Below are 57,494 nucleotides of genomic sequence, written 5' to 3'. Positions count from 1 at the left end.
CTCGTTCGGATCATCCCGGCGTCGCCTGGTCTGGCACGCCCCCTGGCCGGGTTCGCCGGCCGCTGCTCGTGGGGACGGGCCGAGGCCTTTCGGCGGATACTGGGACCGGCTGCCCCGGCGCGTGAGAACCTGGCCGGGGACCGGAACGAGGACCGTGCCCGACCATGAACGCGCCCGTCCCGGGTGCCCGCCGAACCGGACCGCCGAGGGGCGGCGGGTGAGGAGGCTGCAAGGGCCATGCGACCGCTCGACGTGCAGACGGTGTCCACACTGGTCGAGGAGGCCACGGCCGCCCCGTCCATGCACAACGCTCAGCCGTGGAGCTTCCGCTTCGTGACCGCCGAGCGTCTCCTCCTGCTGTTTGCCGATCTCGATCGGGCCATGCACCGGTCCGACCCGGGCAACCGGGCCCTGCACATCGGATGCGGGGCGGCGCTGTTCAATCTGCGTGTCGCCGCCGCACACGCCGGGCTCGCCCCCCAGGTCGTACTGCTGCCCGACCCCGCGGATCCCCTGCTGCTGGCCGCCGTGCAGCTGGCCGAGCCCGGCGCGCCGGCCGCGGCCGAGGACGACCTTCGCCCGCTGTATCCGGCGATCGGGCAGCGGCACACCAGCCGCCACCCCTTCGACGAGAAGGACATCCCCGACGATGTACAGGCCGGGCTGCGGGCGGCGGCAGCCCGGGAGGGCGCCGAACTGCTCTTCCCCGGGCCCTGGCACATCGACACCCTGCTGGAACTCGTCCGCGACGCCGAGAGCCGCGACATCCTGGATTCCGGAGGCCGCGAGGACCTCGATCACTGGACCCGGATCGGCCCGGAAGCGGAAACCGCTGCCGACGGAGTGCCCGAGTACGCGTTCGGGCCGCGACCGTCGAGCGGCCGGGCTCCGCTGCGTGATTTCGCCGGACGCCGGGCGGTGGCCGAGCACGACAGCGCCCCCTTCGAACAGAACCCCCATCTGGCGCTGCTGAGCACCCACACCGACACGCCTGCCGACTGGCTGCTGGCCGGACAGGCGCTGGAACGCGTCCTCCTGCGAGCCACCCTGGCCGGTCTGGCCACCGCCCTGACCTCGCACGCCCTGGAGAGCCGCGAGCTGCGCCTCCTGGCCCGCGATCCGGTGTCGGGCACGGGCCATGTCCAGATGGTGCTGCGGCTCGGCTACGGCCCGCCCGGCCCCGCCACCCCCCGCCGCCCCGTGCGGGACGTCCTCGACATCGCCTAGGCGGTGACTTCCCGGGCAGCGGGAGCCGTGCTTGCCGGGGACATGTGGCGCGCCGGGATCGCGACCAGGAGCGGTGGGCAACGCGCTAGGGCCATCCGGCCTCCATTGGGCCGCATAACCGGGCCCAAGCGTACTGACTTGCCGAGCCGTTCGGCCTCGTTCGGCTTTTCCGGCCCATGATCGGGCCCGGACCGCGGCTTAATGGATTGCAGCTGTGATGCGTGAGCGCCCGCCCGCGCACGTTTGTAATTCCGAGGAGAGCCATGCTTTCGCCCGAGTCCGCCGCTGTCGTACGCGCCACTCTGCCCGCTGTGGGCGGGGCCCTCGACGAGATAACGACGCGGTTCTACGGCACGATGTTCGGCGACCAACCCGAGCTACTGGACGGGATGTTCAACCGGGGCAACCAGGCCAACGGCGAACAGCGCCAGGCTCTGGCCGGGTCCATCGCCGCCTTCGCCCAGGCGCTCCTCGCCGACCCCGACGCCCGCCCGGACGCACTGCTGTCCCGGATCGCGCACAAGCACGCCGCGCTCGCTGTGACCGAGGACCAGTACACGATCGTCCACAAATACCTGTTCGGTGCCATCGCCGACGTCCTCGGCGAGGCGGTCACCCCCGAGGTCGCCGGGGCCTGGGACGAGGTGTACTGGCTGATGGCCGGTGCGCTCATAGCCCGGGAGGCCCGCCTCTACCAGGAGGCCGGCGTCGACCCGCGGCACCCCTGGCGGCAGTGGACCGTCGTCGAGCGCCGCGAGGAGACCCCGGACGTCGTCTCCTTCCTGCTGCGCCCGGCCGACGGATCGCCCGTACCGACCTCGCGCGCGGGCCAGTACGTCAGCGTGCGCGTCGAAATGCCCGACGGCATCCACCAGTTGCGCCAGTACAGCCTCTCCGGAGCGCCCGACGGCGAGCTGCGCCGCATCACCGTCAAGCGCGTCGAGAGTGTGGCCGAGGCCCCGGAGGGCGAAGTCTCCAACCAGCTGCACCGCACTGTGAAGGCCGGCGACGAGCTCACCCTGTCGGAGCCGTTCGGCGACGTGGTCCTCGACGACGCGGACTCCCCCCTGCTGCTGGTCTCCGCCGGCATCGGCTGCACCCCGATGGTCGGCATGCTCGAACACCTCGCCGCCACCGACTCGTCCCGGCCGGTCTGGGTACTGCACGCCGACCGCGCCCCGAAGGACCACGCCCTGCGCGCCGAAACCCGCCGCCTGGTGGAGCAACTGCCCAACGCGCGCGCGGAGTTCTGGTACGAGGAGCAGGCTGAGAGCGCAGTCGGCGAGGCCGGTGCCCGCACCGGACTGATGATCCTCGACGAGCTCCAGCTGCCCGCCGGCGCCGACGTGTACCTGTGCGGATCGCTTCCCTTCATGCGCGCCGTCCGCAGCCAGCTGCTCCAGGCCGGCATCCCCGCGCGCCACATCCGCTACGAGGTGTTCGGCCCCGACCTGTGGCTGGCGCACGCCGAGGACTGACAGCCGCGCGGTGAGCGGCGCCGCCCATGCCTCTCGCTGCTGAACGCGGTCGGCGCCGCCTGCTGCTGGACGACACCGGCCTGCCCGACGAGGCAGGCCGGTGTCGTCGTGCGCCCGGACGGCAATCGGGCCGAGGCCCGTCGCAGGAGGGCGCCGTCACCGCCGTAAGCCGTGTCCGCCTGGGCCGAAAGTCCCGGACCGGGAGACCGGCGGGCCCCGAAATCCGGCCGTATCGGAGCCCTGCGGCCCTTGAACGGGGCCCGTCCGGCCGTGGGCGGCGCCCCGGACCGTCGGCCAAGCTGGGGGCGACCGAACCGGAGGATCTCGTGTACGGATCCAACGGGCGCTCACCCGTTCGGCTTCTCCGTCCAGAGCCGGCGCGGCGCTCGTACCGGTTCGGTCGCCGTCCGGCCGCCCGCCTTGTCTGCCCTGACTTCCGGGCGGCCGGACCAGGGGCTCGGCACGGGTCGTACCCGACCGGCCCCCATTCCGGCGGTCGTCAGGAGAAGCGCATGCACGCATCAGGCATATCGGAGATCGATGCCACCGCTCTGAAGACGCTGTTGGCGGCCGCGACGGCGGCGCCGTCGATCCACAACACCCAGCCCTGGCGGTTCCGACTGGAGCCTGCCACCGGGGTGTTGCAGGTCCGCGCCGCACCGCAGAAGTCGCTCTCGCTGACCGATCCGGAGTTCCGGGCCCAGTATCTGTCGGTCGGCGCGGCGCTGTTCAACCTCCGCGTCGCCGTGGATCACCTGGGTCTGCAGGTGATGGTGCGGCTGCTGCCGGACCCGTCCGACCCCGGGCTGCTGGCCGTCGTATGGCCGTGCGGCCGCTCCGACTTCCTCCAGCCCGACCAGTGGCGGGAGCTCGATCTGTACGGGGCCATCGCGCGGCGGCACACGAGCCGCATGCCGTTCACCGGGCGTCCGGTGCCCGAGTCCGTCGTGGCGCAGATGACCGAAGCAGCCCGGCTCGAAGGGGCGAGGCTGCGGGTACCGGACTTCGCCGGGACCCGGCGGCTGCTGCACCTGACCGCGGCCGGAGAGGCACGCAACCACGCCGACGCGGGGCGTGCGGCCGAGAGCAGAGCCTGGATCACCGCGCCGGGTGAAGGCCCGTACGGCATTCCGGTGACGGCGCTGGGGCCGCAGGACTCGGCCGGACGGATGCCCGTGCGGGACTTCGTCGGCACCCAGCGCTCCCGGCGCCTGCCCGGGCTCCGCTTCGAGCGGCACGCCCAGGTGGCCCTGCTGTGCACCACCCGGGACCGGCGCGTGGACTGGCTACGGGCGGGTCAGGCGCTGCAGCGTGTGCTGCTGGTGGCCACCGCGCACGGAGTGCGCACGTCGATGCTGCACCAGGCGCTGGAGTGGCCGGATCTGCGGTGGGCGATGCGCAATGGACCTGAGCGGCGCTGCAGTCCGCAACTGCTGATCCGCTTCGGATACGGCCCGGAGGGCGGCCGGACCCCGCGTGCACCCGCACAGCCCTGAGACCACGGCCGATACGGTTCACCGGCCCGGGTGAGCCGTATCGGACCGGTGAGAACGAAGGAGCAGACAGAATGGCACAGGTACCGACTCGGCAGGAGGCAGGGCCGGCACCGGTTCCCGGCCGGGCGTGGCTGATGCTGGCCCTGGCCACGATCGGCTTCGCCGTCAACTTCTGGGCGTGGGCGCTGCTCAGCCCGCTCGGCCCCCGGTTCAAGGAATCCCTGGGCCTGTCCTCCTTCGAGCAGTCGCTGCTGGTGGCGGTGCCGGTCGTGGTGGGCTCGCTGGGCCGCATCCCGGTCGGGGCGCTCACGGACCGGTTCGGCGGACGGGTGATGTTCCCGCTGGTCTCCGCGGCCACCATCGTCCCCGTCCTCTATCTCGGGCTCGCGGGCCACTCCTCCCTGGCGGCCCTGCTGGTCGGCGGGTTCTTCCTCGGTATCGGCGGCACCGCCTTCGCCGTCGGGGTGCCCCACGTCAACGCCTGGTTCCCGCCCGAGCGACGAGGGTTCGCCATCGGGATCTTCGGCATGGGCATGGGCGGCACCGCGATCAGCGCGCTGACCACGGTGAAGCTCGTCGATGCCCATGGCATGGCCACCCCCTTCCTGATCACCGCCGCCGTGCTGGCGGTGTACGCGGTCGCGTCGGCTCTGTTGCTGCGCGACGCCCCCGGCCGCGTGGTGCCGACGGAGCCGCTCTCCCGTCGCCTGGCCGCCACGCTCAAGCTCGGTGTCACCTGGCAGGCCTCCGCCCTGTACGCGGTGGCCTTCGGCGGCTATGTCGCCTTCTCGGTCTATCTGCCGACGTATCTGAGGACCGCCTATGGGCTGACCCAGGCCGACGCGGCGAACCGGATGGCCGGGTTCGTACTGCTCGCGGTGGCGATGCGGCCCGTCGGCGGCTGGCTGTCGGACCGTGTGGGGGCGGTGCGCGTCCTGGTCGGCGCGCTGGCCGTGGTGGTCGTCGGCGCGCTCCTGCAGTCCCCGACCCCCTCCCTGGCGCCGGTCGGCACGATCGCCTTCCTCGCCATGGCCGCCGCGCTCGGCGCGGCCAGCGGAGCGGTCTTCGCCCTGGTGGCCCTGCTGGCCCCCGCGAACCAGGTCGGCTCGGTCACCGGAATCGTCGGCGCGGCCGGCGGGCTGGGCGGATTCCTGCCGCCCCTGGTCATGGGCTCGCTGTACGGCGCCTACGGCTCCTACGCGCTGGGCCTGGTCCTGCTGGGCGTGGTCGCCGCCGCCGCGCTGGTGTTCACCGCCACCGGCGTCCGCCATGCCGTCGCCCGGCGCACTCGGGTCGCCCAGCCGCAGGAGCAGTAACCGCGTTCTCAGCGGATTTGATCCTTCCCGTGGCGCCGCTGTCAGGTGAAGGCAAGAATGCGAACAGGCCTGCGCACTTTGGTGCGGATGTTCCGCATGAGGGAACGCGTGAGTCTTGCTCGGCCCCGCGCCGGCTGACAGAGAACACCGTCGGGCACATGCCCGGAAAGAGGTGAGACGGTGGCCGATCGCACCGGTTCCCGCACCCAACAGACGAGCCCCGCCCACCCGGCGGGGCTGGACGGTGAGCTGACGGAGGCGTTGGTGCGCTCCCGCCGGTACTTCACCCGGGCGGAGGTGTCCGGCGATCTGCGCACCCTGCGCAGAGCCGGCGGCCGTCAGGCGGACGACTTCTACCGGGACCGCTGGTCGCACGACAAGGTGGTGCGCTCCACCCACGGAGTGAACTGCACCGGATCCTGCTCGTGGAAGGTGTACGTCAAGGACGGCATCATCACCTGGGAGGCCCAGCAGACCGACTATCCCTCCGTCGGCCCGGACCGCCCCGAGTACGAGCCCCGCGGCTGCCCGCGCGGCGCGGCCTTCTCCTGGTACACCTACTCGCCGACCCGGGTGCGCTACCCGTATGTCCGCGGTGTGCTGCTCCAGATGTACCGCGAGGCGAAGGCCCGGCTCGGCGACCCGGTCGCGGCCTGGGCGGACATCGTCTCCGACCCCGAGCGCGCCCGGCGCTACAAGTCGGTGCGCGGCAAGGGCGGCCTGGTGCGGGCGAGCTGGGACGAGGCGCTGGAGATGGTCGCCGCCGCCCATGTGCACACCATCAAGGAGTACGGTCCCGACCGGCTGGCCGGGTTCTCGCCGATCCCGGCGATGTCGATGGTCTCGCACGCCGCCGGCGCCCGTTTCTACTCGCTGCTCGGCGGTGTGATGCTGTCGTTCTACGACTGGTACGCGGATCTGCCGGTCGCCTCCCCGCAGGTCTTCGGCGACCAGACCGACGTACCGGAGTCGGGGGACTGGTGGGACGCCGGCTATCTGATCATGTGGGGCTCGAACCTGCCCGTGACCCGGACCCCGGACGCGCACTGGATGGCCGAGGCCCGCTACCGGGGCCAGAAGGTGGTCGCGGTCTCCCCGGACTACGCGGACAACGTGAAGTTCGCCGACGAGTGGCTGCCCGCCCACCCGGGCACCGACGGGGCGCTGGCCATGGCCATGGGGCATGTGGTCCTCAAGGAGTTCTTCGTCGACCGTCGGACCCCGTACTTCGACGACTACGTCAAGCGGTACACCGATCTGCCGTTCCTGGTCACGCTCGACGAGCGCGAGCCGGGCAGTTACGCGCCGGGGAAGTTCCTGACCGCCGCGGACCTCGGCGATGAGCATGCCTCCTCCGAGAACGCCGAGTTCCGCACCGTCCTGCTGGACGCCGCGAGTGGCCGTCCGACGGTGCCGAACGGGACGCTCGGCGACCGGTTCGGAGAGTCCGGCGCCGGAAAGTGGAACCTGGAACTCGGCGACGTCGATCCGCTGCTGTCGGCCGACGGCGGGGGCGAGGAGCCGGTGGAGGTGGAACTGCCCTGCTTCGACGCCCCCGACGGGGGCGCACGGCGACTGCGGCGCGGAGTCCCGGTGCGGCGCGTGGGCGGGCGGCTGGTCACCACCGTGTACGACCTGCTGCTGGCCCAGTACGGGGTGGCCCGCGCCGGCCTGCCGGGCCGGTGGCCCTCCGGCTACGACGACACGACCGAGCCGTACACCCCCGCATGGCAGGCCGGGATCACCGGCGTGGATGCGGACCGGGCGGCCCGGATCGCGCGCGAGTTCGCCGCCAACGCCGAGGAGTCCCACGGCCGTTCGATGATCATCATGGGCGCGGGCACCAACCACTGGTTCCACTCCGACACCATCTACCGGGCGTTCCTCACCCTGACGACTCTGACGGGCTGCCAGGGCGTCAACGGCGGCGGCTGGGCGCACTACGTCGGACAGGAGAAGGTCCGCCCCATCACCGGCTATTCGGCGATCGCGACCGCGGCCGACTGGAACCGTCCGGCGCGACAGATGATCCAGACGGCGTACTGGTATCTGCACGCCGACCAGTTCCGCTACGACCCCTTCTCCGCCGACACCCTCGCCGCGGCCGGCTCCGGCGGCCCGTTCGCGGGCATGGCCACCGCCGATGTCATCGCCGCCTCGGCGCGCATGGGCTGGATGCCCTCCTATCCCACCTTCGACCGCAACCCGCTCGACCTGGCCGACGAGGCCGAGGCCGCCGGCCGGGGCGTCGGCGAGCACGTGGTGGAGGAACTGAAGGCCGGGCGGCTGCGGTTCGCGGGAGAGGACCCCGACGCACCGGAGAACTTCCCCCGCGTACTGACCATCTGGCGGGCCAACCTGCTCGGCTCCTCGGCCAAGGGCAACGAGTACTTCCTCAAGCACCTCCTCGGTGCCGACTCCTCAGTGAACGCGACGGAGGCACCGCCGCAGGACCGGCCCCGGGACGTGGTGTGGCGGGAGGAGGCACCGGTGGGCAAGCTGGACCTCCTGCTCACCCTGGACTTCCGGATGACCAGCACCACCGTGTTCTCCGATGTGGTGCTGCCGGCCGCCACCTGGTACGAGAAGCACGACCTGTCGAGCACCGACATGCACCCCTATGTGCACGCGTTCAACCCGGCGATCGCCCCACCGTGGCAGACCCGCACCGACTGGGACGCCTTCAACAGCATCGCCAAGGAGTTCAGCCGGCTCGCCGCGGACCACCTGGGCGTGCGCAAGGACGTGGTGGCCGCCCCCCTGCTGCACGACACACCGGACGAACTGGCCAACCCGCACGGCCGCGTGCAGGACTGGAAGGCCGGCGAGTGCGAGCCCGTGCCCGGCCGCACCATGCCCAAACTGCTCACCATCGAGCGCGACTACGGCGCCGTCGCCGAGAAGATGACCGCACTCGGCCCCCTGCTCGACACCCTCGGCGCCACCACCAAGGGCATCACCTTCAAGGTAGACCGCGAACTGGAGTACCTGCGGCACAAGAACGGCACCGCGCGCGGGGGAGTGGCCGACGGCCGCCCGGTGATCGCCCGTGACGTGCATGCCTGCGAGGCGATCCTCGCCCTGTCCGGCACCACCAACGGACACCTCGCCACACAGGGCTTCCACACCCTCGAATCCCGCACGGGCACCCCGCTCGCGGACCTGGCCGCCGAGCACGAGGGCAAGCAGATCACCTTCGCCGACACCCAGGCGGCCCCGGTGCCGGTCATCACCAGCCCCGAGTGGTCCGGCTCGGAGACGGGCGGGCGCCGCTACTCGCCGTTCACCGTCAACGTCGAACGCAGCAAACCCTGGCACACCCTCACCGGCCGCCAGCACTTCTACCTCGACCACGACTGGATGACCGCCCTCGGCGAACAACTACCGGTCTACCGGCCCCCGTTGAACATGCACGCCCTGTTCGGCGAGCCACGGATCGGGGACACCGGCGAACTCGGCGTGACCGTGCGCTATCTGACCCCGCACAACAAATGGTCCATCCACTCCGAGTACCAGGACAACCTGTTCATGCTGTCGCTGTCCCGGGGCGGCCCGACGATCTGGATGTCCACCGCCGACGCGGCGAAGATCGGCGTCCACGACAACGACTGGATCGAGGCGGTCAACCGCAACGGCGTCGTCGCCGCCCGCGCCATCGTCTCCCACCGCATGCCCGAGGGCACCGTCTACATGCATCACGCCCAGGACCGGCTGATCGACGTGCCCCGCACCGAGACCACCGGACGTCGCGGCGGCATCCACAACTCCCTCACCCGCCTGCTGATCAAACCGAGCCATCTGATCGGCGGCTACGCCCAGCTGTCCTACGCCTTCAACTACCTCGGCCCGACCGGCAACCAGCGCGACGAGGTCACGGTCATCCGCCGCCGCAGCGACCAGGAGGTGACGTACTGATGACCCGCGGCGACAGCGCCATCGGGCGCGTCATGGCCCAGATGGCGATGGTCATGAACCTCGACAAGTGCATCGGCTGCCACACGTGCTCGGTCACCTGCAAACAGGCCTGGACCAACCGCACCGGCGTCGAATACGTGTGGTTCAACAACGTCGAGACCCGCCCTGGCCAGGGCTACCCCCGTCGTTACGAGGACCAGGACACCTGGCAGGGCGGCTGGACCCTCACCAAGAGGGGCCGCCTCACCCTCAAGGCCGGCGGCCGCTTCAAGAAGCTCGCCAGTATCTTCTCCAACCCCAAACTGCCCACGCTCGACGACTACTACGAGCCCTGGACCTACGACTACGCGACGCTGACCAACGCCCCGCTGCAGGAGCACACCCCCGTCGCCCGCCCCAAGTCGCTCATCACCGGCAAGGACATGAAGATCTCCTGGTCGGCCAACTGGGACGACAGCCTCGGCGGCTCGTCCGACCACGGCCGCAAGGACGTGCTGCTGAACGAGGTCGCGGAAAAGGTCAAGTTCGAGTTCGAGCAGACGTTCATGTTCTATCTGCCGCGCATCTGCGAGCACTGCCTCAACCCGTCGTGCGCGGCCTCCTGCCCCTCCGGCGCGATCTACAAGCGCACCGAGGACGGCATCGTCCTCGTCGACCAGGACCGCTGCCGGGGCTGGCGGATGTGCGTGACCGGATGCCCGTACAAGAAGGTCTACTTCAACCACCGCACCGGCAAGGCCGAGAAGTGCACCTTCTGCTTCCCCCGCGTCGAGGTCGGCCTGCCCACCGTCTGCTCCGAGACCTGCGTCGGCCGGCTGCGCTACATCGGACTCGTCCTCTACGACGTCGACCGCGTCCTGGACGCCGCCTGCACCCCCGACGACACCGATCTGTACGAGGCGCAGCGCGGCGTCTTCCTCGACCCGAACGACCCCGAGGTCATCGCCGCCGCCGAGCGCGACGGCATCCCCCGCGACTGGGTCGAGGCCGCCCAGCGGTCACCCATCCACGCGCTGATCAACACCTACAAGGTGGCGCTGCCGCTGCACCCGGAGTACCGCACCATGCCCATGGTCTGGTACATCCCGCCGCTCTCCCCGGTCGTCGACGCCGTCCGCGGGACCGGCCACGATGCCGAGAACCACCGCAACCTGTTCGCGGCCGTCGACGCCCTGCGCATCCCCGTCGACTACCTCGCCCAGCTCTTCACCGCGGGCGACCCCGCACCCGTCGACGCCGTGCTGCGACGCCTGGCCGCCATGCGCTCCTACATGCGCGACATCAACCTCGGCCGGGAGCCAGACGCCGCCATCCCCGAACAGGTCGGCATGAGCGAGCAGCAGATGTACGACATGTACCGGCTGCTGGCCCTGGCCAAGTACGACGAGCGGTACGTCATCCCGCCCGCCCACGCCGAACAGGCCCACAACCTGGAGGAACTCGCCACCGAGTGCAGCCTGGACTACGAGGGCGGGCCCGGCATGGGAGGCTCCGGCCCCTTCGGCGAGTCCTCCGGCGGCGCCGCTCCGATCGCGGTGGAGAACTACCGGGCCCTGCGCGACCGCCAGTCCGCCGACAGTCCCGTCACCCCCACCGACAAGGCCACCCGCGTCAACCTCCTCAACTGGGACGGCAAGGGCACCCCGCCGGGCCTGTTCCCACCCTCCGGCGGCGGGACTGCGTCCGGCGGCGAGGAGACCGATACGGGCGGGGAGGTCGAACCGAAGCCGTGAGAAGAAAGACCAGAGCCACACCGCGTACCGAGCCCTGGCAGCCGCACGCCTGGCAGCCGCACGCCTGGCAGATCCAGTCCCTGCTGCTGGCCTACCCCGACGACCAGTTCACTGCCCGGCTCGAACTGGCCCGCAGGGTCGCCACCCACCTGCCGCGGCCCGTCGCCGACCCCCTCCTGGAGTTCGTGGCGCACGCCGACCGGACCGCCCCGGCCGATCTGGCCGCCGCCTACGTCGCCACCTTCGACCACCGCAAACGCTGTTGCCTCTACCTCACCTACTACGCCCACGGCGACACCCGGAAGCGCGGACTCGCGCTGCTCCGCCTGAAGCAGTCGTACGCCGCCGCCGGCTGGCGGCTGGCCGACGACGAGCTGTCGGACCACCTCGCCGTCGTCCTCGAATTCGCCGCCACCGACCCCGCCACCGGACTCGGCCTGCTCACCGACCACCGCGCGGGACTGGAACTGCTGCGTCTGTCCCTGCAGGACGAGGGCTCCGCCTGGGCCGGCGTCCTGCGGTCCGTCTCCGCCACTCTTCCCCAGCTCGCGGGCGACGACCGTGAGGCAGTCGCCCGCCTCGCCGCCGAAGGCCCACCCGAAGAACAGGTCGGCCTCGACCCGTACACGCCCTCGCAGTACCTGCCCGACCCCGCGGGAGGCCCGCGATGACCGCACCCTCACCCGACCTGACCATGGCGGCCGAGACGAGTACCGGCGCGATCCTGCTGTGGGTCGTCCTGCCGTACCTGTCCCTCGCCGTCTTCGTCCTGGGCCACATCTGGCGCTACCGCTACGACAAGTTCGGCTGGACCACCCGCTCCTCCCAGCTGTACGAGAACCGGCTGCTGCGCATCGGCAGCCCGCTGTTCCACTTCGGCATCCTCCTGGTGCTCCTCGGCCACGTCGGCGGGCTGCTCATCCCCAAGAGCTGGACCGAGGCGGCCGGCGTCAGCGAGCACACGTACCACGTCACGGCCGTCACGCTCGGCACCGCGGCGGGGGTGTGCACCCTGGGCGGACTCGCCATCCTCATCTACCGGCGCCGTACCGTCGGCCCCGTCTTCTCCGCCACCACTCGCAACGACAAGGCCATGTACGTCTCGCTCACCGCGACCATCGTGCTCGGCCTGGCGGCCACCGTCGCCGCCAACATCGTCGGCGGCGGCTACGACTACCGCGAGACCATCTCCCCCTGGTTCCGCTCCATCTTCTACCTCCAGCCCGACCCGGCCCTGATGGCCGGAGCGCCGATCCTCTTCCAGCTCCATGCGATCAGCGCGCTGCTGCTCTTCGCCGCCTGGCCCTTCACCCGCCTGGTCCATATGCTCACCGCGCCCCTGGGCTACCTCACCCGCCCCTACATCGTCTACCGCAGCCGCGACGTCGGCCTCGGCGCCCGGGCGCCGCGCCGTGGCTGGGAACGCGTCGGATAGCGGGCCCCGCCGGACGGGTCCGACCGTCAGCCCTTGGGCCAGAGGACGAAGTCGGCGAACGCCCGGCGAGCGGGCTCGGGCCCGACCTCGTCCAGGGCCGCGCGTACGGCGTGGAGGTGGTCGGGGGTCATCTCCAGCGGGGGTTCGTCCGGCTGATAGGTGGTCCGGATCGGATAGTCGACGCCGGGCCGGCGCGTCATCTCGATGTGGCAGCCCAGCACATGAGTGACCGGACGGCGGCCGACGAATGCGATCAGCCGGTCGATCGTCCGTGAGAACGCCGACCAGTCCTCGATGTACAACCGGCCCCGGTAGACGGTGTCTCCGGTCAGCAGGAACCCGGTCCACGGGTCGTAGTAGGTGATCGCCGCGGCGTCATGGCCCGGTGTCGCGAGCGCCTCCAGGACCCGACCCCCGAGATCGAGCGGCCGCACCGCGTCCGGGTCGTCGGCGAAGCCGAGGAACGCCCACGCCGCATCCCGCTCGGCACCGACCACGATCGTGTCCGGGCGATCGAGGAACTGGCCGTCGCCCGCGACGTGATCGCCGTGCGAGTGCGTGTGGAGCACGAGCAGCCGATAGCCGTCACGCGGATGACGAGCCAGCCACGTCTCGACAAGACCGTCGACGGTCCGGCGCACCGGGAAGAACTCCGGCGAGGCCGTGGCACCGGTGTCGATCAGGACCGCCTGGCGCTCTCCGAACAGCAGATACAGAAACGGCGCCTCGTAGTCGATCGCCTTGTTCTGCCGCAGCACCACCGTGTGCTCGTCGTACCAGTGCACCTGAAGATCGGGATCGGTGTTGTGCTTGGCCGACGGCGACCCGTGAATCCAGGCCACACCCAGCGGCTCCGCACTGAACTTCCGGCCACCCGGCTCGCCCCCACCGGACATGACGCCTCCCGAAGTGCGTCGTCTTGGCGGGCCGGGTACGGCGCACATCTCGTCCGGGGAGACACGCATGTGCGCCTCCGGCCGGACGCTATCACCGCATACCCACCTCCAGGCACCATGGTTGCGGACGGCCGTCAGGTCTGGCGTGGGTTCGGCTTCAGCACGGCGAACACCGCCTGGGCCGGGTCCGCCAGCCAGGCGATGCGCCCGACGTCCGGCACGTCCGCGGCCGGCATGAGAACCGTCCCGCCGTTTCCCTGCACCGCGGTGACGACGGCATCCGCATCGGCAACGGCGAAGTACGGCACCCAGCGAGCCACCTCGTGCTCCCCCTGAAGCGGAGCCACGCCGCCGAAGGACCCCTCCTCCTGGTCGCCGTCCCTGATGCTCAGGACCCGGTACGTCATGCCGGGCGCCTGCATCTCCCGAGAGCGCCAGCCGAACAGCCCGTGGTAGAAGCGGATGGCCGCTTCCGGGTCCGCGACATGCAGCTCGACCCACACCAGCGTGTTGTCCTCGGACGTCTTCTCCAGGCCCGCCCCGGCTTCGAACACGGCGAACTCCGCACCCTGGGGATCGGTGAACTGGGCCAGTTGCCCCTCGCCCACGTTCATCGGCTCGACGCGCACACGGCCGCCGCCGGTGACCACATCACGTGCGGTGGCCTGGATGTCGTCGCTGCGGAAGTACGTCGTCCAGGCCGACTGGGCACCCTCCTCGGTCAGCGGCCCGAGGGCGGCGACGGTCCTTTCGTCCTGCTGGAAGAGCCCGTACCCGCCCGCCTCGGGCCCGAGCGACAGGAACCGCCAGCCGAAGACGGCGCTGTAGAAGGCGGCGGCCGCGTCCAGGTCCGGGCTGCCGAGGTCGATCCAGACGGGCGACCCGGCGCGGTAGTCGGTGCCGAGCATGCGTTTCCTCCTGCGCGTCCAGTGCTGAGACCTCGTCACTATGCCGCCCTGCACGCGTGGCCCCCCGCACAACGGTCCCGATGTCCTGGCCCTTTCACCCGGGCTGGGGAACCCGGTCGGCCGCACCACTCACATGCAGTCGAGCCGCTCGGCCGACGCGGGCTGTCGGGCCTGTCGGGTGCTGTTGTGCCCGACGAGGCCGGCGAGCAGCAGGGCAATGAGGGCGACGAGGGAGGCGCCCCGCCGGCCGAGGCCTTCGAGCACGGGGGCCGCGAGTGCGGTGCCGATGGCGCCGACGACGAAGTACAGCACCAGGCAGACGCTGCTGAGGCTGCCGCTACGGCCGGGGTCGAGGGCGATGACCCGGCTCTGATCGGCCGCTTGGGCGGCGAAGCAGCCGGCGTCGAAGACGGCGAGTCCGAGCGCGGTGAGCGGTGGGGTGCCGAGGCCGGTGGCGAGCAGGGCGGTTCCGCCTGCCGCGGCCACCATGGCGGCGGTGATCACGGCGCGGGCGGTGTAACGGTCGGTGAGCCGTCCGGTGATGGGGAGGGCGGCGAAGCCGAGGAGGCCCGCCAGACTGTACAGACCGATGGCGGAAGGGCTGAGCGAGTACGGCGGCTGGGCGAGGGCGAGCGCGAGTGCCACCCAGACCAGGTTGAAGGCGAAGTACCACAGGCCACCGGCGATCACCGCGTGGCGCAGGGGCGGGTGCTGCCGCAGGAGCGGCGGGAGCGAGCGGAGCGTGGCGAGGTAGCCGTGACCGGTGTGCGGCTGCTGCCGGGACAGGAGCGTGGCTGCGCCCAGGGCGGCCCAGCAGGGCGTTCCTGCGGCAGGTCATCTTGGATTCGCGGGTGGAGTCGGCACGGGTGGTGGGTGAGGCGATCGCCGTCGCCGCGCGGCCTCCGCGAGTCTGGCTGCAGATGAGTACCGCGACGATCTACGCCCATCGCTTCGACGCGGCCCACGACGAGGCGACGGGAGTGATCGGCGGCTCGGAGGCCGGGGTGCCGGACTACTGGGCGTACAGCGTCGAGATCGCGAAGAACTGGGAGCGGGCGCAGGCCGAGGCGCGGACACCGGCGACGCGGAAGGTGGCGCTGCGCTCGGCGATGGTCATGAGCCCGGATCGGGGCGGGGTCTTCGACGTACTGCTGTGGCTGGTCCGGCTGGGGCTCGGCGGGCCGGTCGCCGGCGGTGCGCAGTATGTCTCCTGGATCCATGACGAGGACTTCGTACGCGCGGTGGAGTTCCTGATTGCCCGGGACGACATCGAAGGGCCCGTGAACCTCTCCTCACCCGGCCCTCTTCCGCACCGCGAGTTCATGCGGGTACTGCGCGCGGCCCGGGGCGTGCCGGTAGGCCTGCCGGCGACGCGATGGATGGCGGAGATGGGGGCGTTCGCATTGCGCACGGACACGGAACTGCTGCTCAAGAGCCGCCGGGTGGTACCGGGTCGGCTGGGTGCGGCCGGGTTCGGCTTCGCGTATCCCGAGTGGGAGGAAGCCGCCACGGACCTGGTCCGACGGACTCACCGCGATCGTCAGCGGCGCGCCGGTCGCGCATGAAAGGCCGGCCGGCATGGACACACCTGTGTCGCCTCCTTCTCATCAGGCAACGGAGCCCCCGAAGGGTCGCGGGGAGTGCAAGGTACTGTCACCGACATGCCTCATGAGTGTCCTGCCTGCCGCTGTGTGATCTGCCATGACTACGGCGACCGCGATGAGGCCGATCGCCTCGACCTGCGGACGGTCGAGCAGGTTCAGGAGCACGGCTGGAGCGTGATGATGGTGCCGGCCGATGACGAGGGGCCCGGCTTCGCGTACACGATCGGGCTGTGGCATACCTACGCGGTGTCCGAACTGGCTGTGTTCGGGCTGGACATCCAGACGATGCATGCACTGCTCAACACCTTGGGGAGCAGGGCCGCAGAAGGGGCTGTACTGGAAAGTGGCCAGGAATACCGCGAAGTCATCGAGGCGCGTCCGGTTGTCCTGAAGGAAACGGATCTGCGCTGGTACCGGGAGTTCTTCGGGCGTGCGATCTCCTTCTACCGGCGGCCTCCCTTTCCGGTCCTGCAGGTGGTGTGGCCCGACGCGGAGGGTCGCTACCTCTGGCAGCCGGGAGCCGACGAGCGCTACCAGCAGTCCCAGCCGCAGTCGTGGCTGAAGCCGACCGAGCATCCGCAAGGGGTCTGGGCGACGCTCGTGAGCGGTTGACGGCCGCTCAGTGCGGCCGCGGAACTCCTGAGCCACGCGCATGGTCTTGGCGTATACGGGGTCCTGGATGGCGGCGCTACTTGATGTGCTGCGCCGGACGGGTGGCGAGGTGGAGCAGGTGTTCGAATGGGCCCCGACGGAACAGGCGGGTCCATACGGTTGCCAGGAGGGCGGCCGCCCCGATGAAAGCGAGAAGTGCGGGAAGCGCGGCCATAGTGTCGTCCTGGACCGCGGCCACGTACCAGACGTCGGTGAAGAACCAGAGGGCGACGATGTGCAGGACGTAGGCCGTCAGCGCCACCATGCCGACCGCCGAGACGGGTGTGGCCAGCCGCGTGAGCCGTGGCATCCGGTCCGCGACGGTCAGGCATGCGACCACGACCAGCAGGGCGACACCGGTGTTGCCGAGTATGGAGAAGGTCGTCTGGCTGTGCGGTGCGGCCACCAGCAGCCAGGAGAGCGGGGCGTGACCGTCGGGTTCGCCCACGGTGTCGGACCACCATGCCGACGCCGCCGAACCGCCCGTGGCATCCGCGACGGCCGTCAGGGCGTGCGGGACCAGACGCAGGGCCAGCCAGGAGCCGCCGTAGCCGAGCAGGCCGAGCACCGCACCGGTGAGCGACAGTCGGGCCCGGACGCCGGGCCTGGTGAGATCGAGTTTGGCCACTGCCATGCCCGCGAGCAGGAACGGTATCCAGGTGAGGACCGGATACGCGCCGGTGAACATCAGTTCGGTGATGCCGTCGGTGCCGGTCATCCGCGCCAATGGGTCCCAGGCGGCGACGGAGTCCGCCCAGTTCCCCTCCTCGATCGAATTCCTGATCACATGCAGCGCCTGGGGCAGGATCATCGCCCCCGCGGCGGCGATGAGCGCCAGCGTCCCGGCCCGCAACCGGTACAGCGGCAGGACGGTCACAAAGAGCAGCCCGTAGAAGCTGAGGATCACGTCGACGTCGGTGCCCAGGGCGGTCAGGGCGTATCCGAGCACCAGCAGGACGACAGCACGGATCACGACCCGGCCCACCGCCTGCCGGCCGGGGCGCCCGGTCCGGGGGCGAGGCCGTCCGGTGATGATGACCAGCGAGAACCCGGCGAGCAGGGCGAAGAGCGCGGACGAGCGGCCCCGCGCCGTCTCCAGCAGGAACCCCAGCGGTCCGCCGATCGACACGTCCGGGCCGACATGAGCGGTGTACATGCCGAAGACCGCGATGCCGCGGGCCAGGTCTATGCCGATCAGTCGTCCGGGCGACAGTCGCCCGCGCGACGGCGCATCGGCCGGGGCGGAGGGGCTCTGCGTCTTCAGCGGACGTGACACCGCCGCCGGTACGTCCGGCGATGCGTTCTGGGTCATGTCTTCAGAGTGTGCCGAATCCCGGACCCCGCTCACAGGGCACATATCCGAAGACACCCTCCCGACCGGCCCGAACCACCCCGCCGACCGGCCGAAGACACCCAGGTCGACCGGCTGGAGCGGCGCCGCCAATCGGCGGGAATCGCGTTCGGCCCGCCGAAGAACGACCCCCGCCGTGGTACGGATCGAACGGGAGTACGCGACGAGCGGAGCGCACGTGATCCGGGTCCTGGTGGTCGACGACGAAGCCCTGGTCCGCGGCGGCTTCACCCACATCCTCAACGCGGCGGACGACATCGAGGTCGTGGCAGCCGTCCCCGGCGGCGAGGCCGTCCGAACGGTGCGCGAGTCACACCCCGATCTCGTTCTGCTGGACATCCGGATGCCGGACGTGGACGGGCTCACCGTCCTGGCCGACCTGCGCCGTATGCCGGACCCCCCGGTGGTGGCCATGCTCACCACGTTCGACGCCGACGAATACGTGGCGACCGCCCTGCGCTCGGGCGCGGCCGGCTTTCTGCTCAAGGACACCGACCCGGAGCAGCTGCCCTACCTCGTGCGAGCCCTGGCCGAGGGCGGCACCGTGCTGTCGTCGAAGGTCACACGCACGGTGGTGGACGCCTACCTCGACAAGGACGTGCGCGAGCCCGCCGTCCACCTCACGGCCCGGCTGACGGAGCGCGAGCGCGCCGTCCTCGTTCTCATGGCCCAGGGCCTGGCCAACACCGACATCGGTGAACGGCTGCATCTGAGTACCGGCACGGTCAAGGGCCATGTCAGCGCCGTGCTCAGCAAACTGCGGGTCGGCAGCCGCGTCCAGGCGGTGCTGGTCGCCGAGCGAGCGGGCCTGCTGGCACCGTCGCAGGACGAGGACGCCGGGTGAGCCGCCGAGGGGTGCCGGCTCCACTGGTGGACGGCGTCCTCGTGCTGGTCGCGCTGGTGGACGCGTGGGTACGTGTCGGCTTCGACTCGCCCTTGCCCATGGCCTGCGCGTTGCTCGCCGCCGGCGCCCTGTCCCTGCGTCGCCGCGCGCCACTGGCAACCTTCGTCCTCACCCTGCCCACAACCATGCTCTCCGACGCGGTGTTCGCCACGATCGCCGCGCTGTACACGCTCTCCTCGCTCAGCCGCCACCGTGTCCTGCTCGTCGGTTGCTCCCTGGCCTACGCGGTCATCGACTTCCTGCCCTGGCCCTGGTCGTCCCTGGAGGCCGCCGAACTCGACCAGATCGACACCCTTCTGCACCTCAGCTACACACTGGCCACCGCGGTGGCGCCCGTCTTCCTGGGCCAGCTCGTGCAGGCCCGACGCGACCTGTCGCTGCGGCTCGCAGAAATCACCGAGGCACGCGAGCAGGAACGGCAGCTGGCCGCCCAGAGCATCCTGGCCCAGGAACGCGCCCAACTGGCCCGCGAGATGCACGACGTGGTCTCCCATCAGGTCAGCCTGATCGCCGTACAGGCCGGAGCGCTCCAGGTGGGCAGCCAAGACGCGGAGACCAAGAAGGCCGCGGCCACGATCCGGCAGCTCAGTGTGCAGACCCTCGACGAACTGCGGCACATGGTCAGCGTGCTGCGCGCCTCGGGCAGCCGCCCCACGGAACTCACCCCCCAGCCGTCCCTGGCCGACCTGCAGAGCCTCGTCGACAGCAGCGGCATCGAAACAGAGCTGAAGACCGACCTGCCGACCTCCCTTCCGCCCACCGTCCAGCGCGCCGTCTACCGCACCGTGCAGGAAGCCCTCACCAACGTCCGCAAACACGCGCCCGGCGCCTCGGCAACCGTCCAGATCCGCCAAGAGGGCGGCACCGTCCACACCCTCATCACCAACGATGCCCCCACCCGCCCCGTACTCGCCCTGCCCAGCGCCCACCACGGCCTCGCCGGCCTGCGCCAACGCGCCGAACTCCTCGGCGGCTCCGTCACCTGCGGTCCCACGGCCGACGGCGGTTACGAACTCCACCTGGAACTGCCCTTAGAACAGAACCGATGACCGAGGGAACCCGCGCCCTCAGCGGTAGCAGGTGGTCACGCCCGGCCGCCAGGGGCAGGCGATCCCGGCGAAGCCGCCGTTGGCGACGACATCGACGCTGAAGGTGTCGCCGCCGCGGAGCACCTGCCGTTCCTGGACGAGCCCGTCGGCGCCGTCCCGGACCGTCTCGACCAGCCACCGTCCCCGGCCGATGGACAGCGGTACGTCAGCCGAATGGGCGACACCGGCGTACACCCCGCCCAGGAACCAGCGGTCGCCGCTGCGACGGGCGAGCACGGCGTCCTGACCGGGGTGGCCCGCGAGCAGCCGGGTGTCGTCCCAGGCGGCGGGGACCTGGTCGAGGAAGTCCCGGGCGAGCGGCCGGGTGTCGTACGACTCCGGGGTGCCCGCGAACATCTGCAGGCCCGACTCGTAGGCGACGGTGAGCCCGACCTCGGCCGCGTCGGAGTTGGGGCGCAGGCCGACGCGCTGGAAGCCGCCCGGGGTGAAGTCCATGGAGCCGATGACGTTGCGGGTGAAGGGCAGGGTGGTGAGGTGGCCGGCGGTGTTGGTCCGCTTCTCCTCCCCGCCGACGCCCTCCACGGTCATGACGTGCGGCCAGGTGCGCTGGATGCCCTTGGGGACGGTGGAGCCGTGGAAGTCGACCATGAGGTGGTGGGCGGCGGTCTCCGCGAGGATGGCGTCGTACCACTGGAGCATGGGCTGCGCCTCGGAGTTCATGAAGTCGATCTTGACGCCCTTGACGCCCCATCGCTCCAGGGTGGGCAGCCACTGGGACCGTTCCTCGGGCGTGTCGAGGTCGCGCTGGTGGATCCAGACGATGATCCCGACGCCCTTGGCGCGTGCGTAGTCGACGAGTTGGGGCATCCAGCTGTTCGTCTGCCAGTCGGGGTCGGTGGTGTCCCATGCGTCGGTCTTGAAGTACCAGCCCGCGTCGACGGCCTCGTAGGGCCAGTGCCGCGCGGCGGCACAGTCGACGTAGGCCTTCTGCGCGGCCAGGCTCTGGCCCGCCGCACGACCGCCGGCGAGCCAGGTCCACAGCACGGTGCCCGGCCGGATCCAGGAGGCGTCGGCGACCTTGGAGGCGGGGGCGAGGTCGTCGGTGAGGGTGGACCGGGTGACGGTGGCGAGGTCGCCGGTGACCATGGCGCGCCAAGGGGTGGCGAGCGGGCCGTCGGCGTGGATCCGGTCGTCGGCGAGCTTGATCCGATAGGTGCCCGTGCCCTGGTCGTGGGCGAGCCGGGCGCCGGAGTACGTGCCGGTGAGATCGGACTCGGCGAGCAGGGTGTAGCCGCCGTCGGTCGCGAACAGTGCCTGGTCCGAGTATTCGCCGGTGGGCGCGGTCGCGGCGGTGTACCGGGCGAACTGGCCCTCGTTGTCGACCCGGTACGCACCGAGCCAGGCGCTCGCGTCGGGCGGCAGGTTGAACGCCGAGGTCTCGCCGAGCACGTCGCCGTACCCGGCGGGCAGGACGTACCGGTAGGCGACGCCGTCGGCGGCGGCACGGACGACGAGGTCGAGCCGGGCGCCTGCCGCGGTGGCGAAGGACAGCCGCGACTCGTTCATCAGGACCCGGCGTTCCAGCCGTTTGCCGGACTTCGTCCGGTACCGCTCGCTGACCAGCCGGTCCTTGCGGTGCAGGAAGTGCAGGCCCTGGGAGAGGTCGCACCGTTCGGTGACGATGCCGACGGGCGACGGCTCGATGACCGTACGGCCGCCACGGGACACCGAGAGACTCAGCGCGCCGGTGGTGTCGTCCAGGGACACCCGCGCCCGCGGAGCGTGTGCCGCCGCGGACACGGCCCAGACGTGCTCGCGCTGCCCGGCGTCCTGTTCGGCCCGCGCGGGCACGGCGGTCAAGAGTGCGGCCACCAGCCCGACGCAGAGCGCGACGGCTGTGCGGGACACCGGCGAGCGCTTCCCCGGCTGCGAGGGCATCCTCGTCCTCCCTACCTGACGGATCCTCAATACATCGGGTGTATCGGCGAACCTAGGCGCGCTTCGTATGCCTGTCAACTGATGTTGAGGGGCTGAATTGAGCGATGAGACCTAACTCATCCGATGTATTGCGGACAGGCGGAGAAGGTCGACGGCTTCGTTCGGGCGGCCTTGTTCGATGAGCAGGTGGGCCAGTTCGCGGCGGTCGGAGTCTCCCGTGGTCCCCTGGAGGGCGGCGATCGCCTCCTCCCTCCGGCCCGTGTCCGCCAACAGACGTGCCACCGAGACGGCCCGAGACGGATACGCGTCCTGTCCGAGCCCTTGGGCTTCGGCCAGCGCCTCCTCTGTTCTGCCCGCTTCGCCGAGGAGCCAGATGCGGTAGTGGGCCAGGGAATCCCGCTCATCGGCGCGAGTGTGCTCCACGACCTCGGCCAGGAGACCGAGCGCCTCTGCGGCCCGGCCGTGATCGGTCATCAGCTCCAGGACCACGGCCAGCATGCAGGTGCAGTCCGACTCGGCGAGGTGGGGCCGTGCCACCTCGATCGCCTCGTCCACCCGCCCGTGCCGGCCGAGAAGGTCCACCAGGGAACTCGCGGCGTTTGCCGAGGTGTCGGCGAAGGGCCGCAACGCCCCGACGGCCTCGTCGAGCCGTCCCAGCTCGGCGAGCCGCTCGGCCAGAGCGGACACGCCGTACAGGCCGTGCGGGCCGGCGACAAAGGCCCGCAGTTGTCCCAGCCGGTCCTGACGGGCGAGCAGGCCGGCGCACTCCTCAAGCGTGTTGACGTTTCTGTGGTGGCCGGAGTCGATATGGGCACTCAGCACCTCGACGGCCTCGTCCGCGCGGCCCTGTCGTTCCAGCGTCCGACTCAGCACGATCACGGCGTTCCCCGGTTTCCCGGTGCCTGTCTCGCTCTCGACCAGGGGTCGGACCAGGTCGGCGACCTCCGCATCACGCCCGTGTCCCTCGGTCGCCTCGGCCAGTGCCTCCAGGAGGAACCAGTCCGCCAAGTGGGGGCGGAGCACATCGATCGCCTCGCCGACCCGCCCGTGCCGCGCCAGCAGCCCCGCCAGCTCGGCGAGCGCCAGACGCTCCCCGGCCTCGGCCTGCGCCCGCACCAGCTCGACCGCCTCGTCCACACGTCCCCGGTCCTCAAGGACGCGGGCGGCCACAGAGATGGCGCCCCACCAGTCGGTCGCGGCGTAGGGGGAGATGACCTCCCAGGCCGCCTCCGGCTCGCCCCGGCGCAGCAGTTCCTTCACCGCACCCGTCGCACAGAACCACTCGCCGGACTCGGCGGCCGTCAGGACGACAGCCAAGTACCCGTGGTCGAGGAGCAACTGGACGGTGACGGGCGGGACACCCTCCAACCGGCGGGCACGGCGCTCAAGGTCATCGGCGTTCATCATGGCGGCACTCTAAGGACCGGCACTGACAACGACGGCGGGCGCCGTGGACCGACCTCGAAACGGGCGCCGCCGTCGGTTCCTTGCCGCGAGCATCCGGTCAGAAAGGGCGATGCCGCGTAGGCGTCCGAAAGCCGTGCGCGAGGAGCGCTGGCGGCCGCGCAGCCATGTACGCGTGCTTCGGATCCCGACCGTGTCTGCCCGCACCCGCGTGGCCGTACGGCGAGTAGAAGACGAACTCGATCAACCAGGCATCGTGGCTCGGGCTCTCGCCAGGTTTGACAGGGCGTTCGAACAGCCGGGCTGATTCCTCAATGCGCCTGAGGCGTGGGAGCCGGGTCTGGAGATCGAGGACGCCCGTGACGACCTCGAAGAGGTGCTATGGCGTCTCCCCTCGGGGGCACGCGTTGGCCTGGGCCGCCTTGTCCGCCGCATTGATGAGGAGTTCGAGCGGCGGACACTTCCGCATCCGGGCCCGATGCCCGAGTGGACCGCGGGCCGATGGTGGTGGTGGCGTATGCGGGATCGCTGAGGTGGAGGGATCTTCGAGGCCATGGGGTGAGAGAACAGGGCCGGGGAGAGATGCATGTTCCGCACCAAGGCGTCCAGACCCGTGCCACATGGACGGGAGAGAGCCGCACGACGGACGCTGCCGGGTAGAGCCGCCGTCCGGCGTGGAGCGCTGGGCGCGCAGGCCGTGCTGACGCTTGCGACCACGATCCCGGCGACGGCTTCAGCGATGCCACAGCCCGTGCAGTGAGACTGCCCGACGTCAGTTGCGGCAACGCCACCATCAACGAGATCACCGTCGACCGGCAGACCCCCATCGACCCCGTCGAGGAGCCGCCGGGCGGCTGGCCCAGCGTGGCTCCCCAGGTGAACCGGGCCCACCTGGGCGCGCGCACCGACGTGGTCACGATCGGGATCGGCGTCAACGCCCTGCCCATCGCAGACATGGAGGAGGCCTGCTTGCTCCTGGGCACCGGCCGGCCCGACGAGGCCACACCCTGCCGGGACGCCTACGAAGACGGTGGCCCGTCCCTCGACCGTGAGTCGATCCACGAGCTTCGGCCACGACGCGCCGCCGGCCACGCCAACATGGCGACCCAGGACGAGGCCGCCATCCGCGCGGCACTGTGTGCCGGTAGCCCGTGCGTGACCTGAGTACGCGGCATGAGTAGTTGTGCTCATGCCGCACGGTCAGCTACTGGACGAGGATGAAGCCGCCGCGAACGCGGTGGACACACAAGGTGGTTGACCTGTCCACGGGGGTTGGTTTCATGTCCAGGCGCATCATTGTTTCCGGGCTCGCCGCTGTTGTCGTGCTGGGAGCGGCCGGTGCCTACGCCTTCGTGGCGCAGGCCTCCGAGGACGGACCGACGGTGAAGGACAGCTCCGCCGACTACATCGCGCCGGCCACCGGCCACGACGGCTCCATCTCCTTCACGACCCGTGTGACGGACGACTCGGGAGTGCGGAGCGTGAAGGTCCTGGTCTGGCCGGGAAGCATGAAGCCGGCTCCGACGGCCAAGGAGATGTCCGCCGTCGAGTCCGCCACGTGCACGGCGGCCGGGGACGGAGCCGCTACGTGCCGGTACAGCGCGAAGGTGTCCGGCACGGACGCCGCCACGGCACCGCGCGGGACGTGGCACGTCGCGGTCCTTGTCACCGCGAAGGACGGCGACACGGTGTTCGTGCCCAAGGCAGCGGACTTCACCGTGACTCGCTGAGCGTCATGGAGGCGCTCACCGGAGGAAGACGACCGAGCGCAGCTTCAAGCGGTCGGTGGCCGGCGCACCGTGTGGGCGCAGGATCCAGAACGCGCCGGTGCAGTCGGGCTCGGTGAATACCACCGCGATCTCGTCCGTGTCGTTGTGCGGGGCGAAGGCGGGTTCGGAGGCGCCCGGGTCCGCGGCCTCCGGGATGACCAGGCATTCGCCGCTCGACGGGTTGTGGAGAGTGGCCGGGTACGGCTTCCCGTTGAGACCGATGAACTTGTAGCTGAAGTCGCCGGTCGCGGCATGCGCGGGTGTGGCCAGAACGGCGGTGAGGGCAAGAGCACCGACTGCTGCGGAGATGGAGTGCCGGATACGCACGGAGTTCTCGTTTCCTGAAAGACGCCAAGACCACCGCACCTTTACCTCTCACCCGGCCTCGTACGCGGAGACTTTGAAAGGGAAGGTTTCTCCCTCATCCGTTCGGCGGAGTCCCGTGTGGGACGGATACGAGAGCGATCCGGGCCGTCCCGCCCGAACACCCGGGGCAGGCAGGCGACGGGGGGAGGAGTACGCCTGCCTGCCGCGGTGGGTGATACCCCTCCGGGAAGTCAGGATCGAAAGGGGTACCGCGTGCCCCGTGGCGGGGTCATCCCGTACAGCGCAGCACGCGCCGACAGTGTCACTGCGGCCGTCGTCCAACGTCGCAAGGGGCGCCGGCGAGGGTGTCGGGTACCCTCGCCGGCGCCGGGGTTGATTGCCGGGGTGGCCGGTTACGGCGTCACCACCTTGCCGCCGAAGGTGACGACGAGGCTGCCGTTCGCGGCGAAGGACCAGCCCAGGGCGCCGGAGTACGAGGAGCACCGGGACCCGTTCGAGCCGGTCCAGAACTGGTTGGAGCTGTCGGCGTCACCGACGGTCTTGTCGTTCGACCCGTTGACGGCGAACCGGCACGAGGTGTTGTTCCGGAACACCGAAGTTCCGGCGTCGAAGGAGAAGTTGCGCTCCGCGTTGTCGACACTGGCGTTGTTCGAAATGGCCATCTTGCCGGGGTTGCTGTTGTACGTGAATCCGTGATGGCCGTTGTGGTAGGCGACGCTGTGCTGGACAACGTGGTTGACCGCGATGTCGTCGCCGCCGAGCTTGTAGCCGTTGCGGTCGCCGTTGGAGTTGACGGTGCCGTCGCTGAGCGTGCCGTTGTTGTAGGAGAGGGAGTACTCGATGGTCACCGGGCCGATGGCGCCGGTGTCGGTCTTGGTGTAGAGGTCCCAGCCGTCGTCGATGTTGTTGTGGGAGACGTCGTAGCGGAAGACGTTCCCGGTGCCGGTGGTGAGCTTCGCGGCGAAGCCGTCCGCGTCCTCGCCGTCGGAGTCGGCGTTGTCGTGCGACTCGGAGCTCAGGATCAGGTTGTTGGACGGCCACTGGCTGCTCGGGGTGCTGGAGGAGATCCGTCCGAGCTGCAGTCCCGTGTCGCGGTTGTAGCGCGTCACCGCGCGCTCGATGACGTTGTTGCTGCCGCCGACGTAGATCCCGTTGTCACCGGCGTGCTCGACGGTGATGCCGTGGACGCGCCAGTACGAGGCATTCAGCTGGAGCCCGCGGTTCGACGAACTCTCGCTCTGGGCGGAGAAGTTCAGTACGGGGGTCTCGCCCGGGTAGGCGGACAGCGTGGTGCGGGCGCCGGAGGTGCCGTCGTTGCCCTGCGGGACGGTGACCGTCGAGGAGTGGTTGTACGTCCCGCCGCGCAGGTAGATGGTGCCGCCGGGCGTGATGCGGCTGATCGCCGAGGTGAGCGTCGTCGGGGCCGACTGTGTTCCGGCCGCGCTGTCGCTGCCGTTCGGCGACACGTACAGCACGGTGCCCGTCGTCGCGGTGGAGACCTCGGCGTCCACGTAGTCGATGTTGGGCAGGCCGGTGGAGGCGGTCGGGTTGAGGCGGATGGTGTTGCTTCCCGCGCCGACCGGCACGGTGAGCGTCTTGGTCGCCCACGTCCCCCATGCGCCCGTGCTCTCGAAGGACGTCGACGTGGTGGTCGAGCCGTTCACCGTGACGTCGGCTGGTCGTGCGGCGGTGGTTCCGTTGGCGAAGCGGATCTGCAGTGTCGCCGTGCCCGTGGTGGAGGCGTTCACGGTGAACTGCGCGTAGGCGCCGACCGCGTTGGTGCCGTTGCAGAATCCGCTGCCGGAGTAGCCGGTCCAGTCGGAGTCGATGGTGCCGGTGCAGACCGCGGGGGAGTTCTCGGCCTCGTAATGGGTGGTCGCGGCCTGCGCTGTGGTGCCGGAGAGCGCGACGAGCGTGCCGGCCAGCAGGCCGGCGGATGCGATGACTGGTCTCAGGTGCATCGTTCGCCTCGGATTCTGTTCGGTTGAGTGAACAGTGGTCACGGTTGTGTGCGACGCACAGGTACGGAAAGCGCTTTCTCGTGAAGTTAGAGAGCTGTCGTAGGCGCGTCAAGACTTGGTTCCGTGTTCATTGTTCACGACCATGAATCGCTCATTGTTCACGACCATGAATCCGAGGCGGGAGTGTTCCCTCTGGGCCGAGCCATCGGCCAAGCGGCAGCGCTGGGCGCGGGGCAGAAGTACCCCGCGCCCAGCCGAGCCTGCCGTGTGCGCTCTCAGATGCCGGCGGCGACCTTGCCGGCACCGGGGCCGGGCACGTTGCGGAAGCGGAACGGCTCCGGTTCGCGGCCGGCCTGGATGAACCAGCACTCCCCGGTGCCGTCACCGGTGGCGATCCGCAGCACCGTGTCCGCCACGACCTGAGCCGGGATGACCGGCAGTCCCTGCTCGGAGAGCATGTCGCGCAGCGGGTCGATGATCCGCGACTCGGCGAACCCCGGGCAGACCGCGTTGAAGCGCACGTTGTCCGGCGCGAGAGCCGGTCCCAGGGAGCGGGCGAGTCCGACGACCGCGTGCTTGTTGGCCGCATACAGGGGATCGAGCGGCACTGCCGCCAGGCCCGCCAGGGACGCGGTCGCCACGATCGAGCCGCCACCGCGCGCCCGCAGCGCCGGCAGCACCGCGTGGGTGCCGAAGACGACGCCGTCGAGGTTGGCGCCCATCGCGCGGCGGTAGCGCGCCGGGTCGAAGTCCTCGCCGACCCCGCATCCGGTCGCCACGCCCGCGTTGAGCAACGCGATGTCGACACCGCCGTACTGCTCCTGGGCGAAGTCGACCAGGGCGCGGTTGGCGTCGAGGTCGGAGACGTCACAGGCGCGGAACTGGCCGCCGACCAGCTCGGCCACCTCCCGGCCGCCCTGTGCGTCGAGGTCGGCGACGACCACCTTGGCCCCGGCCTCGGCCAGCGTCAGTGCCGAGGCCCGGCCCAGTCCGCTGGCACCGCCGGTGACGATGGCCACCTTGCCCTGGAGCGGGCCTCCGCCTGCCTGCTCGCTCCCTGCGGCGGCGGTCGCGCTCTCGCCGGCGGTCACGACAGCTCCAGCACGAGCTTGCCGACGTTCTCGCTGCGGAAGAGCATCTGCAGGGTCTCGGGGAAGTCGTCCAGCGTGCCCCTGACCACGTGTTCCTTGACCTTGATGCGGCCGGCGCCGATCAGGGCGGAGATCTCCTGTGCGGCCTCCGCGTAGCGCTTGGCGTAGTCGAAGACGACGAAGCCCTCCATGCGGGCGCGACGCACCAGCAGCGAGAGGTAGTTGGACGGGCCGTGGACCGGCGTGGCGTTGTTGTACTGGCTGATCGCGCCGCAGACCACGACGCGTGCGTGCATCGCCAGCCGGGTCAGGGCCGCGTCGAGGATCTCCCCTCCGACGTTGTCGAAGTAGACGTCGATGCCGTCAGGGGTGTGCCGGCGCAGTGCCTTCCTGACGTCCTCGGCGCGGTAGTCGATCGCCGCGTCGAATCCCAGCTCGTCGGTGAGCAGCGCGCACTTCTGCGGCCCTCCGGCGATGCCCACGACCCGGCAGCCCTTGGCCTTCGCGATCTGACCCACGATGGTCCCGACCGCGCCGGCCGCCCCGGACACCACCACGGTCTCGCCGTCCTTCAGCGCCCCGACGTCCAACAGGCCGAAATAGGCGGTCATGCCGGGCATGCCCAGCGCCCCCAGATAGGTGGAGGGCGGGGCGAGGGAGGTGTCGATCTTCATGGCGCCCCGGCCGTCGGAGACCACGTACTCCTGGACGCCGAACGTGCCGACCACGTGGTCGCCCGGCTGGTAGTCGGGGTGGTTGGACGCGGTGACCTCGATGACCGATCCGGCGCGCATCACCTCACCGATGCCCACGGGTGGCAGATAGGAGGGGCGGTCGTCCAGCCACCCCCGCATGGCCGGGTCCAGGGAGATGACGCGCGTCCGGCCCGCGAACCGTCCCGGGCCCGGTTCCTCGACGAGCCCGGAACAGTGCTCCCAGTCCTCGGGTTTCACGTCACCCACGGGGCGCGCTGCCAGACGGATCTGACGGTTGGTCGCAGACATCATGCCTCCTGTCGCTCACGGCTCCTGGTGACCATACCGACCAGTAGGTACGCGGCGATGCGTGATCTTCGCCACAGCGCCTCGGTGACCTTGTCCTCGGGTGCCCCTCCCGGATGTCGGATCGAGCCGAAAACGTAACGCCCAACAGGGTTATCAGCCATTCCGACTGGTCGGTAACGTGCGCCCCCACGCCCGTTCTCCTGCCCGCCCCCACGGATCAGAGCCGCACCGGAAGGCCATGCGATGACATACGCCGACGACCACCGGCATCCGCCACCAGCATCGACGGGATGGCCGCGGCCGCAGAGCCGGCCCCCTGGCCACACCCCTCGGTACGAGTCGTACGCGCGGGATCCGTGGCAGGAGTCGTACGGACGCGACGTGCCTGCATACGACTCGTACGGATACGACGCCCTTCCCTACGACCCGTACGGGCGAGCCCCCCGGCAGCAGCCGTACGCACGCGAGACCGATCGCCAGAATGCCGACCTCGTTGCCCTCCGCTCGGCCTACCGCGTGCTGCGCCGGGTCTCCACGCTGACCGCGCTCGGCTCCTTTGTGCTGTACGTGCTGCTGTCCTGCTTCGCGCCGGACCTGATGGGATCCGCCATCGCCGGTGAGGTGAGCCTGGGCATGGCGCTCGGCGTCTTCCAGCTCGTCGTCACCTTCGCGGCGATCCTCTGGTACGGGCGCAGCGCACGACGCTCCGTGGACCCGCTGGCACGGCTCGTCAGGGAGCGGGCGGCCGCGTCGGCCCGGAACGCCGGGGTGGCACGATGACCGACTTCGGCTCCGGGACGCAGGCCACCGTCCTGATCCTGTTCACCGTCCTGGTCACCCTCACCCTTCTCATGTGCGTGATGGCCGGACCGGACCGCGACGACCTGACGAACTTCTACACCGGCTACCTCTCGCTCACGCCGCTCAGGAACGGCCTGGCGATCGCCGGTGACTACATCTCCGCGGCCACGGTGCTGAGCACCACCGGCATCGTCGCGCTCGCCGGATACGACGGCTATGTCCTGGCGGTCAGCACCGCCATGTCGCTGGTGCTGCTGATGTTCCTGCTGGCCGAACCCCTGCGCAACGCCGGCAAGTTCACCATGGGCGACGTCCTGGCCCGCAACATGCCCGGGCGTGCCGTCCGTATCGCCTCCTGCGTGGTGACCCTGGCGGCGACCCTCCCCTTCCTCGTCGTCCAGCTCTCCGGGGCCGGATCGCTGCTCACCTTCATCCTGGGCATCCCGCACTCGGCGGGCGCCAGGACGACATGCATCGTCCTCGTCGGCAGCCTGATGATCATTTACGCGGCCATCGGCGGCATGCGCGGCACCGCCCTCATCCAGATGATCAAGATCGTGCTCCTGCTGGGCACCAGTCTCGTCATCGCCGCCCTGGTCCTGAACCGCTTCGACTGGAACCCCGGCGACGTCCTCCGGGCCGCCCAGCACGGCAGCGGCGCAGGCTCCGCCTACCTCCGGCAGGGCCTGCAACTCGGCACCTCCGCCGGTGACCGGCTGGACTTCGCCAGTCTCCAGATCACCGTGATCCTCGGCGCGGCCTGCCTGCCGCACATCACGATGCGTCTGTACTCCGCGCGCGACGTACCGGCCGTGCGCCGCTCCATGTCCTGGGCGGTCGGCACGGTCACGACCTTCTGTCTGATCGTGATCATCCTGGGTACCGGTGCGGCGGCCCTGGTGGGATCCCGCTACATCACCGCGGCCGACCCGCACGGCAGGACGTCGGTGCTCATACTGTCCCGGATGTTCGGCGGCGGCCCCGGCTCCGCGGGCTCGACGATCCTCTACGCGGCCGTCGCCGGCACGGTGTTCATCACCCTGCTGTCCTCGGTCGCGGGGATGACCCTGGCCGCGGCCTCGTCGCTCGCCCACGACCTGTTCACCCACGCGGCGCGGCGGGGACAGGCGGCGCCGCGTACGGAGATGACGGTGGCGGCCTGGGCGAGCGTGGTCGTGGGAGCCGCTGCCATCGCGCTCTCCACCCTGGTCCAGAACTGGGACGTCGGCGTGCTGACGACACTGGCGATCTGCATCGGGGCGTCGGCCGTGGCCCCCGCGTTGACCTACTCCCTCTTCTGGCGCGGATTCACACGTACCGGCCTGCTCGCGAGTCTCTACGGAGGCGCGGCCAGCGCGCTCGTGCTGATGGTCTTCTCCAAGGCCGTTTCGGGCACGCCGGCCTCGGTCTTCCCGAACGCGGACTTCGGCTGGTTCCCCATGCAGTCCACCGGCCTGGTCTCCATACCGGTCGGCTATCTGGCGGGCTGGCTGGGCAGCCGGATGGACCACCGGCGCAACGCTGCCGAAAGCCAGGAGAACCGGCGGCTGTACGAGGAGAGCGAGGCACGGCTGCTCGCCGCGGCAGAGTGATCAAGAGGGGGCGAGCGCCGGCCCTCCGCCGCCCGTGGCGATGCCGCCCCGTGGCTCGGGTGCGGCGAACGGGGCCCTGTCCGGCCGGCACGTTGCTCCGGCCGGCGGGAGGGTGCCGTCGATGAGGTAACGGCTCTCGTACGCGTTGACGCAGTCGCTGGGGTTGAGCAGGGCGGTGTGTCCGTACCCGTCGTTGGTGAGAAGGCGGGCGTCGGCCAGGTCCTTGGCCATGGCCTGCGCCGCTCGGTAGGGAGTGGCGGGGTCGTATCTGGTGCCGACCACCAGCACGGGGTGGGCCGTCGGCTTGTTCCACGGGCCGCGATAGCGGTTTGCGGCCACCGCCGGCCAGGTGGCACACGGCTCCGCCGCCCAGGTCCAGGAGCGCCCGGCATCGCCCGCGCCGATGGCGGCGGCCTCCTCCAGAGCGTGGTAGACACCGGGGTCGCGTGGATTGAGGCTGTCGGAGCACAGCACCGCACCACTCTGTTCCTCGCCCAGGTACGGGATCGGTACGGGCGGTGCGGGCAGGGGCGCGGACGGCTTCGGTACGCGCCCCTGCCACAGGTTCTGCAGCCTGTCGGCGAGGTCCGTCCAGCCGGGGTGGACGACGTTGAGGGCGCTCACCATGTCACCGACCGTCCGGCCATAGGTCCACGCGCCCACCGGGTGCGCCCGCAGACGCCGCATCAGCTCGTCGAACTTGTCCCGCGTCGCTTCGGGGCTGCCGGCCGAGAACGCGCAGGCGTCGATGGGGGTCGATCCGCACAGGGTGAGGAACTGGTCCAGGGTTGCCGCCGCGCCGCGGTCCGAACCCATGCGCAGGAACACCGGTAGTTCGGGTTCCTCGTTGGAGGCGTGGTTCGTCCAGGCCTGCGGATCGATGTTGCTGTCGAGAACCATGGCGCGGACCTTGCCGGGAAAGAGGTTGGCATAGGTGGCGCCGAGGAACGTGCCGTAGGAGATGCCCAGGTAGGTCAGTCGCGGTTCGCCCACCGCCCGGCGCAGCTGGTCGAGGTCGCGGGCGGTGTCTGCGGTCGACACATGGCGCAGGAGCTCGGGGTCGTGCTGCCGGCAGCGCCGGGACAGATCCTTGTACGCGGCGATCCAGTCCGCCCGCTGCCGCTCGCCCACCGGGAAGCCGGCCGGCCTGCCCGACATCCAGGCCTTGGCTTCCTCGGGACTTGCGAAGCAGTTCACGGCGGTGCTGTTGCCGACTCCGCGTGGATCCCAGCCGACGATGTCGAACCGTGCCCGTATCTCCTGCGGGAAGAGCTGGTAGTTCTGCGGCATCTCCACCGTTCCGGGGCCGCCGGGACCGCCGGGGTTGAAGAACAGGGTGCCGATACGCCGTCCGGGGCCGGTCGCCTTCCGTTTGACGACCGCCAGCTCGATGGTGCGACGAACGGGGTTGCGGTAGTCCAGCGGCACCTTCACGGTTGCGCAGTCGAACTCAGGGCCCCGAGCGCAGGGTTTCCACTCCAACTGCGGGGCAGGCACCGACGGCGCCCGTCCGTCGGCCGCGGTGACGTTCTGCGCGGTGCCTACGACCGCCAGGCAGCTCACCGCCGTGGCGATGGCAGCGGCACGACGCGCTCGGACAGCTATGGAGCCGGATATGGCCATGCTCAGTCCTTCAGCTCTGTCCCTCAGCTCCGCCCCCGCGCAGCCATGCGCCTCACGCCACCAGCGCCTTTTACGCCGGTGCGCATCCGCTTCAACGACACCGTGGTCGGACACAGCACGCCAGCCCACGACGGCTGAATGGAGCAAGTCTCTTCGGGTGAGAGCAGCAGACGAAGCAGCGGCAGCGCTCAGCCGAGGACGAGCGGGAGCGTCGCCGCGAGGTCGCCGAGCGCGGCCTTCTCCGCGTCGGCCGGCGTCCGTCGTCCGGTGCCGATCAGCAGGGCGTCCTTGTCGGAGAACGACGCGGGAAACGAGCTCCCGGCGATCCTCTCCAGCGAAGCGCGTGCCGAGGCGAGGGTCTCGGCGGGCGGCTCGGCGGCCGCGGGCAGATGCGCGATCAGGTCGAGGTGGTGCAAGGTCCACTCGACGACGTATGCGGACAGGTAGTCGGCGACGGTCAGGACCTGGTCGCGGGTGCCGACACGCCGGGCGGGATCGGCGAGTTCGGCGGCGCGGCCCGCGGCGGAGCCGACGTCGTCGAAGTGGTGCTTGAGCCGGCGCGGTTCGCCGTATGCGGCGGCCAGCCGGGGGATCAGCGCGTCGAGCGGGTCCTCACCGGTGGGCGGTTCGACGAGCTGCCAGTAGGTGACCGCGTCCACGGTCGGTTCGGCGTCGGCGGGTGTGACCAGGGTGATCAGCACGTCCTGGGCGCCGATGAGCAGATGACAGACCAGATCCCGCACGAGCCAGCCGCCGCAGCCGGAGGGCTGCTCGAAGTCCTCGTCCGGGATGTCGGCGACCGTCGAGCGCAATGCCGTCCACGAGCGTGAGAAGAGGTCCACCGCTGCACGGTATTTCAGGGCCGGAGTGGTGGACAAGCGGACGCGGGCGGTCGGCTCGACCGTGGTCCTGGATCGGCGAGTGCGTTACGAGATGGCCCGGAGCACGCCCTGGGGCGGGACGCGGAGTTGGTCGATGGCCCCGGCCGTCCTGTCGTCCGCGGGGAGGAAGACGACCAGTTGCTGGCCGTCCGCGGAGAGTTCGAGCGTTTCGCGGAGCAGCCGAAGTTCGCACCCGGAGGGGTGGTTGAGCCGGAGGACTCCGCGGTGCGGAACCACGTGACGATTCAGGCGCTGGGTGAAGTCGGGGCCGGCGACGGGTGCGAGTTCCGCGGTGAACCACTCGGAGTTCTCGACGGACGGTCCGAGCCACAGGTCGAACGCCTGCTCGTCCGCGACGTCACCCCAGTCGGCGAAGAACGTTCTGGCGCGGGGGTTGGTGAAGACGTACCGGGTGAGGTTCGGGGCGGCCGCGTCGAGCAGGCCGCTTCCGTCCATCACCGACTCGTAGCCGCTGGTGCGGGCGAGGACGTCGCCCAGCCGGTTGGTCACCATGGCGATGCCCGGTTCGAGGAGGCGGAGTGTCTCCCGGACGGAGGGTCGAACATCGCGGCGCGGTGGTGCCGGCTGGTTGTGCGCGGAACATTCGCCGCCGGTGATCTTCGCGAGGTAGCGCAGGTGGTTGCGCTCCGAGGGGGCGAGGCTGAGCGCGTCGGCCAGCGCGTTCACCACCGCCACCGAGGGGTTGCGGTCACGGCCCTGCTCCAGCCGGGTCAGGTATTCCACGCTGATGCCCGCCCGCACGGCCAGATCCGAGCGTCGTAGACCGGGCGACCGGCGACGCCCGTGATCCGGCAGCCCCAGCGATTCCGGCTGGGTGCTGTCGCGCTTGGCCCGGATGAAGTCCCCCAACGGCGTACCCATGCCGCGAGCATACGGCGGCGCACCCTGACAGCGGAGTGCTGAAGGTGGCCCTGCGGGGGCCAGCCTGAGCGCGGTCTGGTTGCGGCCACGGGGGAGGCCTGAACGTGGTGGCCATGGACAACAACAAGCCCAAGCTCGTCGTCATCGTCGGAAGCGTTCGGGAAGGACGGTTCGGCCCGGCCGTTGCCTCGTGGGTCGCCCAACAGGCAGGCACACATGGTGGTTTCGAGGTGGACGTGGCCGATCTGGCGGAGATCGACATTCCGCTCGCGCTGCCCGCCGCATCCCCGAAGTTCGCCGGCGACGATTACCCCCGCCCCGCCGGAATGGCGGCACTGACATCCGCTCTGGAGAGCGCCGATGCGTTCATCGTGGTCACGCCGGAGTACAACCACAGCTATCCCGCCTCGTTGAAGGCGGCCATCGACTGGCACTTCACCCAGTGGACCGCCAAGCCCGTCGCCTTCGTCAGCTACGGCGGCGCGGCGGGTGGCCGGCACGCCGTGCTGCACCTGGAGAACGTACTGACGGAGCTGCACGCGGTGACGATTCGCGATGGTCTCGCCTTCCCGAACTACTTCACGGCGTGGCAGGACGGCCGCCCGCTCGACCCCGAGGCCCCCGGGTACGCCAAGACGTTGCTCGACCAGCTGGCCTGGTGGGCGAGTGCGCTCCGGTCGGCGCGCAAAGCCGCACCCTATCCGGCATGAAGTCCTGGGCACGGCCGGCCCTGCCTACGGACGTGATCGGTGATCTTCAGCGGGTCGTTGTCGGCCTTGCAGCCGCATCCGTGTTCGCTCGTGGCCGCGGACCCGCAAGAGCGTGAGGAGCGGCGCCGGCCGAACCACCAGGCGGCCCCGGCCAGCGCAGCCAGAGCGAGGGCGAGGGCGGGAAGCCAGCCCACGACGGCGGAGGCTCCCGCGCCTACGACTCCCGCCGTCATCAGGACGGGCAGCAGACAGCAGGCCAGGCAGGCCAGTCCGGCGAGGCCCGCCAGCGCCTTCGGTGTCCGGCGGACGCGCGGGTCAGCAGCAGGGTCCGGCATGACGGTGCTCCTCGGCGAGGTCGGTGAAAGGGATGGGGCAGCAGGCACTGCCGGCGCACGCGGTCAGGTCGTCGCAGCCCGCGTCGACAGCGGCGACCAGGGCCGCGCGGATGGTGGCCAGGTCCGTGATCTTCGCGTCGACCTCGGCGAGCTTCGCCCTCGCACGCTCTTGCAGCCCGGCGACGGGGCGGCCATGGCGGTGGCGGCCGGTCTCCAGCAACTCGGCGACCTCATCCAGGGTGAAGCCGAGTCGCTGGGCCGCCTTGATCACGCGCAGTGCGGTGACGGCGTCGTCGCCGTACAGCCGGTGACCGCCGGGACTGCGCAGCGGCTCGGCCAGCAGGCCGCGGCGTTCGTAGTAGCGCAGGGTCTGGATGTTCACACCGGCAGCCTCGGCGACCTGACCGCTGCGCAGCCCCTTACTCACGACTGTTCCCCCGCTCCGGCCAGGGCTCCGGCCCGGTTGGCGAGTGCGTCCAGGACCGTTGCGTGCGCCTGATCCACCGCGATGTCCAGGCGTACTCGGGAGCCGACGCCCGCAACGGTGAAGGTGAAGAACGAGCAGCAGCCGCTCTCTCGCTCGGCCAGGTCGCGGACCCGGCCCTGAACCGCGCCGCCGCAAGACAGCTCCAGGCGCAGGAGCAACGGTTCAGGGCGGGACACGTCCGTCAGCCGCATGCTGAACAGCGCATCCCACTCCGCCAATCGCAAGGGCCGCTCCGTCGTCGGCAGAGTGCAGGTCTGGGGCACCCATCCCAGGTCGGTCATCGCGCTCACTCCCGTCACGGCGTCCCCGAGCACCGCAGCCCGGGACACCACTGACGGTAAACCTGTACCCAGGTACCGGATGCAAGCTCCCATCGGCGCCGGGTGAAGCCGGTGCCCGGCCTGGCCGGTCGAGTCAGCTGCCGCCGATGCCCACGGCCGTGAGCAGGACGAGAACGAGGGTCACCACGGCGAACAGCCCGTGTGCCAGCACCACCGGCAGCGGGAAGTGCCGCTCGGCGGGCACGGCCGCCTCGGCGCCGTAAGCCGCCGCGGCGGCCGGTGCCGCCCCTGCCGCCGCACGATCCTGGTAGACGGGGATCCAGCGGGCCAGCATCACGAAGCCCAGCAGGGCGACCGGCAGCAGCAGACCGAACGCGGTCCAGGCCAGGGCGCTCTTGTCGGCCACGACATAGATGATCCACACCACCAGGCCGACAGCGGCCAGGGCGAAGTGTCCGAAGACGACCGGTGCGGGCATACGGCTGGTGCCGGACTGCTGCTGCCGGATTCCGCCTCGTTGGATCCAGGTGCCGAGCATGTAGAAGCCGCCGGAGGCGGTGACCACCCAGGCGATCAGTGCCGCGATGTCCATGGGGAACTCCTGAGTGAGGATGGGACCGATGTCAGCCGGACGACGTCGGGCGACGTGGGCCGGGCGCATATCCCTCGGCCTGGGTGCTCTCGTCGGCGACCCGTACGCCGTATCGGTAGGCGAGCTTGCCGCCCAGAAATCCCGAGACGCCCAGGACCGCCAGGCTGACTGCGGACAGGACGAGTCTGCCGACGCCGACACTCCCGCCGTCGGCGTAGTCGCCGTACCGCCACAGGAAGTTGACGATGTAGGCGGCGGTCACCAGCAGGTTCAGCGTCATATGGACCAAGGCCGTACGAAAGGCCCTGCTGCCGGCGGGAATCGCGAACAGGTCGAGGAACCCGACCATGGCCGCCAGCAGGGCACCGATCACCCCCACCGCGATCAACCACTCCGAGCCCTGGGTCAGGAACCCCGGACGGTGGACGAAACGGGAAGCGATGTCGAAGACCAGGCCGGCCACCCACGCACCGATCGGCACCGTCACCAGGATCGGGTGGAACGGGTGGCCGTACGGGCCGGCGAGCGCGGCAGTGACCGGTCGCTTCGCCTGGAGCTGAGACTCAGTGGCCATTGCAACCTCCCACCGGTTTCACCAACAATTCTTGGACTTATTGATGACGGGCGTCAAGGCATGCAGGACAGAAGACCAGAAAGAATAGTTGTACCCAAACAGGCTGGAGTTACCTTGTTCTCGTGACTCCTGACTCGACTCCGCAGGCCGGCGCGGCCAACGCCGCCATAGACTCCGTCAGCGTCCTGAGCGAGGACTCACGGCGGCGCATGTTCACGTTCATCCGGCGCGCCCGCCGCGCCGTCACACGCGACGAGGCCGCCGCCAGCGTCGGCATCTCGCGCAAGCTCGCGGCCTTCCACCTCGACAAGCTCGTCGAAGCGGGGCTGCTGCGCGCGCGGTACGGAACTCCGGGTGGGATCCGCAAGGTCGGCAGACAGCCGAAGGTGTACGAACCCACGGACGCCCAGATCAGCGTCAGCATCCCCGAGCGGCGCCATGAACTCCTGGCGGACCTTCTCCTCGATGCAGTGCTGACCGAGCGTGCCGACGAAAGCGCCGCGCAGGCAGCGGTACGGGCCGCCGAGCAGCGAGGCCGGCGGATGGGCGAGGCCGCGCGGGAGGAGACCCGCCCGGGGCGTCTCGGTCCGGAGCGCGGGCTGACCGCGTGCGAGCGCCTGCTGGACGGGTACGGCTACGAGCCCGTTCGTGAAACCCCGACCCACCTCCGACTGCGCAACTGCCCCTTCCACCCGCTGGCCGCCAAGGCCCCCGACCTGGTGTGCGGCATGAACCAGGCCTTCCTCAGCGGTTACCTGAACGGCCTTGAGGTCCAAGGACTCCAAGCCGTGCCGGCCCCCGAGCCGGGGGAGTGCTGCGTCCTGCTCGGTCCCAGCGGCGCTGACGATGACCAGACAGCCGAAGACCGCTGACTCCCGCGACGTCGGTGTGGGGTGCATCCTGCGGCACAGCCATGACACCTGTTCACCGTGACCTGCGGCCCATCACCCGCAGTACGACCATCCTGTGCACCGCTGCATCATGACGGTCAGGGGCAGTCGTATGTCAGGTGAGTGGCAACCGTGCGGTGGGTGGGGGAGAGGATGCGCAGTTCGGCCTGTGCCTGGTAGTGGCCCTTGCCCTGGAAGGTCCACAGGAGGTGCAGTCGTGCGCGCTTCTGGCCTCGGGTCACCGTTTCACGCAGGACGTCCGAGGTGGTGCCGTCGCTCCGGATCCAGCGGTAGGAGAGCTTGCCCGGTCGGCCGTTCGTGGTCACGACGCCGACGATGTCCGCGGTGTCGTCGCACCCGACAGCCGTCGGCCGGGCTGTGACCGCCACCGTGCGCACCTCCACCGACGGACCGAGGCGCTGCCAGAGCAGGAACGCGATGACGCAGATCAGTACCAGCGTCGGCAGGGCGTGTCGGCGTAGGCGGCGATACCGGGGTGTCGTCGGGGCCTGTGGCACGGCGGGCAGCGTTCTGTGCGTGCGATGGGCAACGGCGGCCGTCACTCCCGGGCCGAAGCGCAGCACGGTGCCTTCGACCCGGTCCGGTTGCGTCGCTGCGGTCGGCGCCGCCATCTTCGTGACGTTCGGCGCGATCTTCGTGGCGGTGGGCTCCACGAGGGTGTCGGTGTTCTCGGTGAGGGTCTTGGTGCCGTCGTGCTCGGGCCGCTGGATCCAGTGGCTGCCGAGGACGGTGGCGCTGTACTCGGCGTCCTGCGGGCCGGGTTCGTCGGCCGGGGGGCGTTCCCCGGTGGCGGGGAGGTGGACGGTCGGGGCGTGCTCGTCGCCGGAGCCGAGCACACGCGTGGGCTCGCTGTCCCCGGTCGGCGCGGGGGTGCTTTCGTCGTGCGTGGTCATCGGAGCTCACACTGCCTGGTCAGTAGCTGCTGAGAGGCGCCGCCGTCGGCGGAGGCCGGGGTCGTCGTGGCCTGCACCGCCCAGTAGCAACCCGTGGTCTGGAAGGTGTGGTCGACGGGGATCGTGTAGTGGGTGGCGCCATTGCGCTGGAAGATCTGGGACCCGCCGTCCGGGGTGCCGAGCACGCCTGCGACATTGCTCGTGAACCACGAGACGGTGAGGGAGACCGGCCCGGTGCCGTCCGTGGTGATGTCGATCGTCGCCGTGGCGGTGGACGGACCCGTCTGCCGGAGGGCCGACACGGCGACGTCCTTGACGGCGGGCGCGGCCGGCGGGGCGGGGGAGGTGGTCGTCGGCGTCGGGTCGGTGGTCGTCCCGCCGGTCGTCGTCGCCTCGGACGGAGCCGTGGTGGCGGACGCCGAGGGGTCGTCGGTGCCGGGGGTCCCGGAGGTCTCTGCTCCCGAGGGCGACGAACTGGAGGACGTGGTGGGCGTCGTGGACAAGGACGGGTCGGCTGACGAAGTCGGTGCGGTGGGCCCGGGCGGTGTCACGCCGGGCTGGGCGCTGGTGGTGGCCAGGGCCTGTGCGGCCTGCTGCGGAGCCGGTGCCGGAGCGTGCTGGACGCCGTAGGCCAGGAGGATGCCCAGGAGCAGGGCCGCGGCGGTCACCAGCATCCCGGGCCGGCCGGGGAGCCACGACCCGATCCGGCCGTGGCCCGTCGCCTGGCCCAGGGCCGTGCGTGCGATGTCCGTGGTGGTCTGCGGGGCGTGGCGCGCGGAGGGCAGCAGCAGTGGCAGCAGTGCCACCAGCGCGGCGAGCCGGCCGCGGCCGCGTTCCTCCCAGTCCGGCCCATAGGCGGCGCCGGCGGCCGCCTCCAGGTCCGAGACGAACGCCTCGGCGTGGGTGGGCCGTTCCTCCGGGGTCTTGGCCAGTCCGCGCCGTACCAGTTCCCGCACCCCCTCGGGGACCTCGTCCGTGGGGATGGGCGCGTCCACGTGCCGCAGCGCGAGCTCGGCGAGGTTGTCACCCGCGTACGGCTTGTGGCCCGTCAGGCACTCGAAGAACGTGGCCGTGGCCGCGTACACATCGGCGGTGGGCGAGGCGGGGGCGCCGGTCCACTGCTCCGGAGCCATGTAGGAGGGGGTGCCCGCGATGCCGACGCTCGTGCCGGTGTCCACGGCGATCCCGAAGTCGACGAGCTTGGACGATCCGTCCGTCACGACCAGGACGTTCTCGGGCTTGTAGTCGCGGTGTACGACGCGGACGCGGTGCGCGTCGGCCAGGCCGAGCAGCGAGCCCTTGAGGACGACGAGCGCGGCCTCGGGCTCCAGCGGACCCTCCCTGGTCAGCAGGGTCCGCAACGAGACTCCGTCCACCAGCTCCATCACGATGGCGGCGCCGTCCGGGCTCTCGACGTATTCATACAGTTCGGCGACGTACGGGCTTTCCAGTCCGCCGAGCAGTCGCGCCTCAGCCCTGAACTCGTGCACGAAGCCCGGTCGGGTGCGCAGTGAGTCGCTGAGGTACTTCACCGCGACCGGAACGCCGGTCTCCTCGTGCACGGCCAGTACGACCCGTCCGCTCGCCCCCGATCCGAGCTCCAGCGACTCGGTGTATCCGGGCACTGCCCATGCGTTCATTCCGTCCCCCCGATCCGCCGTGCCACCGGAATCCCATTGGATCCAAAGCTTCGGGCACGCGTTGAGAGACATATTTTCGGCCACCACGGTTGCGATGCGATGCCGGGGCCGTCACGGCTTGGCCATCGCGGACCGTAGGGACTCGAAGGGGCGCCTGGCCCCGCTGTGTGCACAGATCGGCGTGACTTGCTGAACTGCGCATGGCGTCGCGAGCGTCCGTGTCGTCGCTCGGGAGGGTGTTGCGTTCTCCGCTTCCGCGGACCGCCGCGAAGACCAGCTGACCTCGAACATCGCTGCCCAGAGGGGGTGTTGGGGGTGGAGACCGGCCCCCTCGGCGCACACAGGGCATCCTCAGACTTCCGTCTGTTTCCCGCGCGGAGGTAACCCGTCGTTCACGGAGACGACGCCATGGAACGGCTTCCTGAGGGGCGAAGTTATATAGACAACTTTGCCCCCGGCGTGCCGTCGCGGCGGTGCCCGGGGCGGAGAGGACCCAACACCGTGGGCCGTCGCGGCGACGCTGCACCTGCCCGGCGACCGCACGGTGCGGGTCTGGACGGCCCGGCTGGACGAGGCCGACTACGGCCCGTACGCGCTGCTGGCGGGACGCACGCCCGCGCAGGTCGAGGCGGCGACCACGCGGCCGCCGTCGTCACCTTCTCCCTGTCCGCCCGTGGCTGACCCCGAACGACCCGAAGGACCTTCCTCCCATGACTGAGATCAGCCGCCGGACCTTCATCGGCACCACCGCGGCCGGAGCCGCCGTCGCGGCCGGACTTCCCGGCACGGCACAAGCCGCGGGCGCCCATGCCCGGCGCGGCAGCATCGCCGACGTGAGACACGTGGTGATCCTGATGCAGGAGAACCGCAGCTTCGACCACTACTTCGGCACCCTGAACGGCGTACGGGGCTTCGGCGACCGCCAGGCGATCGTCCTCCCGGGCAACGAGCCGGTGTTCCGCCAGCCCGCCCGAGGCCGCAAGGAGGGCTACCTGCTGCCCTTCCGCATGGACACCACGAAGTACAACGCGCAGAACGCGGGTGGCCTCCCGCACGACTGGGACACCGGCCACACCGCCGTCAACGGCGGCGCCATGGACAAGTGGGTCGCCGCCAAGGGCGAGCGGACCATGGGCTACTTCATCCGGGAGGACATCCCCTACCAGTACGCCCTGGCCGATGCCTTCACGCTCTGCGACGGCTACTTCTGCTCGCTGAACGGCCCGACCGACCCCAACCGCCTCTACCTGTGGACCGGCACCGCCGGCCCCGGCGTCGACGGCACCACCGGACCGTGGACCGACAACACACCGGTCACCGGCAACCCGGTGGCCGACTGGACGACGTACGCCGAACGCCTGGAGCAGGCCGGCATCACCTGGCGCGTCTACCACAACCCCGACGGCAGCGACGACCGGTACGGCGACTACGACGACAACGCGCTGTCGTACTTCAAGCAGTTCCACGAGTTCCCCAAGGACGACCCGCGCCACATCAACGCCATGACGAAGTTCGACCTCACGGCGTTCGACCAGCACTGCAAGGACGGCACCCTGCCCACGGTCTCCTGGCTGGTGGCCCCCTACCTGTTCTGCGAGCATCCGAACGCCGGACCCGACTACGGAGCCCACTGGGTCAACACCGCGCTGCAGTCGCTGTTCTCCAACCCCGAGGTGTGGAAGCACACCGCCTTCCTGCTCATGTACGACGAGAACGACGGGTACTTCGACCACGTCATCCCGCCGTTCCCCGAGCCCGGCACCAAGGACGAGTTCGCGAACGGCAAGCCCATAGGCCTCGGCAGCCGGGTACCGTTGTGGGTGGTGTCGCCGTGGTCGCGCGGCGGCTGGGTCAACTCCCAAGTGTTCGACCACACTTCGGTGCTGCGCTTCCTGGAACGCGTCACCGGCGTGAAGGAGCCCAACATCTCCGACTGGCGGCGCACCGTCTGCGGCGACCTCACCAGTTGCTTCGACTTCACCAAGCCCGACTACAGCATCCCCGCGCTGCCCGACACGGTGGCCCTGATGGCCAAGGCCGACGCCGGCAACTCGCTGCCCGAGGTCGAGGTGCCGACGCAGCAGTCCATGCCCGAGCAGGAGAAGGGCCGGCGTCCGCACCGCGCGCTGCCCTACCGGCCGTGGGCCGACGCGACGGTGGACCGGGCCACCGGCAAGGTCACCTGCACGCTCATCAATGGGGGCAGCGTCGGCTACCACTTCACTGTGCTGCCCAACACGGCCCTGCCCTTCACCGGCACCCCGTTCACCGTCCTGCCGCGCTCCACGCGCACCTATGTGTGGGACGCCTCGACGACCGACGGCCGCTACGACTTCTCCGTGCACGGTGCCGACGGGTTCGTCCGCCGCTTCTCCGGCACGGTCGTCCGTGAGGGCCAGGACGACGTGGCGGTGCCGTCGGTCACCGCGCGGCTGCGGCACTCAGGGCGCCCGCAGAGCGCGTCGTTGGAACTGGAACTGCGCAACGACGGCGGCACCGAGGTGGCCTTCACGGTCACGCCGAACGACTTCGCCGGCAAGGAACAGACCGTGTGGGTCAAGGGCAAAGACCGCACACGGCTGACGTGGCGCACCGACGAGGGACGGTACGACGTCACCGTCGCCGCGGGCACCGGCACCCGGTTCGTCCAGCGTTACGCGGGAACCGTGCACGCGGGGTGAGACACGCCGGGTGAGGCATGTCGGGTGGGGCCGGTCGCCGGCTGTCGTGGGCGAGCCGGTCCCACCCGGTGGTCAGGCTGCCTGGGACGGGATGCTCAGCGGCCGGGAGTCGAGCACGTCATCGCCGTACAGGTCCTCCACCCAGGCGGTCTGGTAGACGGTCTCCAGATACCGCTCACCCAGATCCGGTGCGATGGCCACCGCGGTCAGCTCCCGTTCGTCCCGACGAGCCAGCCAGGCCATCGCGCCGCTGACCACGGTGCCGGTGGAACCCCCGAACAGAAACCCGCGCCCGGCCAGCCGGTGACAGGCCCGAATGGTGTCGGCCTCCGCCACACGCACCACATCGTCGACATACGACTCGTCCAGCAACGGCGGGCGCCTGCTGGTACCCAGACCGGGAATCATCCGCCGGCCAGGTGCGCCGCCGAAGGTCACCGAGCCGATGGCGTCGACGGCCACGATGCGCACCGGCCGGTGCCACTCGCGGAAATAGCGTGCGCAGCCCATCAGGGTTCCCGTGGTTCCGGCCCCGACGAACAGCACATCCAGGTCCGGGAACTGCCGGGCGATGGCCGGGGCCGTCCTTCGGTAGTGGGCCATGCCGTTGCTGGGGTTGGCGTATTGGTTGAGCCACACATACCGGTCGTCGGAATCGCACAGTGCGTGGACGTGCCGGATGCGTGCGCCGAGCAGGCCGCCGACCGGGTCGGGCTCGGTGATGATGCGGACCTGGCCGCCCAGGGCCTCCATCATCATCCGGGTCGCCAGGTTGCAGCGGGAGTCGGTCACGCACACGAACCGGTATCCCTTGTTGGCCGCGATCATGCTCAGAGCCACGCCCAGATTGCCCGAGGACGACTCCACCAGAATCGAGTCCGGCGTCAGCCGGCCGTCGCGTTCGGCGGCCTCGACCATTTCGGTGGCGGCCTTCAGTTTGATCGAGCCCGCGAAATTGAATCCCTCGCATTTGAGGAACAAGGGGTGCTCGAAGATTCCCTCCAGGTCGACGTAGAGGTCGTCCTGGTTGAAGGCCTGGGGGGCGGATATGACAGGCATGCTCGTCTCCTCGATCGGGGGAGGCCTTCCGGCCGCTGATCCGTCTCGGTGCCGCAGGGGAGAGGAATTCGGCGGCGAGTTTCGACTCGCCGGAACGTCTCCAGTACGCCAATTCGGAGCGGCCGTGTCATGCCACCGAAATTCGGGGCTTGACATGCGCCCCGTGTGCGCATAGGCGGCACCACTGGGCGGGGAATGGTGAGCGGTCGGCTATCAAGACCGGCGTTCGGTGTCAAGACCCGAAATTCAGGGACGGGACAGGAATTCCCCGCTCGGGCCTACTGGAGAGGCGGGCGTCACGAATCCGTACGCGCCGACCGACACTCACCGAATCGCCTTCGAGGAGCAATCGTGGTGGATATAACTGCGGGCGTATGTGCGGCCGCTCCAAGTGACATCTCGACCGGCATCGAGAGGCTTCTGGCCGAGGTGCTGGCGGGCGTCGTACAAGTCGAGCAGGTACAGGCCCACAGTCACTTCTTCAACGACCTGGGCGCCGATTCCCTGGTGATGGCGCAGTTCTGCGCGCGGGTGCGGAAGCGGGAGGACCTGCCGACGGTGTCGATGAAGGACATCTACCGGTACCCCACCATCCGGAGCCTGGCCGTCGCGCTCTCCGACGCCGCGCCCACTTCCGTCCCGTCCCAGTCGCCGCCCGCGGAGGCGTCGACACCAGGGGCCTCGGCGCCGGCGCGTCCGGCGGCCGACGCGGGGAGTGCGGCCGCCACCCGGCGATACCTCGTCTGCGGAGTGTTGCAGTTCCTGGTCTTCCTGGCCTACTCCTGCCTTGCCGCCTTCGCTGTCGCCGAAAGCTATGACTGGATCTCCGCAGGCTCGGGCCTGCTCGACCGCTACCTGCGGTCGGTCCTGTTCGCGGCCGCGGGCTTTCTCGGCCTGTGCACCTTCCCGATCGTGGCGAAGTGGACACTCGTCGGCCGCTGGCGATGCGGCGCGTTCCCCCTGTGGGGCATGGCCTATCTGCGCTTCTGGATCGTCAAGACCCTGATCCGCACCAGCCCCATGCGCCTGTTCGTCGGATCACCGCTCTATGTGCTCTACCTCAGGGCGCTCGGCGCGCGGATCGGCAGAGGCGTTACGATCCTCACGCGCACGCCCCCGGTCTGCACTGATCTGCTCACCGTCGGGGACGGCACGGTCATCCGCAAGGACGTGCTGCTGGCCTGCTACCGCGCCCACGGCGGCCTGATCCAGACCGGCCGGGTCACGCTCGGCAGCAATGTGCTCGTCAGCGAGCACACGGTCCTCGACATCGACACCTCGATGGGCGACGACTCCCAGCTGGGCCACGCCTCCTCGCTGCACACCGGCCAGGCCGTTCCCGCCGGCAAGCGCCGGCACGGCTCCCCGGCACAGCCGACCGACGTGGACTACCGGACCGTCGGCCCAGCCGACTGCCCCACCCGCAAGAGGACCGCATACGGCGCTGTGCAGTTGCTGAGCCTGCTGCTGGTGTGGCTGCCGCTGACGATGGGTGGCGCGAGTGCCCTGCTGTCCGGCGTCCCGCAGCTGCACGCATTCCTGGAGCCCCGGCCGGTGGGCAGCGCTGCGTTCTACGTCGAAGCGCTGACCGCGTCCCTGGTGGTCTTCCTCGGCTCCCTCCTCGCCGGTCTCCTCGTCGTGGGTACCGTGCCGCGCGTCCTCAACCGGGCCATCGAGCCCGGCAAGGTCTATCCGCTGTACGGCTTCCACTACGGCATCCAGCGGGCGATAGCGCTGATGACCAACAGGAAGTTCTTCACCGCGCTCTTCGGTGACAGCTCCGCCATCGTGCACTACCTGCGCTACCTCGGATACGACCTGTCGCGCATCGAGCAGACCGGGTCGAACTTCGGCACCGAAATTCAGCACGACAACCCCTACCTGAGCTCGGTCGGCACCGGCACCATGATCGCCGACGGACTGTCCCTCATGAACACCGAGTTCTCCAGCACGTCCTTCCGCGTGTCCCGCACCTCGATCGGCCCCCGGAACTTCCTCGGGAACCGCATCGCCTACCCCTCTCAGGGCAAGACCGGCGACAACTGTCTGCTCGCCACGAAGGTCATGGTCCCGATCGACGGTCCGGTGCGTGAGGGCGTGGGTCTGCTGGGCTCGCCCAGCTTCGAGATCCCGCGCACAGTGATGCGCGACAACAGGTTCAACCACCTGGAGGCCGGCGACGAACTGCGCCGCCGCCTGGCCGCCAAGAACAGGCACAATGCCGCAACCGCCGGCCTCTACCTCTCGGCGCGGTTCCTCCATCTCTTCGTGATCACCCTCATCACCCTGGGCGCGGCCGGCCTCTTTCCCTCGCTCGGCGCACCGGCGATCGCCTTGGCCGGCGTCCTCACCCTCACGTTCACCGTCGTCTACTTCGCACTGATCGAACGGGCCTCCACCGGATTCAGGGCGCAGAAGCCGCTGTACTGCTCGATCTACGAGCCCCCCTTCTGGCACCACGAACGCTTCTGGAAGCTGGCCTCGGTCGACTACATCCAGGTGTTCGACGGCACCCCCTTCAAGAGCATGATCTGGCGGCTCCTGGGGGCCCGGATCGGCAAACGGGTCTTCGACGACGGCTGCTTCTTCCCGGAGCGCACCCTCGTCACCATCGGCGACGACACCACGCTGAACGCCGGGACCGTGGTCCAGTGCCACTCGCAGGAGGACGGCGCCTTCAAGTCCGACCGCAGCACCCTCGGCAGCGGCTGCACCCTCGGGGTCGGTGCCTTCGTCCACTACGGCGTGACGATCGGTGACGGTGCCGTGCTCGCCCCTGACTCCTTCCTCATGAAGGGCGAGGAAGTCCCTCCGCACGCCCAGTGGGCCGGCAACCCGGCCCGGGAGATGCCGGGAGCAGAGTCCCGCCTCGAAGGCGGCCCGGAGACCCGCCTCGAAGGCCGCCCGGAGACCGCCCCCGCCCTTGCCGCCCGAGCTCGCGGCAACTGATCCCGCGACACCAGCACCAGCACCAGCAACAAGCAGAGGAAACGACCCGATGGCAACGCATCCGAACCACACCCGAAACGGCCTGGAGTACTGGCGCGGCGTGCTGACAGACGGCGGATTCACCGCCGCGCCACGCTGGACCCTCCACCCGACGACCGGCGTGGGCCAGTACGAGACACATGCCCCCGACGGCACCGTGGCCCGGCTGCGCCGGCTGGCGGACGAACTGGCGGTACCGATCGATGCGCTTCTGCTGGCGGCGCACGCCAAGGTCCTCGCGGCACTGTCCGCGGAGCGCGAGATCACCACCGGGTACGTCACCGAGAACGGCCGCCTGCTGCCGTGCCGGCTCACCACCGCGCCCGCCTCTTGGTGGGAACTCGTGCACACCAGCCATCGGACGGTCGCCGAACTGCGGGCGCACCAGGCCGTTCCGGCCGAGGACTTCGACCAGCTCCAGCGCGAACTCGACCTGACCGGGCCGGTGTTCGAGACCGTCCTCGATCTCACCGGGATCGACGGGGACCTCACCGAGGACACCGCGCTGCGAGTGGGCATCCGGCACCAGGGCGGCCGGCTCGTGCTGCGGCTGCGCTACCGCACCGACATGCTCGACGCCGCAAGCGCCGCCCGTATCGCCGGCTATCACCTGACCGCGCTCGCGCTGATGACCGCCGACCCCGATGCCGAACACGCCCGCCAGAGCCTGCTGTCCGCCGCGGAGAAGCGCTTCCAGCTGGAGCAACTCGCCGGTCCCGAACGAGAGTTGCCGAACGCGAGGGTGCATGAGCTGTTCGAGGAGCGGGTGCGGATGCATCCGGCTGCCGTCGCCGCCGTGCACGCCGGCCGGCAGTGGACCTACGCGGAGCTCAACGCCCGGGCAAACCGGGTGGCCCGAGCCCTTGCCGCCCGCGGGTCGGCCCGCGAGAGCGTCGTCGCGGTGGTGACCGAACGCAATCTGGACTGGCTGGTCGCGGTCCTCGCGGTCTTCAAGTCCGGAGGTGCCTACCTGCCCATCGAGCCGCACTTCCCGGCCGAACGCATCGCTGCCATGCTCTCCCGCGCCGACTGCACCCTGGCGCTGACCGAACCCGCCAGCACCTCCACCCTCGACCGGGCACTCGACTCGCTGCCCGGAGTCGAGAGGCTCTTCGTCGGGGCGGCGTACGAAGAGGACCACGCGGACGACGACCTCGGCATCCACGTCACGCCCGACCAACTGGCCTACATCTACTTCACCTCCGGCTCCACCGGTGAGCCGAAAGGCGCCATGTGCGAACACGCCGGCCTGCTCAACCACCTCTACGCCAAGATCGACGACCTCGAGATCGGTGAAGGACAGGTGGTCGCCCAGACCGCGCCGCAGTGCTTCGACATCTCCCTGTGGCAACTGCTCTGCGCCCTCCTGACCGGTGGGCGAACCCTGCTGGTGGAACAGGACGCCATCCTCGACGTCCCCCGATTCCTCGACACCGTCACCGAGGGCGGGGCCACCGTCGTGCAGGTCGTGCCCTCCTACCTCGAAGCCGTCCTGACCGAGCTCGAACAGCGCCCCCGCGCGCTGCCCGACCTGCGGTACGTGTCGGTCACCGGGGAGGCGCTGAAGAAGGAGCTCGCCGAGCGCTGGTTCACCGCCCAGCCCCGGATCGGGCTGGTCAACGCCTACGGGCTCACCGAGACCTCGGACGACACCAACCACGAGGTCATGCACCGGGCGCCGGAACGCATCCTGCTCGGCCGTGCGGTCAACAACGTGCGCATCTACGTCGTCGACGAACACCTCGCACCGGTGCCGCTCGGTGCCCCGGGCCTGATCGCGTTCTCCGGAGTGTGCGTCGGCCGCGGCTACATCAACGATCCCGAACGCACCCGAGCGGCCTATCTCGACGATCCGCACCGCGTCGGCACACGCCTCTGTCTCGGCGGTGACTACGGCCGCTGGCATCCTTCGGGCAAGCTGGAGTTCCTCGGCCGGCGTGACGCGCAGGTCAAGATCCGCGGGTTCCGGATCGAGATCGGCGAGATCGAGAACGCCCTGCTGCGCCTTCCCGGTGTCCGCGACGGCGCGGTGGTGGTCACCGAGCGCGCCGACCGGAGCAAGCACCTGGTCGCCTTCTACTCCGCGCAGAACCCCGTCGACGCCGGGAGCCTCGCCGACCGGCTGGGTGCCTCGCTGCCCGCCTACATGGTCCCGGCCGCCTTCCGCCGGTGCGAAAGCCTGCCGCTGACCGCCAACAGCAAGATCGACAAGAAGGCGCTGACGGTGCTCGCCACCGAACACGCCGGCAGCGAGGACGATCACGAGCCCCCGGCCACACCGACCGAGCAGCGGCTGGCGGCTGCCTGGGGCCACATCCTCGGCGTGCCACAGGACCGCATCGGACGCCGCGACCACTTCTTCGACCGGGGCGGCAACTCCCTCTCGGCGGTGAAGCTCGCCATAGCCCTGGACCGCACCGTGTCCCTCAAGGACGTCACGGCACACCCGGTCCTCACCGACCTCGCCGCCCTGGTCGACAACCGCCCCGAGCGCCACGCGCCCGAACCCATGACCTCTTGCCGAACCACGTCGAGCTGAACCACATCGAGCCGAACCACATCGAAAGGAAAGCCACCATGTCCTACGCGACTCCGGCGTCCCTCCTCAAGGTGGACCTGAGCCCCGCCAAGCCCCCGATCCTGCACGTGGACACCCCCGGCGATGCCCCGGCGTGGGCGGCCGACCACCGTCACACCCTGCGCACCCTGGTCACCGAACACGGCGCGGTCCTCGTCCGTGGCCTGCACCTGCCCGACGCGAACCAGGCCGGCACCGTCCTCCGCCGTCTGGCCCCGGCCCTGATGATCGACAGGGAATCCTTTGCTCCCCGCAGGACGTACGCCCCGGGTGTGTACTCCTCCTCGGCCTGGCCACCGACCCAGCCGATGTGCATGCACCACGAACTCAGCTACCTCCTGCGGCCACCTGGCCTGATGCTGTTCGCCTGCCTGACCGCACCCGCCGCCGGCGGAGCCACCGCCGTCGCCGACGCCTCCGCCGTCCTGGAGGCGCTGCCGAACGAACTGGTCGAGCGCTTCGAGCAGGAGGGCTGGCTGCTCTCCCGTACCTACAACGACGAGATCGGCGCCCCCTACAGCGAGGCCTTCGGCACCGATGACCGCCGCGCCGTCGAGGACTACTGCCGCACCGCCGGCATCGCGTTCGCCTGGCAACCCGACGGCAGTCTGCGCACCCGACAGCGCCGCACCGCCGTGACGGTCCACCCGGTCACCGGTCGCCGCTGCTGGTTCAACCAGATCGCCTTCCTCAACGAATGGACGATCGAACCCGAGATCCGCGACTACCTCGTCGACGTCTACGGCGCCGACTCGCTGCCGTTCAACACCCGCTTCGGAGGCGGCGACCCCATCGGTCCGGACATCGTCCAGCTCCTCAACGCCACCTACGCCGCCCACACCGCCCGCGCGCCGTGGCGGCCCGGTGACCTCCTGCTCGTCGACAATGTGCGGACGGCGCACAGCAGGGAGGCATACCAAGGACCACGTGAAGTACTCGTCGCCATGGCCGAGCCGCTCGCGCCGGCCCCGTGCGCGCCGCCCGCCGAGATGAGCAGCCGATGACCAACGCCCCTTCCACGGCAATGGAGCCCGTCATGTCCCAGCCGTACACCGTGCCGTCGTTCGCAGTGATCGCCGGCGCACAGGTCCAGCACGCGCTGCAGGGCCGGGAAGCGCAGATCGTGGACCTCATCGAGGCCACCTATCTGCTGCATGCCGCCGGAGAGTCGGTCAACCCGCCGTCCTACTTCCTGCGGTTCCCCGACCGTCCCACCTCCCGGATCATCGCGCTGCCCGCCTCGATCGGCGGGCAGGACCGGGTGGACGGCCTCAAATGGATCTCCAGCTTCCCCGACAACGTCCAGGCGGGCATCCCCAGGGCCTCCGCCGTCCTGATCCTCAACGATCACGACACCGGCTATCCCTTCGCCTGCCTGGAAAGCTCCATCATCAGCGCCACCAGAACCGCCGCATCCGCGGCACTGGCCGCCGACCACCTCACCCGCAACCGGCAACGGCCCACGCGTATCGGGTTCTTCGGCACGGGTCTGATCGCCCGCTACATCCACACCTTCCTGACCGCCGTGGGCTGGTCCTTCGACGAGACCGGCGTCCACGACCTGTCCCAGCAGAGCGCCGCGGGCTTCAGCGACTACCTTCGACAGACCGGCAGCGCCGGACGGATCACTGTGCACGACGACCCCGAGGAACTCATCCGCTCCAGCGACCTCGTCGTGTTCGCCACCGTCGCGGGGGAGCCGCACGTCGGTGATCCGGCCTGGTTCAGCCACAACCCGCTGGTTCTGCATGTGTCCCTGCGTGACCTGGCGCCCCGGATCATCCTCGCCTCGACCAACATCGTCGACGACGTCGACCACTGCCTCAAGGCCGACACCTCCCCGCACCTGGCCGAACAACTCACCGGCAACCGCGACTTCCTGCACGGCACACTCGCCGACGTCATGACCGGACGAGTGACGCCCCCCACCGACCGGCCGCTGGTGTTCTCGCCGTTCGGCCTCGGCGTACTCGACCTCGCTGTCGGCAAATACGTGTACGACGAGACGGCGCGCTCCGGACAACTCCATGTCGTAGAGGACTTCTTCCACGACCTGCGCCGGCACGGGTGAAGGCTTCCGGCGCCGCCGTGCCCTAGGAGCGCAGGAACCACTGCTGGTTGGTGCCGCCGTTACAGGTCCAGATCACCAGCTGGGTCCCGTCCGTCGTGGACGACCCCGGAACGTCGAGGCACTTGCCGGACTGCTCCGAGACCAGTCGGCCCCCGGCGCCCTGAGTCCAGCGCTGGTTCGAGCCGCCGGTGCAGGTCCACAGTTCCACCGGGGTGCCGTCGGCGGTGTTGCCGCCGGTCACGTCCAGGCAGGCACCGCCCAGCCGCAGGGTGCTGTCGGGGGCGGCGGTCCAGTACTGGGCGGCGCTGGAATTGCACGTCCACAGGTCGGCCTTGGTGCCGTTGGCCGCGGAACCGCCGTAGGCGTCCAGGCACTTGCCGGACAGCCCGGAGGACAGGTAACCGGACAGGCCGCCGGGCTGGTGGCGGATGAGTGCCGCGACGAGGGCGTGTCCCGGGAAGTCGGTCATGACGACGCCGGTGCGGGCGGAATAGCCTCCGCCGAGGAAGTCCAGCGTGCGTTGGTTCAGCCCGGTGCCGCCGCCGTAGCCGCCGGCCATGTCGGCCGGAGTCGCCCCGGTCGGCGCACAGTTGGCCGAGGTGTACGACACGTACATCGCGCCCGACGGATCGGACGCCGCCTCGGTCAGGTTGTCCCGGACCCCGTTCCACTTGGCGCCGAGATCGCACTGGCTCCAGTCGTCGGTGATGTAGTGGCCCCAGTCGCCGCTCGTCAGCTGGGTGAGCCCGTAGCCGGAGTAGATCTGCCCGCGGGGCCCGGTGAACCGGGTCAGCACGATGTGTCCGCGTGCCTGGTCGAGGGTGGGCGTGGCGGCGGTGGAGGTACCGGTGACCGTCGGCGCGTAGAACAGCCCGGGGTAGCGGGCCAGGTAGTCCCCGAAGATGCGCATGCGGTCCGCTGCGGTGGTGTCGGACGGGTCGTCGGCGCAGTGCCCGATCGACGTGCTGCCACTGCCGCCCTCGGTGGTGTCTCCATCGCATTCACCGTGCAGGTTCATCAGGACCGTTTCGGTGGGGTGCGCGGCGAGGAAGTCGCGGGCCTTGGAGAGTACGTCGTCGAAGTTGGCGTTCTGGTAGACGTTGGTGTGGTGGACGGCGAACGCACCGCCCACGACCCGTACCCGGATGTCGATCGCCCGGATGCCGGCGTTGAGTTGTGCGGTGAGGGTCGCGGCGCTGTCGCCGTGGTTCTCCTGGGTCTCGTACGCCGACGGGTAGAGCCAACCGCCGTGAATGGCCAGGGTGTCGTGGGTGCCGGGGATCGACAGGCTGCCCAGACTCAGTCCGCCGTTCACTCCGCCCATCCAGTCCGGATGGCTCTGCGAGGTCAGGCTGTTGAAGGCGTCTGTCGAAGTGGACGGCTGCGCCGCGGCCGAGCCGGGAGTCAGCACGCCGGACGCGGCGCCCGTCAGGGCGAGGGCAGCGGCGAGGGCGGCCCGGCGTAGAAGCCGTGCGGGTCTCGTTGACCGGAACATGTCAGCAATATAGGGCCGGATTCTCGAACAGGTCCATACCAGGGAGCGGTGAGTCCGAGCCCTCGGCACGCGTGGTGCCGGGGGCTCGGAGTGCGTTCTTGTTCAGGCGCAGGTCAGTTGCGGTGCTGCCCAGTCGGCATGGTCGTAGTTGACGCCGTCTCCGGAGTCGGTGACCGAGAGGCGGAGCTCCAGTCCTGCGGTGAGGTCCGCGGAGAGCGCCTTGGCCGCGTCCGCGCCAGTCATACGGCCGCTGTCCGCGACGAGCGTGTCGTCCCGGTAGAGGCGGAAGACGACGGATCCGTTGCTCCCGCCGGCCTCGTCGTCCACGCCCACGTTCACGGTCAGGCGTGAGCAGGTGCGGCCGAGGTAGTACGTCACGTCGCCGGCCGCGTGGGTGCCGAGGCCCTTGGCATAGGTGGTGCCGTTGACGGTGAGGGGGTGGCCGTCGCCGGCGGCCTTCTCGCCGTTGCTGCGGTCGCGCTCGACCGGACCCCAGCCGTTGGTCGCCGAGGCCCACGTCAGGTCGCTGAGCGCGTGCGTGCCGGCCGTCGGGCCGCTGCCGCACGCGAGCCGCGCGTCGGCCCAGTCCGCGTGGTCGTAGTCGATCCCGTCGCCGCCGTCGGTCACGACGAGCCGCAGCGTCGTCCCGCCGGTCAGATCCGCCGTGAGGCGAAGCGGCGGATCGGCGGCCGTCCGTACGCCGCTGTCGGCGACCTCGGTCGTGTCCCGGTAGATCCGGAAGGCGACGGATCCGCCCGCGGTCGACTCGTCGTCGACGCCGACGTCCACGCGCAGGGACTTGCAGGTGCCGCCCAGGTGGTACGTGATGTCGCCGCTCGCGTGGGTGCCGAGGCCCTTGGTGTAGGTGGTGCCGTTGATGGTGAGGGTGCGGCCGTCTCCTGCTGCCTGTTCGCCATTGCTGCGGTCGTGTTCGACCGGGCCCCAGCCGTTCACCGCCGAGGTCCACGGCAGGTCGCTGAGTTGATGGATGCCCGTCGGCGGCGGGACCGGCGTGCCGGGCGTGACGCGGTACATCACCGTGCCGTGCGCGGGCACGGACGCGCTGATCGCACTGGTCGTGGTGGACTGCTGCTTGGACCAGAGGTCCTTGAGGGAGTACGACGTCGAACCGCCCAGGCCGATGGCCTCCGCCGTCGTCGACACCGTTCGTGCGGTCGTGTTCTCGTTGGTCAGCGTCACCGATCGCCCGCCGTCGGCAAGGGGTTTGGACATCACGACGAGACCGCCGGACGAGGACACCACCGTGCCCTGTCGGCCGAGCGGGTCCTGGTCGACGCCTATGACGTCGGTGTTCTTCAGGATGTCCAGCGAGGCCGACGACACGCCGCGCAGATCCGTGCCGATCAGGAGCGGCGCCGCCATCTGCGCCCAGAGGCTGAAGTGGGTGCGGTATTCGGTGTCGGTCATGCCGCCGTTGCCGACCTCCAGCATGTCGGGGTCGTTCCAGCCGCCCGGCCCGGCGTACGGGGCCAGGGACTGATTCTTGTGGGCGATGCCGATCATGCTGGACCAGGAGTCGGAGATGTCCCCGGTCGTACGCCATGAATTCCCGTACTGCGCCGCCCAGTTCCAGGGCTGGTTCTCGCCCCACTCGCAGATGCTGTAGACGATCGGGCGGCCGGTGGCCTTGAGCGCGTCTCCCATGGCCTTGTACCGCTGCTTGGCATCCACGGCGTTGTTGTTGCAGTTGTCGTACTTGAGGTAGTCCACACCCCAGGACGCCCACAGGTCGGCGTCCTGCTGCTCGTGTCCGAGCCCGCCGGGAAAGCCCTGTGTGTCGCATGTCTTGGTGCCGGCGCTGGAGTAGAGCCCGAACTTGAGGCCCTTGGAGTGGACGTAGTCCGCGACGGCCTTGATCCCGTGGGGGAAGCGGACCGGGTCGGGCACGAGGTTGCCGTTCGTGTCCCGGTTCGGCAGCGCCCAGCAGTCGTCGATGTTGACGTACGTATAGCCCGCGTCCTTGAGTCCCAGGGAGACGTAGGCGTCGGCGATGCCCTTGACCATGTCCTCGTTGAACTCGGCCCGGCAGTGCGTCGAGTTCCAGTTGTTGAAGCCCATCGGCGGGGTGCGGGCGAGGCCGTTGTCCACGGCGGGTCCCGCGACCGGCATCGTCGCCGTGCCCGACGCGGGCCTGGCCGCGACGAGGGCCGGGACGGCCAGGCACAGGGCGGCCATGGCCACGGCGAACTGCTTTCTGCGAAGGCGTCGTTCGGCAGACACGTGCGGCTCCCAGGGGGGTGAGTGGTGCACACGATCAAACGCGGGCGAACGAAAGTCACCACATCCCAGCGGCCTGTCTGGAGCATGTCAATAGCTAGGTACCCTCGGCCGAGTCCGCTTCTGTGCCGCAGAGTTCGGACGCGCTTTCTCCTCATGCGTGCCGTCGCACGGCTTCACCCTGGGCCGGGACGGGAAGCGCCTTCTGCTCGGCGTCCGCCAGCCGGAGGAGCACCGGCGACAGGGCCAGTTCGATGACTCCCAGCGCCACCTGGAACGCATGCGGCCACCCGTGCGTGGCGAGCGAGAACAGTCGCCCGAAGGCACCCAGCAGGAACACACCGGCCAGCCATCGCACCGCCGCGGCGGGGATCGGCGACTGCCGGGCAGCCCAGAGCCAGGCAAGACCGTACCCGGCGAAGATCGCGCCGAAGAACCGGCCCAGACTGTCGATCGCCGGCCCGGCCGACCGCTCGCCCGGGATCGCCGCGTTGCCGAGCAGTACATGGAAGAGCCCGATCGCCACGCAGGCGTACCCCATGGTGACGACCAGTGCCCGGAGTGCCTTGGCTTTGGTCATGACGTCATCTCCCCCAGCTAGTAGATGTGTGTCTACTAGGCTGGAGGTCCTTAGAAGTCATCTCATTTGGTGAGTCGGTGGTAGCAGATCAGGGTGCAGGCGATGCTGGTGAAGGCGAGGAAGTGCTCGGCTTTGCGTTCGTAGC

Annotated in this window: 45 protein-coding genes, 3 pseudogenes and 1 riboswitch; of the genes and pseudogenes, 23 read left to right on the top strand and 25 right to left on the bottom strand. The window is 70.0% G+C overall.

Annotated elements, in window-relative coordinates:
• Nucleotides 1-237: 237 nt before the first annotated feature.
• From ACZ4EG_RS26920 to narI, 8 genes are all read left to right on the top strand, one after another.
• Nucleotides 238-1,227: an Acg family FMN-binding oxidoreductase gene (locus ACZ4EG_RS26920; RefSeq protein WP_467792403.1), complete on the top strand. Its 990-nt coding sequence runs from the start codon at nt 238-240 to the stop codon at nt 1,225-1,227.
• Between the two features lie 263 nt (nt 1,228-1,490).
• Nucleotides 1,491-2,705 carry a globin domain-containing protein gene (locus ACZ4EG_RS26915; RefSeq protein ID WP_467792402.1) on the top strand — a complete coding sequence of 405 codons (1,215 nt, stop codon included), beginning with the start codon at nt 1,491-1,493 and terminating at the stop codon, nt 2,703-2,705.
• A 512-nt stretch (nt 2,706-3,217) separates the two neighbouring features.
• Nucleotides 3,218-4,201, top strand: coding sequence for an Acg family FMN-binding oxidoreductase (locus ACZ4EG_RS26910; RefSeq protein WP_453557858.1), 984 nt, complete (start codon nt 3,218-3,220; stop codon nt 4,199-4,201).
• A 71-nt stretch (nt 4,202-4,272) separates the two neighbouring features.
• Nucleotides 4,273-5,517, top strand: a complete 1,245-nt coding sequence (locus ACZ4EG_RS26905) for an MFS transporter (RefSeq protein WP_467792401.1) — start codon at nt 4,273-4,275, stop codon at nt 5,515-5,517.
• A gap of 180 nt (nt 5,518-5,697) precedes the next feature.
• Nucleotides 5,698-9,432 carry a nitrate reductase subunit alpha gene (locus tag ACZ4EG_RS26900; protein ID WP_467792400.1) on the top strand — a complete coding sequence of 1,245 codons (3,735 nt, stop codon included), beginning with the start codon at nt 5,698-5,700 and terminating at the stop codon, nt 9,430-9,432.
• Entirely contained in the window at nt 9,432-11,165 is a 1,734-nt protein-coding gene (gene narH / locus ACZ4EG_RS26895) for a nitrate reductase subunit beta (RefSeq protein WP_467792399.1), read from the top strand. Before ACZ4EG_RS26900 ends, narH begins: the two co-directional genes overlap by 1 nt.
• A complete protein-coding gene (gene narJ, locus ACZ4EG_RS26890; RefSeq protein ID WP_467792398.1) occupies nt 11,162-11,836 on the top strand; it encodes a nitrate reductase molybdenum cofactor assembly chaperone in 675 nt (224 codons plus the stop codon). The genes narH and narJ overlap by 4 nt, the downstream gene beginning before the upstream one ends.
• Nucleotides 11,833-12,600: a respiratory nitrate reductase subunit gamma gene (gene narI, locus ACZ4EG_RS26885; RefSeq protein ID WP_453557848.1), complete on the top strand. Its 768-nt coding sequence runs from the start codon at nt 11,833-11,835 to the stop codon at nt 12,598-12,600. Before narJ ends, narI begins: the two co-directional genes overlap by 4 nt.
• 26 nt (nt 12,601-12,626) lie before the next feature.
• On the opposite strand, the gene ACZ4EG_RS26880 is transcribed toward narI, so the two are convergent.
• The 3 genes from ACZ4EG_RS26880 to ACZ4EG_RS26870 all read right to left on the bottom strand — a co-directional run bounded on the left by ACZ4EG_RS26880 (nt 12,627) and on the right by ACZ4EG_RS26870 (nt 15,094).
• On the bottom strand, nt 12,627-13,496 hold the full coding sequence (locus tag ACZ4EG_RS26880; RefSeq protein ID WP_467792397.1) for an MBL fold metallo-hydrolase: 870 nt from the start codon (nt 13,494-13,496) through the stop codon (nt 12,627-12,629).
• Nucleotides 13,497-13,508: 12 nt separating this feature from the next.
• Nucleotides 13,509-13,577, bottom strand: a riboswitch (guanidine-III (ykkC-III) riboswitch).
• A gap of 53 nt (nt 13,578-13,630) precedes the next feature.
• Nucleotides 13,631-14,404, bottom strand: coding sequence for a VOC family protein (locus ACZ4EG_RS26875; RefSeq protein ID WP_467792396.1), 774 nt, complete (start codon nt 14,402-14,404; stop codon nt 13,631-13,633).
• A gap of 129 nt (nt 14,405-14,533) precedes the next feature.
• Nucleotides 14,534-15,094 (bottom strand): MFS transporter, encoded by a 561-nt coding sequence (locus ACZ4EG_RS26870; protein ID WP_467792395.1) that lies wholly within the window; start codon nt 15,092-15,094, stop codon nt 14,534-14,536.
• A gap of 143 nt (nt 15,095-15,237) precedes the next feature.
• Between ACZ4EG_RS26870 and ACZ4EG_RS26865 the strand changes: the two are divergent.
• Nucleotides 15,238-15,969 (top strand): annotated as a pseudogene (locus ACZ4EG_RS26865) (DUF1731 domain-containing protein); the annotation flags it as partial.
• A 126-nt stretch (nt 15,970-16,095) separates the two neighbouring features.
• Nucleotides 16,096-16,620, top strand: a complete 525-nt coding sequence (locus ACZ4EG_RS26860; protein ID WP_467792394.1) for a DUF4262 domain-containing protein — start codon at nt 16,096-16,098, stop codon at nt 16,618-16,620.
• Between the two features lie 76 nt (nt 16,621-16,696).
• Here the strand turns inward: ACZ4EG_RS26860 and ACZ4EG_RS26855 are convergent, their stop codons facing one another.
• The gene (locus ACZ4EG_RS26855) at nt 16,697-17,971 is read right to left on the bottom strand and encodes a DUF418 domain-containing protein (protein WP_467792393.1); all 1,275 of its coding nucleotides are present in this window, start codon (nt 17,969-17,971) and stop codon (nt 16,697-16,699) included.
• 217 nt (nt 17,972-18,188) lie between these two features.
• Here ACZ4EG_RS26855 and ACZ4EG_RS26850 point away from each other — a divergent pair, with 217 nt between their 5' ends.
• Both ACZ4EG_RS26850 and ACZ4EG_RS26845 read left to right on the top strand, forming a co-directional pair.
• Nucleotides 18,189-18,854 (top strand): response regulator, encoded by a 666-nt coding sequence (locus ACZ4EG_RS26850; RefSeq protein WP_453557869.1) that lies wholly within the window; start codon nt 18,189-18,191, stop codon nt 18,852-18,854.
• Nucleotides 18,851-19,963: a sensor histidine kinase gene (locus ACZ4EG_RS26845; RefSeq protein ID WP_467792392.1), complete on the top strand. Its 1,113-nt coding sequence runs from the start codon at nt 18,851-18,853 to the stop codon at nt 19,961-19,963. The genes ACZ4EG_RS26850 and ACZ4EG_RS26845 overlap by 4 nt, the downstream gene beginning before the upstream one ends.
• Nucleotides 19,964-19,981: 18 nt before the next feature.
• Here ACZ4EG_RS26845 and ACZ4EG_RS26840 read toward each other — a convergent pair whose 3' ends face one another.
• Entirely contained in the window at nt 19,982-21,901 is a 1,920-nt protein-coding gene (locus ACZ4EG_RS26840; RefSeq protein WP_467792391.1) for a glycoside hydrolase family 97 protein, read from the bottom strand.
• Between the two features lie 111 nt (nt 21,902-22,012).
• The gene (locus ACZ4EG_RS26835) at nt 22,013-23,308 is read right to left on the bottom strand and encodes a tetratricopeptide repeat protein (protein ID WP_467792390.1); all 1,296 of its coding nucleotides are present in this window, start codon (nt 23,306-23,308) and stop codon (nt 22,013-22,015) included.
• A gap of 753 nt (nt 23,309-24,061) precedes the next feature.
• Between ACZ4EG_RS26835 and ACZ4EG_RS26830 the strand changes: the two genes are divergently transcribed.
• Together ACZ4EG_RS26830 and ACZ4EG_RS26825 are read left to right on the top strand one after the other, a co-directional pair.
• The gene (locus tag ACZ4EG_RS26830) at nt 24,062-24,469 is read left to right on the top strand and encodes a hypothetical protein (RefSeq protein WP_467792389.1); all 408 of its coding nucleotides are present in this window, start codon (nt 24,062-24,064) and stop codon (nt 24,467-24,469) included.
• A 116-nt stretch (nt 24,470-24,585) separates the two neighbouring features.
• Nucleotides 24,586-25,035: a DUF5707 domain-containing protein gene (locus ACZ4EG_RS26825; RefSeq protein ID WP_467792388.1), complete on the top strand. Its 450-nt coding sequence runs from the start codon at nt 24,586-24,588 to the stop codon at nt 25,033-25,035.
• 15 nt (nt 25,036-25,050) lie between these two features.
• Here ACZ4EG_RS26825 and ACZ4EG_RS26820 read toward each other — a convergent pair whose 3' ends face one another.
• The 4 genes from ACZ4EG_RS26820 to ACZ4EG_RS26805 all read right to left on the bottom strand — a co-directional run bounded on the left by ACZ4EG_RS26820 (nt 25,051) and on the right by ACZ4EG_RS26805 (nt 29,457).
• Complete coding sequence (locus ACZ4EG_RS26820; protein ID WP_453557831.1) at nt 25,051-25,401, bottom strand: hypothetical protein; 351 nt, start codon at nt 25,399-25,401, stop codon at nt 25,051-25,053.
• Between the two features lie 392 nt (nt 25,402-25,793).
• Entirely contained in the window at nt 25,794-27,362 is a 1,569-nt protein-coding gene (locus ACZ4EG_RS26815; protein WP_467792387.1) for a carbohydrate-binding protein, read from the bottom strand.
• A 275-nt stretch (nt 27,363-27,637) separates the two neighbouring features.
• Nucleotides 27,638-28,453, bottom strand: a complete 816-nt coding sequence (locus ACZ4EG_RS26810) for an SDR family NAD(P)-dependent oxidoreductase (protein ID WP_467792386.1) — start codon at nt 28,451-28,453, stop codon at nt 27,638-27,640.
• Nucleotides 28,450-29,457 carry an NADP-dependent oxidoreductase gene (locus tag ACZ4EG_RS26805; protein ID WP_453557867.1) on the bottom strand — a complete coding sequence of 336 codons (1,008 nt, stop codon included), beginning with the start codon at nt 29,455-29,457 and terminating at the stop codon, nt 28,450-28,452. Before ACZ4EG_RS26805 ends, ACZ4EG_RS26810 begins: the two co-directional genes overlap by 4 nt.
• Before the next feature lie 381 nt (nt 29,458-29,838).
• Here ACZ4EG_RS26805 and ACZ4EG_RS26800 point away from each other — a divergent pair, with 381 nt between their 5' ends.
• Both ACZ4EG_RS26800 and ACZ4EG_RS26795 read left to right on the top strand, forming a co-directional pair.
• Nucleotides 29,839-30,237 (top strand): DUF485 domain-containing protein, encoded by a 399-nt coding sequence (locus ACZ4EG_RS26800; RefSeq protein ID WP_453557826.1) that lies wholly within the window; start codon nt 29,839-29,841, stop codon nt 30,235-30,237.
• The gene (locus tag ACZ4EG_RS26795) at nt 30,234-31,850 is read left to right on the top strand and encodes a sodium/solute symporter (RefSeq protein WP_467792385.1); all 1,617 of its coding nucleotides are present in this window, start codon (nt 30,234-30,236) and stop codon (nt 31,848-31,850) included. Before ACZ4EG_RS26800 ends, ACZ4EG_RS26795 begins: the two co-directional genes overlap by 4 nt.
• Here the strand turns inward: ACZ4EG_RS26795 and ACZ4EG_RS26790 are convergent, their stop codons facing one another.
• From ACZ4EG_RS26790 to ACZ4EG_RS26780, 3 genes are all read right to left on the bottom strand, one after another.
• The gene (locus ACZ4EG_RS26790; protein ID WP_467792384.1) at nt 31,851-33,473 is read right to left on the bottom strand and encodes an alpha/beta hydrolase; all 1,623 of its coding nucleotides are present in this window, start codon (nt 33,471-33,473) and stop codon (nt 31,851-31,853) included.
• 188 nt (nt 33,474-33,661) lie between these two features.
• On the bottom strand, nt 33,662-34,315 hold the full coding sequence (locus ACZ4EG_RS26785) for a maleylpyruvate isomerase N-terminal domain-containing protein (RefSeq protein ID WP_467792383.1): 654 nt from the start codon (nt 34,313-34,315) through the stop codon (nt 33,662-33,664).
• A gap of 84 nt (nt 34,316-34,399) precedes the next feature.
• On the bottom strand, nt 34,400-35,236 hold the full coding sequence (locus ACZ4EG_RS26780; protein WP_467792382.1) for a helix-turn-helix domain-containing protein: 837 nt from the start codon (nt 35,234-35,236) through the stop codon (nt 34,400-34,402).
• A 113-nt stretch (nt 35,237-35,349) separates the two neighbouring features.
• Between ACZ4EG_RS26780 and ACZ4EG_RS26775 the strand changes: the two genes are divergently transcribed.
• Nucleotides 35,350-35,946, top strand: a complete 597-nt coding sequence (locus tag ACZ4EG_RS26775; protein ID WP_453557816.1) for an NADPH-dependent FMN reductase — start codon at nt 35,350-35,352, stop codon at nt 35,944-35,946.
• Here the strand turns inward: ACZ4EG_RS26775 and ACZ4EG_RS26770 are convergent.
• The 5 genes from ACZ4EG_RS26770 to ACZ4EG_RS26750 all read right to left on the bottom strand — a co-directional run bounded on the left by ACZ4EG_RS26770 (nt 35,934) and on the right by ACZ4EG_RS26750 (nt 38,215).
• On the bottom strand, nt 35,934-36,281 hold the full coding sequence (locus ACZ4EG_RS26770) for a hypothetical protein (RefSeq protein ID WP_467792381.1): 348 nt from the start codon (nt 36,279-36,281) through the stop codon (nt 35,934-35,936). The two genes, ACZ4EG_RS26775 and ACZ4EG_RS26770, sit on opposite strands and share 13 nt — an antisense overlap.
• On the bottom strand, nt 36,262-36,708 hold the full coding sequence (locus tag ACZ4EG_RS26765) for a MerR family transcriptional regulator (protein ID WP_467792380.1): 447 nt from the start codon (nt 36,706-36,708) through the stop codon (nt 36,262-36,264). The genes ACZ4EG_RS26770 and ACZ4EG_RS26765 overlap by 20 nt, the downstream gene beginning before the upstream one ends.
• Nucleotides 36,705-37,049 (bottom strand): hypothetical protein, encoded by a 345-nt coding sequence (locus tag ACZ4EG_RS26760; protein ID WP_467792379.1) that lies wholly within the window; start codon nt 37,047-37,049, stop codon nt 36,705-36,707. The genes ACZ4EG_RS26765 and ACZ4EG_RS26760 overlap by 4 nt, the downstream gene beginning before the upstream one ends.
• 133 nt (nt 37,050-37,182) lie before the next feature.
• Complete coding sequence (locus tag ACZ4EG_RS26755) at nt 37,183-37,641, bottom strand: hypothetical protein (RefSeq protein WP_467792378.1); 459 nt, start codon at nt 37,639-37,641, stop codon at nt 37,183-37,185.
• 31 nt (nt 37,642-37,672) lie between these two features.
• A complete protein-coding gene (locus ACZ4EG_RS26750; protein WP_467792377.1) occupies nt 37,673-38,215 on the bottom strand; it encodes a DUF2231 domain-containing protein in 543 nt (180 codons plus the stop codon).
• Nucleotides 38,216-38,337: 122 nt separating this feature from the next.
• Between ACZ4EG_RS26750 and ACZ4EG_RS26745 the strand changes: the two genes are divergently transcribed.
• Nucleotides 38,338-39,087, top strand: a complete 750-nt coding sequence (locus ACZ4EG_RS26745; protein WP_467792376.1) for a helix-turn-helix transcriptional regulator — start codon at nt 38,338-38,340, stop codon at nt 39,085-39,087.
• 116 nt (nt 39,088-39,203) lie between these two features.
• Here the strand turns inward: ACZ4EG_RS26745 and ACZ4EG_RS26740 are convergent, their stop codons facing one another.
• Entirely contained in the window at nt 39,204-40,019 is an 816-nt protein-coding gene (locus tag ACZ4EG_RS26740; RefSeq protein ID WP_467792375.1) for a hypothetical protein, read from the bottom strand.
• Entirely contained in the window at nt 40,016-41,659 is a 1,644-nt protein-coding gene (locus ACZ4EG_RS26735) for a serine/threonine-protein kinase (protein WP_467792374.1), read from the bottom strand. The genes ACZ4EG_RS26740 and ACZ4EG_RS26735 overlap by 4 nt, the downstream gene beginning before the upstream one ends.
• Before the next feature lie 710 nt (nt 41,660-42,369).
• On the opposite strand from ACZ4EG_RS26735, the gene ACZ4EG_RS26730 reads away from it, so the two are divergent.
• Nucleotides 42,370-44,340, top strand: a complete 1,971-nt coding sequence (locus ACZ4EG_RS26730; protein WP_467792373.1) for a phosphocholine-specific phospholipase C — start codon at nt 42,370-42,372, stop codon at nt 44,338-44,340.
• 72 nt (nt 44,341-44,412) lie between these two features.
• On the opposite strand, the gene sbnA is transcribed toward ACZ4EG_RS26730, so the two are convergent.
• On the bottom strand, nt 44,413-45,399 hold the full coding sequence (gene sbnA, locus ACZ4EG_RS26725; RefSeq protein WP_453557799.1) for a 2,3-diaminopropionate biosynthesis protein SbnA: 987 nt from the start codon (nt 45,397-45,399) through the stop codon (nt 44,413-44,415).
• Between the two features lie 351 nt (nt 45,400-45,750).
• On the opposite strand from sbnA, the gene ACZ4EG_RS26720 reads away from it, so the two are divergent.
• The 4 genes from ACZ4EG_RS26720 to sbnB are packed head-to-tail and all read left to right on the top strand — an operon-like array spanning nt 45,751 to nt 53,036.
• A complete protein-coding gene (locus ACZ4EG_RS26720; RefSeq protein WP_467792372.1) occupies nt 45,751-48,348 on the top strand; it encodes a Pls/PosA family non-ribosomal peptide synthetase in 2,598 nt (865 codons plus the stop codon).
• A 49-nt stretch (nt 48,349-48,397) separates the two neighbouring features.
• On the top strand, nt 48,398-50,926 hold the full coding sequence (locus ACZ4EG_RS26715) for a non-ribosomal peptide synthetase (protein WP_467792371.1): 2,529 nt from the start codon (nt 48,398-48,400) through the stop codon (nt 50,924-50,926).
• 38 nt (nt 50,927-50,964) lie between these two features.
• A complete protein-coding gene (locus ACZ4EG_RS26710; RefSeq protein WP_467792370.1) occupies nt 50,965-51,969 on the top strand; it encodes a TauD/TfdA family dioxygenase in 1,005 nt (334 codons plus the stop codon).
• Nucleotides 51,970-52,001: 32 nt separating this feature from the next.
• Entirely contained in the window at nt 52,002-53,036 is a 1,035-nt protein-coding gene (gene sbnB, locus ACZ4EG_RS26705; RefSeq protein WP_467792369.1) for a 2,3-diaminopropionate biosynthesis protein SbnB, read from the top strand.
• A gap of 22 nt (nt 53,037-53,058) precedes the next feature.
• Here sbnB and ACZ4EG_RS26700 read toward each other — a convergent pair whose 3' ends face one another.
• The 4 genes and pseudogenes from ACZ4EG_RS26700 to ACZ4EG_RS26685 form a co-directional block, all read right to left on the bottom strand.
• A complete protein-coding gene (locus tag ACZ4EG_RS26700) occupies nt 53,059-54,531 on the bottom strand; it encodes a phosphatidylinositol-specific phospholipase C domain-containing protein (RefSeq protein WP_453557789.1) in 1,473 nt (490 codons plus the stop codon).
• A gap of 102 nt (nt 54,532-54,633) precedes the next feature.
• Nucleotides 54,634-55,059, bottom strand: a pseudogene (locus tag ACZ4EG_RS26695) (NPCBM/NEW2 domain-containing protein); the annotation flags it as partial.
• A 33-nt stretch (nt 55,060-55,092) separates the two neighbouring features.
• Nucleotides 55,093-56,727: pseudogene (locus ACZ4EG_RS26690) on the bottom strand (NPCBM/NEW2 domain-containing protein); the annotation flags it as partial.
• Between the two features lie 196 nt (nt 56,728-56,923).
• Nucleotides 56,924-57,349: a DUF4345 domain-containing protein gene (locus tag ACZ4EG_RS26685; protein ID WP_467792368.1), complete on the bottom strand. Its 426-nt coding sequence runs from the start codon at nt 57,347-57,349 to the stop codon at nt 56,924-56,926.
• Between the last annotated feature and the right edge of the window lie 145 nt (nt 57,350-57,494).

The sequence above is a fragment of the Streptomyces sp. NPDC025638 genome (genome assembly GCF_055558775.1).
Note: the sequence above shows the minus strand (reverse complement) of the source record. Positions and strands in the feature narration are given on the sequence as shown.

Bases quoted from the DNA above. Each gene is read 5' to 3' on its own strand.
- ACZ4EG_RS26920 (WP_467792403.1), top strand. From the start codon at position 238: ATGCGACCGCTCGACGTGCAGACGGTGTCCACACTGGTCGAGGAGGCC.
- ACZ4EG_RS26915 (WP_467792402.1), top strand. From the start codon at position 1,491: ATGCTTTCGCCCGAGTCCGCCGCTGTCGTACGCGCCACTCTGCCCGCT.
- ACZ4EG_RS26910 (WP_453557858.1), top strand. From the start codon at position 3,218: ATGCACGCATCAGGCATATCGGAGATCGATGCCACCGCTCTGAAGACG.
- ACZ4EG_RS26905 (WP_467792401.1), top strand. From the start codon at position 4,273: ATGGCACAGGTACCGACTCGGCAGGAGGCAGGGCCGGCACCGGTTCCC.
- narH (WP_467792399.1), top strand. From the start codon at position 9,432: ATGACCCGCGGCGACAGCGCCATCGGGCGCGTCATGGCCCAGATGGCG.
- narI (WP_453557848.1), top strand. From the start codon at position 11,833: ATGACCGCACCCTCACCCGACCTGACCATGGCGGCCGAGACGAGTACC.
- ACZ4EG_RS26880 (WP_467792397.1), bottom strand. From the start codon at position 13,496: ATGTCCGGTGGGGGCGAGCCGGGTGGCCGGAAGTTCAGTGCGGAGCCG.
- ACZ4EG_RS26875 (WP_467792396.1), bottom strand. From the start codon at position 14,404: ATGCTCGGCACCGACTACCGCGCCGGGTCGCCCGTCTGGATCGACCTC.
- ACZ4EG_RS26855 (WP_467792393.1), bottom strand. From the start codon at position 17,971: ATGACCCAGAACGCATCGCCGGACGTACCGGCGGCGGTGTCACGTCCG.
- ACZ4EG_RS26840 (WP_467792391.1), bottom strand. From the start codon at position 21,901: ATGCCCTCGCAGCCGGGGAAGCGCTCGCCGGTGTCCCGCACAGCCGTC.
- ACZ4EG_RS26835 (WP_467792390.1), bottom strand. From the start codon at position 23,308: ATGATGAACGCCGATGACCTTGAGCGCCGTGCCCGCCGGTTGGAGGGT.
- ACZ4EG_RS26825 (WP_467792388.1), top strand. From the start codon at position 24,586: ATGTCCAGGCGCATCATTGTTTCCGGGCTCGCCGCTGTTGTCGTGCTG.
- ACZ4EG_RS26815 (WP_467792387.1), bottom strand. From the start codon at position 27,362: ATGCACCTGAGACCAGTCATCGCATCCGCCGGCCTGCTGGCCGGCACG.
- ACZ4EG_RS26805 (WP_453557867.1), bottom strand. From the start codon at position 29,457: ATGTCTGCGACCAACCGTCAGATCCGTCTGGCAGCGCGCCCCGTGGGT.
- ACZ4EG_RS26795 (WP_467792385.1), top strand. From the start codon at position 30,234: ATGACCGACTTCGGCTCCGGGACGCAGGCCACCGTCCTGATCCTGTTC.
- ACZ4EG_RS26790 (WP_467792384.1), bottom strand. From the start codon at position 33,473: ATGGCCATATCCGGCTCCATAGCTGTCCGAGCGCGTCGTGCCGCTGCC.
- ACZ4EG_RS26780 (WP_467792382.1), bottom strand. From the start codon at position 35,236: ATGGGTACGCCGTTGGGGGACTTCATCCGGGCCAAGCGCGACAGCACC.
- ACZ4EG_RS26775 (WP_453557816.1), top strand. From the start codon at position 35,350: ATGGACAACAACAAGCCCAAGCTCGTCGTCATCGTCGGAAGCGTTCGG.
- ACZ4EG_RS26770 (WP_467792381.1), bottom strand. From the start codon at position 36,281: ATGCCGGACCCTGCTGCTGACCCGCGCGTCCGCCGGACACCGAAGGCG.
- ACZ4EG_RS26760 (WP_467792379.1), bottom strand. From the start codon at position 37,049: ATGACCGACCTGGGATGGGTGCCCCAGACCTGCACTCTGCCGACGACG.
- ACZ4EG_RS26755 (WP_467792378.1), bottom strand. From the start codon at position 37,641: ATGGACATCGCGGCACTGATCGCCTGGGTGGTCACCGCCTCCGGCGGC.
- ACZ4EG_RS26750 (WP_467792377.1), bottom strand. From the start codon at position 38,215: ATGGCCACTGAGTCTCAGCTCCAGGCGAAGCGACCGGTCACTGCCGCG.
- ACZ4EG_RS26740 (WP_467792375.1), bottom strand. From the start codon at position 40,019: ATGACCACGCACGACGAAAGCACCCCCGCGCCGACCGGGGACAGCGAG.
- ACZ4EG_RS26735 (WP_467792374.1), bottom strand. From the start codon at position 41,659: ATGAACGCATGGGCAGTGCCCGGATACACCGAGTCGCTGGAGCTCGGA.
- ACZ4EG_RS26730 (WP_467792373.1), top strand. From the start codon at position 42,370: ATGACTGAGATCAGCCGCCGGACCTTCATCGGCACCACCGCGGCCGGA.
- sbnA (WP_453557799.1), bottom strand. From the start codon at position 45,399: ATGCCTGTCATATCCGCCCCCCAGGCCTTCAACCAGGACGACCTCTAC.
- ACZ4EG_RS26715 (WP_467792371.1), top strand. From the start codon at position 48,398: ATGGCAACGCATCCGAACCACACCCGAAACGGCCTGGAGTACTGGCGC.
- ACZ4EG_RS26710 (WP_467792370.1), top strand. From the start codon at position 50,965: ATGTCCTACGCGACTCCGGCGTCCCTCCTCAAGGTGGACCTGAGCCCC.
- sbnB (WP_467792369.1), top strand. From the start codon at position 52,002: ATGTCCCAGCCGTACACCGTGCCGTCGTTCGCAGTGATCGCCGGCGCA.
- ACZ4EG_RS26700 (WP_453557789.1), bottom strand. From the start codon at position 54,531: ATGTTCCGGTCAACGAGACCCGCACGGCTTCTACGCCGGGCCGCCCTC.
- ACZ4EG_RS26685 (WP_467792368.1), bottom strand. From the start codon at position 57,349: ATGACCAAAGCCAAGGCACTCCGGGCACTGGTCGTCACCATGGGGTAC.